The 57,671-nt window shown below is 42.1% G+C and carries 47 protein-coding genes, 1 tRNA gene and 2 pseudogenes (2 of these 50 only partly in view); 23 read left to right on the top strand and 27 right to left on the bottom strand.

The genetic code is table 11. The features are described from left to right. The 4 genes from QUD05_RS06550 to QUD05_RS06535 form a co-directional block, all read left to right on the top strand. Positions 1-968 carry the 3' portion of an FIST signal transduction protein gene (locus QUD05_RS06550; RefSeq protein ID WP_289795367.1) on the top strand. It extends 184 nt beyond the left edge of the window, so 968 of the gene's 1,152 nt are visible here — the last part of the coding sequence; its start codon lies off the left edge, out of view; the stop codon is at positions 966-968. A 6-nt stretch (positions 969-974) separates the two neighbouring features. After that, positions 975-2,018, top strand: a complete 1,044-nt coding sequence (locus QUD05_RS06545; RefSeq protein ID WP_289795366.1) for a sensor histidine kinase — start codon at positions 975-977, stop codon at positions 2,016-2,018. Between the two features lie 673 nt (positions 2,019-2,691). Then, positions 2,692-3,234, top strand: a complete 543-nt coding sequence (locus QUD05_RS06540; RefSeq protein WP_289795365.1) for a methanogen output domain 1-containing protein — start codon at positions 2,692-2,694, stop codon at positions 3,232-3,234. Positions 3,235-3,316: 82 nt separating this feature from the next. Further along, entirely contained in the window at positions 3,317-4,708 is a 1,392-nt protein-coding gene (locus QUD05_RS06535) for a PAS domain-containing sensor histidine kinase (protein WP_289795364.1), read from the top strand. A 249-nt stretch (positions 4,709-4,957) separates the two neighbouring features. Here QUD05_RS06535 and QUD05_RS06530 read toward each other — a convergent pair. The 4 genes and pseudogenes from QUD05_RS06530 to QUD05_RS06515 form a co-directional block, all read right to left on the bottom strand. Continuing rightward, positions 4,958-6,563 (bottom strand): annotated as a pseudogene (locus tag QUD05_RS06530) (NAD(P)H-quinone oxidoreductase subunit N). A 329-nt stretch (positions 6,564-6,892) separates the two neighbouring features. After that, positions 6,893-7,165: a hypothetical protein gene (locus tag QUD05_RS06525; RefSeq protein WP_289795363.1), complete on the bottom strand. Its 273-nt coding sequence runs from the start codon at positions 7,163-7,165 to the stop codon at positions 6,893-6,895. A 60-nt stretch (positions 7,166-7,225) separates the two neighbouring features. Beyond that, positions 7,226-8,287, bottom strand: coding sequence for a WD40 repeat domain-containing protein (locus QUD05_RS06520; protein WP_289795362.1), 1,062 nt, complete (start codon positions 8,285-8,287; stop codon positions 7,226-7,228). A 73-nt stretch (positions 8,288-8,360) separates the two neighbouring features. After that, positions 8,361-9,332, bottom strand: coding sequence for a CobW family GTP-binding protein (locus QUD05_RS06515; RefSeq protein WP_289795361.1), 972 nt, complete (start codon positions 9,330-9,332; stop codon positions 8,361-8,363). A 297-nt stretch (positions 9,333-9,629) separates the two neighbouring features. Between QUD05_RS06515 and QUD05_RS06510 the strand changes: the two genes are divergently transcribed. Then, on the top strand, positions 9,630-10,577 hold the full coding sequence (locus QUD05_RS06510; protein WP_289795360.1) for an all3515 family Zur-repressed PEP-CTERM protein: 948 nt from the start codon (positions 9,630-9,632) through the stop codon (positions 10,575-10,577). Positions 10,578-10,629: 52 nt separating this feature from the next. On the opposite strand, the gene QUD05_RS06505 is transcribed toward QUD05_RS06510, so the two are convergent. The 6 genes from QUD05_RS06505 to QUD05_RS06480 form a co-directional block, all read right to left on the bottom strand. After that, entirely contained in the window at positions 10,630-11,544 is a 915-nt protein-coding gene (locus tag QUD05_RS06505; protein WP_289799895.1) for an alpha/beta fold hydrolase, read from the bottom strand. Between the two features lie 87 nt (positions 11,545-11,631). Then, on the bottom strand, positions 11,632-12,072 hold the full coding sequence (locus QUD05_RS06500; protein WP_289795359.1) for a SufE family protein: 441 nt from the start codon (positions 12,070-12,072) through the stop codon (positions 11,632-11,634). A gap of 409 nt (positions 12,073-12,481) precedes the next feature. After that, complete coding sequence (locus QUD05_RS06495; protein ID WP_289795358.1) at positions 12,482-12,940, bottom strand: hypothetical protein; 459 nt, start codon at positions 12,938-12,940, stop codon at positions 12,482-12,484. A gap of 824 nt (positions 12,941-13,764) precedes the next feature. Beyond that, on the bottom strand, positions 13,765-14,277 hold the full coding sequence (locus tag QUD05_RS06490; protein ID WP_289795357.1) for an RNA recognition motif domain-containing protein: 513 nt from the start codon (positions 14,275-14,277) through the stop codon (positions 13,765-13,767). 644 nt (positions 14,278-14,921) lie between these two features. Further along, positions 14,922-17,204 (bottom strand): M48 family metalloprotease, encoded by a 2,283-nt coding sequence (locus QUD05_RS06485; RefSeq protein ID WP_289795356.1) that lies wholly within the window; start codon positions 17,202-17,204, stop codon positions 14,922-14,924. Positions 17,205-17,387: 183 nt separating this feature from the next. After that, complete coding sequence (locus tag QUD05_RS06480; RefSeq protein ID WP_289795355.1) at positions 17,388-19,016, bottom strand: peptide chain release factor 3; 1,629 nt, start codon at positions 19,014-19,016, stop codon at positions 17,388-17,390. A gap of 124 nt (positions 19,017-19,140) precedes the next feature. Here QUD05_RS06480 and QUD05_RS06475 point away from each other — a divergent pair, with 124 nt between their 5' ends. The 7 genes and pseudogenes from QUD05_RS06475 (at position 19,141) to QUD05_RS06445 (ending at position 26,549) form a co-directional block, all read left to right on the top strand. After that, on the top strand, positions 19,141-19,500 hold the full coding sequence (locus QUD05_RS06475) for a DUF4870 domain-containing protein (RefSeq protein WP_289795354.1): 360 nt from the start codon (positions 19,141-19,143) through the stop codon (positions 19,498-19,500). A 388-nt stretch (positions 19,501-19,888) separates the two neighbouring features. Beyond that, a pseudogene (gene hemB / locus QUD05_RS06470) lies at positions 19,889-20,870 on the top strand (porphobilinogen synthase). 648 nt (positions 20,871-21,518) lie between these two features. After that, a complete protein-coding gene (locus tag QUD05_RS06465; RefSeq protein WP_289795353.1) occupies positions 21,519-22,502 on the top strand; it encodes an alpha-ketoacid dehydrogenase subunit beta in 984 nt (327 codons plus the stop codon). Between the two features lie 147 nt (positions 22,503-22,649). Then, positions 22,650-24,062 carry a protein translocase subunit SecD gene (gene secD / locus QUD05_RS06460; protein ID WP_289799894.1) on the top strand — a complete coding sequence of 471 codons (1,413 nt, stop codon included), beginning with the start codon at positions 22,650-22,652 and terminating at the stop codon, positions 24,060-24,062. Then, the gene (gene secF / locus QUD05_RS06455) at positions 24,059-25,048 is read left to right on the top strand and encodes a protein translocase subunit SecF (protein ID WP_289795352.1); all 990 of its coding nucleotides are present in this window, start codon (positions 24,059-24,061) and stop codon (positions 25,046-25,048) included. Before secD ends, secF begins: the two co-directional genes overlap by 4 nt. Before the next feature lie 264 nt (positions 25,049-25,312). After that, positions 25,313-25,726 (top strand): hypothetical protein, encoded by a 414-nt coding sequence (locus QUD05_RS06450; RefSeq protein WP_289795351.1) that lies wholly within the window; start codon positions 25,313-25,315, stop codon positions 25,724-25,726. 352 nt (positions 25,727-26,078) lie between these two features. After that, positions 26,079-26,549, top strand: coding sequence for a GNAT family N-acetyltransferase (locus QUD05_RS06445; RefSeq protein ID WP_289795350.1), 471 nt, complete (start codon positions 26,079-26,081; stop codon positions 26,547-26,549). Here QUD05_RS06445 and QUD05_RS06440 read toward each other — a convergent pair. From QUD05_RS06440 to QUD05_RS06425, 4 genes are all read right to left on the bottom strand, one after another. Further along, positions 26,512-27,432, bottom strand: a complete 921-nt coding sequence (locus tag QUD05_RS06440) for a sensor histidine kinase (protein ID WP_289795349.1) — start codon at positions 27,430-27,432, stop codon at positions 26,512-26,514. The genes QUD05_RS06445 and QUD05_RS06440 overlap by 38 nt on opposite strands. Positions 27,433-27,529: 97 nt before the next feature. Next, entirely contained in the window at positions 27,530-28,138 is a 609-nt protein-coding gene (locus tag QUD05_RS06435) for an L-threonylcarbamoyladenylate synthase (protein ID WP_289795348.1), read from the bottom strand. A 63-nt stretch (positions 28,139-28,201) separates the two neighbouring features. Next, positions 28,202-29,092, bottom strand: a complete 891-nt coding sequence (prmC, locus tag QUD05_RS06430) for a peptide chain release factor N(5)-glutamine methyltransferase (protein WP_289795347.1) — start codon at positions 29,090-29,092, stop codon at positions 28,202-28,204. 25 nt (positions 29,093-29,117) lie between these two features. After that, on the bottom strand, positions 29,118-29,945 hold the full coding sequence (locus QUD05_RS06425) for a Tic22 family protein (protein WP_289795346.1): 828 nt from the start codon (positions 29,943-29,945) through the stop codon (positions 29,118-29,120). Between the two features lie 597 nt (positions 29,946-30,542). Here QUD05_RS06425 and QUD05_RS06420 point away from each other — a divergent pair. Then, on the top strand, positions 30,543-31,232 hold the full coding sequence (locus QUD05_RS06420; RefSeq protein WP_289795345.1) for an IS1 family transposase: 690 nt from the start codon (positions 30,543-30,545) through the stop codon (positions 31,230-31,232). Between the two features lie 68 nt (positions 31,233-31,300). Here the strand turns inward: QUD05_RS06420 and QUD05_RS06415 are convergent. Beyond that, positions 31,301-31,374, bottom strand: a tRNA-Pro gene (locus QUD05_RS06415). Between the two features lie 299 nt (positions 31,375-31,673). Continuing rightward, the gene (locus QUD05_RS06410) at positions 31,674-32,225 is read right to left on the bottom strand and encodes a GNAT family N-acetyltransferase (protein WP_289795344.1); all 552 of its coding nucleotides are present in this window, start codon (positions 32,223-32,225) and stop codon (positions 31,674-31,676) included. Between the two features lie 483 nt (positions 32,226-32,708). Between QUD05_RS06410 and QUD05_RS06405 the strand changes: the two genes are divergently transcribed. Together QUD05_RS06405 and QUD05_RS06400 are read left to right on the top strand one after the other, a co-directional pair. After that, positions 32,709-33,428, top strand: coding sequence for a hypothetical protein (locus tag QUD05_RS06405; RefSeq protein ID WP_012410214.1), 720 nt, complete (start codon positions 32,709-32,711; stop codon positions 33,426-33,428). Between the two features lie 129 nt (positions 33,429-33,557). Beyond that, a complete protein-coding gene (locus tag QUD05_RS06400) occupies positions 33,558-34,475 on the top strand; it encodes an alpha/beta fold hydrolase (protein ID WP_289795343.1) in 918 nt (305 codons plus the stop codon). Between the two features lie 193 nt (positions 34,476-34,668). Here the strand turns inward: QUD05_RS06400 and tsaD are convergent, their stop codons facing one another. Continuing rightward, positions 34,669-35,718, bottom strand: coding sequence for a tRNA (adenosine(37)-N6)-threonylcarbamoyltransferase complex transferase subunit TsaD (gene tsaD / locus QUD05_RS06395; protein ID WP_289795342.1), 1,050 nt, complete (start codon positions 35,716-35,718; stop codon positions 34,669-34,671). A gap of 270 nt (positions 35,719-35,988) precedes the next feature. Here tsaD and QUD05_RS06390 point away from each other — a divergent pair, with 270 nt between their 5' ends. The 3 genes from QUD05_RS06390 to QUD05_RS06380 all read left to right on the top strand — a co-directional run bounded on the left by QUD05_RS06390 (position 35,989) and on the right by QUD05_RS06380 (position 37,470). After that, positions 35,989-36,483: a Photosystem I reaction center subunit III gene (locus QUD05_RS06390; RefSeq protein WP_289795341.1), complete on the top strand. Its 495-nt coding sequence runs from the start codon at positions 35,989-35,991 to the stop codon at positions 36,481-36,483. A 39-nt stretch (positions 36,484-36,522) separates the two neighbouring features. Continuing rightward, a complete protein-coding gene (gene psaJ, locus QUD05_RS06385) occupies positions 36,523-36,672 on the top strand; it encodes a photosystem I reaction center subunit IX (protein WP_289795340.1) in 150 nt (49 codons plus the stop codon). A 276-nt stretch (positions 36,673-36,948) separates the two neighbouring features. Next, positions 36,949-37,470, top strand: coding sequence for a photosystem I reaction center protein subunit XI (locus QUD05_RS06380; protein ID WP_289795339.1), 522 nt, complete (start codon positions 36,949-36,951; stop codon positions 37,468-37,470). A 66-nt stretch (positions 37,471-37,536) separates the two neighbouring features. Here the strand turns inward: QUD05_RS06380 and gmk are convergent, their stop codons facing one another. The 6 genes from gmk to tyrS all read right to left on the bottom strand — a co-directional run bounded on the left by gmk (position 37,537) and on the right by tyrS (position 41,932). Then, positions 37,537-38,136 (bottom strand): guanylate kinase, encoded by a 600-nt coding sequence (gene gmk / locus QUD05_RS06375; protein WP_289799893.1) that lies wholly within the window; start codon positions 38,134-38,136, stop codon positions 37,537-37,539. A gap of 166 nt (positions 38,137-38,302) precedes the next feature. Beyond that, on the bottom strand, positions 38,303-38,569 hold the full coding sequence (gene remA, locus QUD05_RS06370) for an extracellular matrix/biofilm regulator RemA (protein ID WP_041233849.1): 267 nt from the start codon (positions 38,567-38,569) through the stop codon (positions 38,303-38,305). Between the two features lie 257 nt (positions 38,570-38,826). Continuing rightward, entirely contained in the window at positions 38,827-39,276 is a 450-nt protein-coding gene (locus QUD05_RS06365) for a DUF29 domain-containing protein (protein ID WP_289795338.1), read from the bottom strand. A gap of 42 nt (positions 39,277-39,318) precedes the next feature. Continuing rightward, positions 39,319-39,999 (bottom strand): hypothetical protein, encoded by a 681-nt coding sequence (locus QUD05_RS06360; RefSeq protein ID WP_289795337.1) that lies wholly within the window; start codon positions 39,997-39,999, stop codon positions 39,319-39,321. Beyond that, on the bottom strand, positions 39,996-40,727 hold the full coding sequence (pyrF, locus tag QUD05_RS06355) for an orotidine-5'-phosphate decarboxylase (protein WP_289795336.1): 732 nt from the start codon (positions 40,725-40,727) through the stop codon (positions 39,996-39,998). Before pyrF ends, QUD05_RS06360 begins: the two co-directional genes overlap by 4 nt. Before the next feature lie 14 nt (positions 40,728-40,741). Continuing rightward, the gene (tyrS, locus tag QUD05_RS06350) at positions 40,742-41,932 is read right to left on the bottom strand and encodes a tyrosine--tRNA ligase (protein ID WP_289799892.1); all 1,191 of its coding nucleotides are present in this window, start codon (positions 41,930-41,932) and stop codon (positions 40,742-40,744) included. Between the two features lie 173 nt (positions 41,933-42,105). Here tyrS and QUD05_RS06345 point away from each other — a divergent pair, with 173 nt between their 5' ends. Then, the gene (locus QUD05_RS06345) at positions 42,106-44,031 is read left to right on the top strand and encodes a transglycosylase domain-containing protein (RefSeq protein ID WP_289795335.1); all 1,926 of its coding nucleotides are present in this window, start codon (positions 42,106-42,108) and stop codon (positions 44,029-44,031) included. A gap of 68 nt (positions 44,032-44,099) precedes the next feature. Here the strand turns inward: QUD05_RS06345 and QUD05_RS06340 are convergent, their stop codons facing one another. Both QUD05_RS06340 and QUD05_RS06335 read right to left on the bottom strand, forming a co-directional pair. Next, positions 44,100-44,423: a DUF1825 family protein gene (locus QUD05_RS06340; protein ID WP_094349476.1), complete on the bottom strand. Its 324-nt coding sequence runs from the start codon at positions 44,421-44,423 to the stop codon at positions 44,100-44,102. A 126-nt stretch (positions 44,424-44,549) separates the two neighbouring features. Beyond that, positions 44,550-45,482, bottom strand: a complete 933-nt coding sequence (locus QUD05_RS06335) for a J domain-containing protein (protein WP_289795334.1) — start codon at positions 45,480-45,482, stop codon at positions 44,550-44,552. 226 nt (positions 45,483-45,708) lie between these two features. Here QUD05_RS06335 and QUD05_RS06330 point away from each other — a divergent pair, with 226 nt between their 5' ends. Together QUD05_RS06330 and QUD05_RS06325 are read left to right on the top strand one after the other, a co-directional pair. After that, the gene (locus tag QUD05_RS06330) at positions 45,709-46,083 is read left to right on the top strand and encodes an NINE protein (RefSeq protein WP_289795333.1); all 375 of its coding nucleotides are present in this window, start codon (positions 45,709-45,711) and stop codon (positions 46,081-46,083) included. Positions 46,084-46,097: 14 nt separating this feature from the next. Continuing rightward, positions 46,098-46,631 (top strand): ComEA family DNA-binding protein, encoded by a 534-nt coding sequence (locus QUD05_RS06325; protein ID WP_194042369.1) that lies wholly within the window; start codon positions 46,098-46,100, stop codon positions 46,629-46,631. 79 nt (positions 46,632-46,710) lie between these two features. Here QUD05_RS06325 and lepB read toward each other — a convergent pair whose 3' ends face one another. Continuing rightward, on the bottom strand, positions 46,711-47,283 hold the full coding sequence (gene lepB / locus QUD05_RS06320; RefSeq protein WP_289795332.1) for a signal peptidase I: 573 nt from the start codon (positions 47,281-47,283) through the stop codon (positions 46,711-46,713). A 1,588-nt stretch (positions 47,284-48,871) separates the two neighbouring features. Between lepB and QUD05_RS06315 the strand changes: the two genes are divergently transcribed. Next, complete coding sequence (locus QUD05_RS06315; protein WP_289795331.1) at positions 48,872-49,780, top strand: polysaccharide deacetylase family protein; 909 nt, start codon at positions 48,872-48,874, stop codon at positions 49,778-49,780. Between the two features lie 294 nt (positions 49,781-50,074). Here QUD05_RS06315 and QUD05_RS06310 read toward each other — a convergent pair whose 3' ends face one another. Further along, on the bottom strand, positions 50,075-54,772 hold the full coding sequence (locus QUD05_RS06310) for a glutamate synthase-related protein (RefSeq protein WP_289795330.1): 4,698 nt from the start codon (positions 54,770-54,772) through the stop codon (positions 50,075-50,077). A 995-nt stretch (positions 54,773-55,767) separates the two neighbouring features. Here QUD05_RS06310 and QUD05_RS06305 point away from each other — a divergent pair. Continuing rightward, positions 55,768-57,671: the 5' portion of a phosphodiester glycosidase family protein gene (locus QUD05_RS06305; protein WP_289795329.1), read on the top strand. Its footprint extends 154 nt past the window's final position; only the first 1,904 of its 2,058 coding nucleotides appear in the window; its start codon is at positions 55,768-55,770; its stop codon lies beyond the right edge, outside the window.

The raw sequence follows: 57,671 nt of genomic DNA, 5'->3' as shown, positions 1-57,671 counted from the left end.
AGTTGATTGGTGGAACAACAGATGGAGAAATTTCTTCAGTCTTAGAGTTTCAGCAAGACTCAATCACTTTGATGTTATTTTGCTCAGATGAAGTTGAAATTTATGCAGGAGTTGGACGAAAAGTTTCAGACGATCCAATTACTGCAACTAAACAAGCTGTGGAGCAAGCCAAAGCAAAAAGTACCGCAGATCCAAAGCTATGCTTAACTCATCCAGAGAGCCTCACAACTAGTGGTGTCTCTATATTAAATGGCTTAAAGCTAGCTCTTGGTCAATATGTGCCAATATTCGGTGGTTTGGCAGGCGATCAATCAAGATATCAAAGTACGTATCAATTTTTTAAAACAGAAGTATTAAGTGATTCTGTACCAATTCTACTTTTTTCCGGCACAATATTGTTTTCTCACGCTGTTGCAAGTGGTTGGCATCCCATTGGTCAAACAAGCAAAGTGACTAAGGTAGATAAAAACATAGTCTATGAAATAGATGGTAAACCAGCTTTAGATTTTTATCATCATTATTTAGGTTTGCTTCCTCCTTCAATGGAATATCCACTAGCAGTGTTTGATGAGAATAAAGACAATTTTTATATAAGAGCACCTATTGCTTACAATCAAGAATCTAGTAGCATAACCTTTTTTGGAGATATTCCCGATCGAGCAATTATTCAAATTTCCGAAGCAGATTATGAAGATATTTTGGCAGCTTCCAAAGCATCATTTATGAATGCCTTAAATAATTATCCTGGTACAAAACCAAGTGCTGTTTTATTTTTTTCGTGTGTAGCTCGTCGGCAAATACTTGGTACTAAGGCACAAGAAGAGTATCAAAATACAAAACTTTGTCTGACTGACTATTTACCTGCCTGTGGATTTTATTCTTATGGAGAAATTGCTCCTATAGATGGAATTAGCCAGACGCAATTCCACAATGAAACTTTTGTAACTTTAATTTTGGGAAATCAGTAAAAATTAATGGAAATATTAGATTATCAACAAGAAATTAAGGAATTAAAAAAAGCCAATCGAATTATCCAAAAAAAATTAGAGCGTTCTGAATTAGACCGGAAAAAACTTGAAGAAACAAATCGAAAAAAAGAATCTTTGCTCAGGAGAGTAATTGATGAATTAAAGGAATATCAAAATAAATTAGAAGAAAGAAGCCATGAGCTAGAAATGATGCTGCTTAATCTTCAGATAATGGAGAATAAGATGTCTACTTTGGGAAGTATGGTAGCAGATGTAGCTCATGAGATTAATAACCCAGTTGGGTTTATTGCAGGTAATCTGACTCCAGCGAAAGAGTATATTGAGAATTTATTATATCTAATTGATCTCTATCAGCAGACCTATCCTAAAGCATCTCAGCAAATTGAAGAAACAATCAAAATGATTGATCTAGAATATGTACGCGAGGATCTACCTAAACTCATTTCCTCAATGAGAGAAGGTACAGATCGTATTTCCAATATTAGTGACAGCCTGCGAACTTTCTCTAGAGCAGATACAGAAGAAAAAACTCTGTTTAATATTCATGAAGGTATTAACAGTACTCTCCTCATTCTCAAGCATCGGTTACAAGCTAATAAGATTCGTCCTGCTATTCAAGTAGTTCAATATTACGAAGAATTGCCCTTAGTAGAATGCTTTCCAGGACAATTGAATCAGGTATTTATGAATCTATTGGCAAATGCCATTGATGCTTTAGATGAATCTAATGCTGGGCTGAGTTTTAATGATATTAAACTAAATCCTAATCAAATTACAATTCATACTGCCCTCACTGAAGATAAGAATCATGTCTCGATTCGGATTCAAGATAATGGGGTGGGAATATCGGCTGATGTTCAGCAAAAAATGTTTGATCATTTATTCACAACAAAACCTGTGGGAAAAGGAACAGGATTAGGATTATCAATTGCTTATCAAATAATTGTCCAAAAACATAAAGGAACTCTAGAAGTAAATTCTGTGTTAGGAAAAGGTTCTGAATTTATTATCAATATACCTATTTGTTAAATCATCAAACATATAAATTATTAAAAGTATTTAAAAAAAGATCCAAGATAATAGCAAGTGACAGTGATGGAAATTTGCGACTTCCTACCTCATAATTAATTACATTTTTAAAGCAGAAATTTTATTTATAGAAAACAAAAAATTTTATCCTGGTTGCGAACAAGTAGATTTTTGTGCGGGTTGATAATAAAATATTTTTAGTGTTAACAATATTTTGCCCCAAAAGATTCTCCCAACCCAAGCCCACTAATCATGGGGAAAATACTTAATATTTTGCTTGCTAACTTTTAAGACTAGATCTAATTCCCCACTTTTTAAGGAGGGTTAGAAAGGATAATGGGGACTTAACCTAGAAGAAACTATGCAAAACCGTAAACTGTCACAACGATAAGGCTCAGAATTTGTTATGGAGATTATTTTTTATTAGAACCAAAAGAAACATTAAATTCTCAGAATAAAAATATTAAGTAGTTACTTTAGAGACATTTTGGGGAACTCTAAGTAAGTCGGTGAGAATAAATCAAACTAGATTAAGTAATGTAAAAAATATTGAGATTATTTCTTAGTGTTCGCGCAGCCCTCTCTGCGAGACGCTTCGCTAACACTACAAACCTTGAATTATTCACACCGCTGTACTCATAACTCTACTTCTTAGATTGTATCCTCAAAATTTATGATCAATGTACCCAAGCACTCAATAGCTACGCTTAATCTTTCTTTAGAACGCGACATATTTTTACGCACACTAATCAGAGAATTATCTGGTACTTTGCAGGATGTAGTTGGTTTAGAAGAAGCTTCGGGATTTATTAGCGTTGTTGGTGAAAGGATGGGAAGGCAGATTAACCAAGATTATAAATCTGCCTTGGAAATCTCTAACCTTTCTCGTAAGCAGGTAGCTGATGTCTTGATTGATTTAAAAAAACGCATCCAGGGCGATTTTTATGTGATTGAGCAGGATGATGAAAAAATTGTCTTTGGCAACCGTGTTTGCCCATTTGGCGACAAAGTACTTAATCGCCCTGCCATGTGCATGATGACTTCAAACGTTTTTGGAACGATCGCAGCTAATAATCTGGGATATGCGAAAGTAGAATTGCAAGAAACCATAGCACAGGGTGATCCTGGATGTAAAGTTATTGTTTACTTAAAACTTACAGAAGAAGCAGAAGATGCAGAAGGTCGAGAATACTTTAGGGGACTAGAATCTGTGTAAACCCTTCAGCATCAAAATAATTCCGGGACATAAGCTTAGTGCAGATATGTAAAGTGAATCGAACCCTGAAATTGGAAGCACCATGACTCCTGAACAGTTTCTTGAATTTGCCAGAGTTTTACCAGAACCTTTACTTCTGGTGAGTGGAGAGGGTCAGTTGTTAGCTACCAATCAACCAGTGGCAGATATGTTGGGGTTACGCCGTCAAGAACTGCAAGGAAGAATGCTTTTTGAAATTGTAATTGAGCCTGCCAACGATATTGTCAGGTATCTGCAAGCTTGTTCAAGTAGCAGGGCAATGGTTATTGGCTCCTTGACTTTACGAAAGAATGATGGGCAAACGTTAATATGTCGTAGTCAGGGAGCCGTTATTCAACCTTGGTCTCCTGAATCTTCAGCTTTAATTCTCTTACGCTTGGAAAATAGAACTTTGACCAGCAGTAATTTCGTTCTCCTGAATGAAAAAATTGATGAGTTAGCTAAAGAAATTCAGAGACGAAAACAGGCAGAGGAAGCACTCAAGAAAGCGAATCAAGAGTTAGAAATTCGGGTTGAAGAACGTACTACTGCTTTACAAGAAACACTAAACGAATTACAACTTACTCAAACTCAGCTTATCCAAGCTGAAAAAATGTCTAGTTTAGGTCAGATGGTCGCTGGTATTGCTCATGAAATTAATAACCCAGTGAGTTTTATTTATGGGAACCTTCACCACGCCCATAAATACACTCAGGATTTACTGAAATTGGTGCAAATTTATCAACAAATTTGTTCAAATACTCCTCCAGAAATCCAAGAGCAAATAGAAGAAATAGACTTAGATTTTCTGATTCAAGACATAACTAAACTCTTCAAGTCAATGCAAGTGGGAGCAGAACGCATTCAGGAAATTGTTAAATCACTACGTAATTTTTCCAGGCTGGATGAAGCAGAACTTAAGCAAGTCAATATTCATGAAGGAATTGATAGTACTTTAATGATTTTGGAGCATCGCCTGCAAGCTAGGCATGAGTATCCAGAAATCAAAGTCATCAAAAAATATAGTCAACTGCCGAATGTAACTTGCTATCCTGGTCAACTTAATCAAGTGTTTATGAATATTCTTGCTAATGCAATTGATGCACTGGAGGCGTCGGCACTCAACGGTAATTGTTTAGCAGTAAATCCACAAAGAATTGACAATCAAAAACTGATAAATAATAATCCCCAAATTCAAATTAAAACTGAGTTAGTCGATGAACAATGGATAGCGGTTAGTATTGCTGATAATGGTTTGGGGATAAATGAACAAGTTCGCTCAAAGCTATTTGACCCCTTTTTTACCACTAAATCTGTGGGCAAAGGTACTGGACTAGGACTATATATAAGCTATCAGATTATAGTTGAAAAACATAACGGACAACTTAGCTGTTTTTCTGTTCCAGGAAAAGGTGCAGAATTTATAATTAGGATACCTATTAACTCAGTATCATAAAATTTAACTTAGAGGACGTTTGAAAAGTCTCCTCGTCGGTATCAAAACGTTTTCGATCCCCCTAAATCCCCCTTAAAAAGGGGGACTTTAAGGATTCCCCCCTTTTTAAGGGGGGTTAGGAGGGATCAACCAGTGCTTAAAATCACAGCTAACCACTTTTCAAACATCCTCTTAAAAGATATGACAAAGCCTGTCTGCTAATTAGCAAACAGGCTCTACCCTTGAGGACAAAGTTTGGTTGAAACTCGGTTAAATCTTCGCAGTAGAATCAACTGAGGGTTGAGACTGACTAACCGAATCTAACTTTGGCAAAAGCAGTACATTTTGTGCTTTTACATTACTGTTGATTGTTGCTTGCAAAAATGGGGTATTGGAGATAGAATTGTTAGCCAATGTAAACAGTGGATTTGACAAAATCCCTGCTACTGTAGTGGCAATTAATGTTACTACCAACCCGACTTGCAAAGGTCTTAGCCCAGGCAAATCCCAACGCACTTGGGGATAATTCTTCACTGCGTCAGACATTTCATGGGGTTCTTTGACTACCATCATCTTAACTACGCGAATGTAGTAGTAGATGGAGACGACGCTGGTAACTAAGCCCAGCAAAACTAACCAATAAAGTCCTGCTTGCCAACCAGCCCAGAATAAGTAAATCTTGCCGAAAAACCCAGCCAATGGTGGAATACCACCCAAGGAAAGCAGGGAAATACTCAACGCCAGTGTTAGGAGTGGATCTTTTTGATATAAACCAGAGTATTCGGCAATCTGGTCGGTTCCCGTGCGTAGTGAGAATAGGATGATGCAGGTAAAGCCGCACAGGTTCATGAACAGGTAAACCAGTAGGTAAAATACCATACTCGCATAGCCCGCTTGTGTACCAGCAATCAAGCCAATCATCACAAACCCAGCTTGGGCAATGGATGAATAAGCTAGCATCCGTTTCATGCTGGTTTGAGCTAGGGCGACTACGTTACCCAAAATCATGCTGAGAACGGCTAGAGCCAGTGAAGACAAACCTCCACTCGTCAGCAACAAGAGGGAAGGCTGTGAGCAGCAAGCGGATGGCTAGGGCAAACCCAGCCGCTTTGGAACCGACAGATAAAAAGGCGATGACTGGGGTGGGAGCGCCTTCGTAAACGTCTGGTGTCCACTGGTGGAAGGGTGCGGCGGAGATTTTGAAGCCAATACCTGCGATCGCAAATACCAGGGCAATCACTAAACCCAAAGATTGGCCGACTTTAGCTGTGGCAATGCCATTAGCGATCGCACTAAGTTCAGTTTGTCCTCCAGATAGTCCATACAGCAGTGATACACCGTACAAAAATATTGCCGTGCTGGAAGCTCCAATTAACAAGTATTTCAGCGCCGCTTCATTAGAGCGGGGGTCACGCTTGGTATAACCTGTCAACAGGTAAGAGGAGATACTCAGGGTTTCTAGGGAGATGAAAATCATCACCAACTCACTAGCCCCGGATAAAAACATCCCTCCCAGAGTAGCACTCAGCAAAATAGCGATGAATTCGCCTAAAGCAGTGCCACTCTGCTCAACGTAGCGAATTGACATCAGTATAGTGGCGATCGCAGATAAGGCAATAATGCCGCGAAAGACGATACTCAGGTCATCACTGTTAAAGCTACCGGTAAAACCGATGGGATTAGGAGAGTCCCATTGAAAATAGAGGGCGACAATCGAAGCAAATAAACCTGCGATCGCTAGATATCCAATCCAGCGCGCGGATGTACGCCCCAAAATCAAATCAACTATCAAAACCCCCAAGAGGGTGAGAATAACAATCCCCTCTGGTAAAATCGTTCCAGCGTTTAGCTGGGATGCAATATTAGCAAAATCCATGAGATGTATAGGTTTTGGCGATTAGACATTAAGGCTAACTCTGTTCACTCTAGCAAGTTTTCTAATCCCCGGACTAGCTCTTTTAACAAGAGCTTAACAGGTTGGATGCAGACGGCAATTGCACCAACCTTACTACTTTACCAGCAGCTTTCTCAGTATCCAGGGATTCACTTAACAACTTGCCTACTTCGTTTTTCAGGCGTGACTTTTAGCGAATATCATCAATAATTATGCTGCAACCAGTGCGATAGTTACGTACAAAAAGCTTATAAAATTAATAAGGGCACAGCATTGCTGTGCCCCTACAATATCCATAACTTCTAACTTTATTAAAAATCGACAGATGGCAGTTTGCCTTGTAAAGACTGAAATTTAGACTGAACACAGTTTGCACAATTGCAACCAAGTTGATCAATAATCGGATTAGATGTTTGAGTCAACATTGGTGTTACCAGATCAGGAATTTGTTGTGTAGATACTACCGTAACAATTTGTGTAGGGTATAGAGATTGCAGGCTGGATGCGTTTGCTGGATTGACTACCAGCAGCATGGATACGAGAAATGCGGGACAGGCGAGTAAAATCAGTTTGACTATGTTCATAATTTACACAAAGATAGCTTTGCTGATACAGCATAGCTAATAAATTGCCTAGCTTCAACCTTAACTGCGCCCGAATCCTTGACCCCGCAAAACCTTTGACCAAACAAGTAATTCGCCCTGTTCACCGCCTGCGGCCAGTAACTTACCTTCGGGATGCCAAGCTAGGGTGGAAAATCCTGCTGAGACACCTGTGATAATTTGGGATACTTCCTTGGCTTTGTTCCACAAACATAACCAGCCATCAGCAGCAGCAGAAGCGAGAAGGAAGCTTTTGGGTGCAAAGGCGATCGCATTGATCACACCTACATGATTTGTTAAAACTCGCGCTTCCCAACCTAAAGTGTCATCCTCTAGCTTTTCCCACACCACAATACCTTCAACGCTAGAAGATGCCAGTATTGGCGCACCGACTTTGGTCATAGCTTCTGACCATGCCAATTGGCGAATTTTACCAGGGAAGCCACGCATCACCCAAGGGTCGGGGTTGTTCCATTCTAAAACGGTGACACTACGATCCATGTTGCCAGAAGCCAGGTATTTACCATCAGGCGACCAAGCCATAGCCACACTGACAGTAGTCATATCTAGGTTGTATGGTTCTTCATCCCAGTTTTGACTATGCCAAATCTTGATACCCTGATAACCGCTAATGGCTAGGTATTGCCCATCAATGCGCCAATCAATGCCCAAAACTGACGAGTTTTCAAAATTCAGCGTCACAACAATTTCACGAGTATCTGCATCCCAGACTTGGACATAACGCCCCAAACTAAAAGCTAGTTGGTTACTGGTGTAATTCCAAGCTAGCTTGTCAACCCATGCGGGGGCATTTTCCAAAGTGGCGATTAATTCAGTATTCTGCCAAATTTTCACCTGTCCATCTTGTCCACCAACGGCTAAAAATTTTCCATCTGGCGAAAAAGCTAGACAGTCTACAGATTTACCGTTACCAGTTTGTAAGCTTGTGAGTTCGCCATTATTCCACAGAACAACTTCCCCGGCGGCAGAAGTTGCTGCTAAAGTTTTACCTTGTGGCGACCAAGCGATCGCAGTTACATAATCTGAAAGTGTTCCCGAATAGTGTTGTTCAAATTCCTTAGATTTGCTGGTTGTGGTGTTCATATTTGTAAAAGGGGATGGGGAATGGGGAATGGGGAATGGGGAACTGGTAAATTCCCTACTCTCCACTGCCTATTTAAGCTAGACAAGCGAGAAAATCTTGCTTGAGTTGGGCTGCATCAAGGTTGCGACCGATGAAGACTAGTTCGTTTTTGGGGGTTTCACTTGGTTTCCAGGGGCGATCGGGTTTGCCATCAAATATCATGTGTACTCCCTGGAATACAAATCGATTATCTTCTCCAGCAATATTTAAAATGCCTTTCATCCGAAAAATATCGGGGCCTTGAGTACGCAGTAACTCTGAAAGCCAAGCGTTTAATTTTTCTCCATCAACTGCACCCGCTTCTACTAAAGCCACAGAAAATACAGTTTCATCGTGTACGTGGGCATCTTCTCCCAAGAAATCTGGATCAATTTCTAATGCACGATCTAAATCAAAAGCTTTTACACCTAATAAAGCATCCATTCCTAGTTCAGAATTTTGGGTGCGGTAGATTTTTGCGATCGCATTCATCGCCCGAATCCGTTTCTCCAATTCATTCAACTCTTCTGGCGCTACTAAATCTGTTTTATTAAGTAAAATTACATCGGCAAAAGCAATCTGTTCTTGGGCTTCGTCTGCATCCCAGTGCTGCCAAATATGCTTGGCATCTACCACTGTCACCACTGCATCTAGAGATAATTGGCTTTGCAAATCTTCATCCACAAAAAATGTCTGAATCACTGGTGCAGGGTCGGCTAATCCAGTTGTTTCAATTACTAAATGGTCAAATTTATCGCGCCGCTTCATCAAATTGCCAATGATACGAATTAAATCGCCGCGCACTGTACAACAGATACAGCCATTATTCATTTCAAATATTTCTTCATCTGCATCGATAATCAATTGATTATCAATACCCACTTCCCCAAATTCATTGACAATCACAGCAACTTTTTTGCCGTGTTCGTAGGTGAGGATGTGATTGAGTAGAGTCGTTTTACCTGCTCCCAAATAGCCTGTAAGAACAGTAACGGGAACTGAATTGTTAATTACGTCAGCCACCATACTCTAAATTCCTCTTGTCTCACCTTATGGATAATCATTATCGCCTATGATAAATCTTTTTATATTTTTGTGCGAACTTGCTATTGTTTTGGCTTTCAGCAAAATCATCACATAATTTAATCACAAAACATTTTATTTTTATGCATCTGCAATAAGTAGTAAATATTCAAGAGTTGGCGTAGCTGATAAGAATATTCCAACTCACCCTGCGGGAAGTCGCAGGTTAGTACATTGACAATTCTACAACAAGCATGATAATCATTATCACATAGAAAAATTATAGATTGATGGAGAAGCGTGGTGGTTTCAAGAAACACTACCTGCTCGAAAAAGCAAGTAACTCAAACAGGGCAAGCATCTGCGTCTCTTGCAATCAGCTTTTTGGTTGTTGCGCCACTGGTTTTATCTACCGCTTTAGCGCCAGCACAAGCAGATGATACTCATAATCATTCAGATGAAACGGGCTTTTACATTGGATTAGATAGTTTGGAGGCTCTCTCTACAGGGACATACGCAGGTTTAGAGAACCCCAACTACAATCGTTTAACCCTTCTCTTTGCACATAGGAATGAAGACACGCCGGAATCAAGCCATTTCCACGGCATTGGTACTTATAGCTACTCAGGTGCTTTAGATAACCTAACTATTAACCCAACTAATACAAATAACCGAATTCCTGAATCTTACTCAGAACAACCGCCGCTAACATTATTACCTGGTACAGGGTTTTATACTGGTCGCTTGATTAGTACTGCAACAGATAAGGAATATAGCAATCTGACAATAGAACCTATCGCGTCGCTAAAAACTTCCAAAGAATTAGACAACCAATATTTATTCAATAGCTCCAATGGTCGTTGGCAGTCGTCCCTTGAAGGTGCAAATATTGGTTTACAATTAGCGTCAATTAGCAGCGGATTGAATATTGGCGATTCAGCAGGCGTTGATATTGTCAAGTCAGTCGGTGATATCTACACAATCGGCAGTGGTGATGATTTTTCGTTCACCCCTACCTTTTGGACTGATGCTGCTGCACCACTGGGAACTTATTCTGCATCATTCAAGCTAGTGGATTTAGGCAGTGATAATCACCGTATTCCCTTTAAAGAGTCTGGCACTTTCAATTTTGATTTTGAAGTCAAGACTGTGCCTGAGTCGTCAAATGTCCTTGGTCTTGGTATAGTCGGTCTACTAGCGCTTTCTCTTTCTCGCTTGCAAAAACTTAATCGCAATAGTTTGAACTAATTTTCATTTCGCACCAAGGTGCAAAATGATCTTTGCGTCTTGGTGCGAAGATTTAATTTCCTGACGAGAACAAAAAATCTTGAACTGCTTCTAAAACAACTGCTGGGTATTCTTCATGCAATCCCAGAGAACCAGGGATAACAAAACTTTTCACTCCTGGTAATGCTACCAAAGCGTTCATTTCTTCTCGTGATTTTGGGGGGCTGGATTCTCCAATTACTACCATGAGCGGTACAGTTAAAGACTTTACAAGTTCTAAAAAATCAGATTGTGCGTGTACAGCATCAAGATTACCAGTGACAAAGGCAGCAGATGCAAATCGCGCTCCTGGTTGTTGAGTTGTGTGCCACTTCTTCTCAATGAAACTCGGTGTAATTTTAGCCGCGTCAGTAAAGACATGACGGCGATACATAAAACTTAATAAAGATGGGGCAGTATTGAGTTTGTAGAGAGCTTGACCAAGTATAGGCGATCGCACCAATCCTCTCACAATGCCAGCTATTTGCTGACTTGCGCCCATTGTTGGCAAAGGCCCACGCCAAGTAGGAGCTAACAATATAATCTTTGAGAAAGCAGCAGGTTGTTTCACAGCTAATTGTAAAACGTAACTAGCAGCATGACCAGCCGCCACCACGGTAATGGAAGTATTAAAAACAGCTTTGACAAAATCTTCCAGAAAGTGCTGATATATTTCCGGTCGATAATTCAAACTAGGGCGAGAAGATTCACCAAAACCAGGCCAGTCTATGGCTACAACTTGAAAATTGGGAGCTAGTAACTTGGCAAGTTCACCGACTTCCAAACGCGTCGAAACACTGCTGAAAGATGGTAGTAGCAATAGCGGTGAACCTTTACCGAGGGTTTCATAAACAACCCGCAATTGCTGATTTTCAAAATTCCAGAGATATTCTTGAACTACTCCACCAAAGCCAATAGCAGCAGCAGTAGATAATAGATTGCTTGGCATAAGACTAAATTTTGGTAGTTGTACGCTATTTGTCATTTGTCAGTTGTCCTTTGTCCTTTGCAAATCACCAATGACCAATGACCAAGTTTAGTTAGGCAAATCTAACTTACATTCCAATGCTTTTTTTTGCATAGTTTTAAAAATATTGTAAAATCCATTCGCACGGGAAGGTGTCAGGCTAACGTTTAAACCTGTTTCTTGAATAAAATCTGGGGTAAGTTGGACAATCTCAGTTGGCGTTAGTCCATGCAATCCTTCAACGAGAAGACCTACTAAACCTTTGGTTAACTGGGAATCAGACTCGCCCTGAAACACAACTTTACCGTCATCCAAAGCTGCGGTGATAAAAACTTGAGACACGCAACCAGGAACTTTATTTTCGGGTAATTTCTCCGCTTCTGGAAACTCATTGAGCTTCTGAGCATACCAGATTAGCTGTTCGTAGCGTCGCTTCGGTTCGGAAGCGCGTTGAAAGCGCTGGACAATTTTAGCGAGCGCAGGTGGCAAAGAATCTAGAGTTGAGGACATAACAGAAGCTGAAAACTATCGGTATCTCCTTGAGTGTAGATTATCTTTAGAGCAATCGCGCCTCCGCTTCTGTTGGCATTACTGACTCTAATTTATCAAATCCAGATAATTACTGCGTAGGCGCAGCCCGCCGTAGGCATCGCATTGATAAAGATCAGGTTTTTTTATGTGTGTAATCAGGGGGTAATGAGCAATCGAACAGAAAGTTCCGCTAAGGCTGTAACCCTTACTGGATAAACATTATATCATTATATAAATCAATATTTTTGGCAATTCTCAATGTACCAATTAAGCTATTATAAGCACTGCTGCAATTTTTTGTTTTCACGCTGTCTGCCATAATTTTTTTATAGAACAAATCATGGCAGACTAGTATTTTCAAAGATATTTGCAACTAAGAAGCATTGCATTAGATGAGACTTAGTATCCCATTGGAACCTAAGACAAAAGCATAATTTCCAGGAGCGTTGACGGTAGTTTTATTTAGTTGAATACCATCTGTGTACAAATCTCCATCAAACCTCACATCAGCTATTGTTGCTTGGTCTGAAAAGACTATTGAATTACCGGGTTTTAGTTGAAGATCTTGCGAAATTGTATTACCAAAGCTTAAATCAAAATAGAGCGGAGAAGAAGTCCCATTGTATATGTCAAGTGTATTTTTCGATCCGGTTGGATTGAGATTGGGATTGGGTATGAGTGATACGCCTCCTAGGTCGAGTCCATCTAGGAAGCCTCCACCGCTAATAACTTGAGAGGTCTCGTTATCTAACTTTTTGATTAAACCTAGAGCTTCTAAATCTGTTTTATTGTCTGAACTAAATTGCGAGTGTTGAGAATTTATACGTAATACTCCAATTAAATGCAATATCCAATGCTAGGGATATATTTATTCATCCCATACTGTTTAGTTCGATGCATTTTCTGATTTATGCACTCAATAAAAACATATCCCCACACCCCTCCCATTTGTCACAAATTAAAAATAAGTGAATTTTGTCAATACATCTTTGAGCATAAATTTGTAGGGATTGCGGTAGGGGTAGTGAGTGCGATCGCCCTCTAATATCGTGTCCGCAGAATTAGTTATGCTAACCACAGTCATTGCACCCCACACGCCAGATGCTCCACTTGGGGAGACCCCATCGCCCTTGGCGTCTCCCCTTGGGAGAAGACCGCACTGGCTCCCCTTAATCCCCTCCCCGCTCTTCGGGAGAGGGGAGACAAAGCGTAGCTTTGGCGAGGGTGGGGTTCTTCGGGTTTAATAAGCAATCAAACGGACATGATTTAACACGGTATCACTACTCATTTGACCCCAATCACAAAAACTTAATTTTATTTTTTTTATAAGCAAGCTTTAACAATAAGTCTACATAAACTATAGTTGCATCAATATATACTTTTTTGTTACGCAAGTATGATAAATTTGTGAAACTTATGTGTCGTTTGATTTGATTAAAATCCAGATAAATTTTATGGAGCTTGGGCGGTTTGCACGCTCTTTGCTGCTAACTCTTAGGTACGAATTGATGTGACTAGTAGCGATGCGATACCTACAGCGGACTGCGCCTACGCGCTTACAAAATTAGCTGCAAGTTCATTAAACTAAGCAGCTAGATAATTATCAACAATTAAAAATTAAAAATCAAAAAATATTCTGATTTTTAATTTTTAATTTCTCTCCCTTGAGGATTAATTTGTAGTTTGTGCAGCTAGCATCTGCTTCAGCTTTTCTAATTCCGAAGCCCAACGAGGATCTGGACGAATGGCGTCCGAATCGGTGGTTGTAGTGCTGGTTTCGCGAGAACCTCCGCCACCGCCGCCACGACGAGGCTTTTTAGAGCTTTTCTCACGACGGCTACCTTCTCTGTTCGGGCTAGGAGTCGGGGTACTATTACTAGTACTAGCAAGAGTAACTGGTTTAGGAGCTTGCTCGTCGCCCTCTTCACCCTTTGTCCGAGGTAATGCCTTCTCTAGCTTAATGGGAGTGTCTTTGAACATCTGACCATTATACTTTTCAATAATTTCGTCAGCTTGTTCGTCATTGTTGACTGTAAGAAAACCGAAACCACGGCATTTGCCAGTTTTGCGGTCTTTAATTAATTTAGTAGTTACAGCATCACCTTCTGCTGCAAAAACGGCTTGCAGATCTTGACGATCTATTTCATCTTTAGGCAAATTACCTATATATAGGCGAACGGACATGAACTATACCTCCAGAGTTGAATGAACATGGCAAGGCAAGAAAACAATCACTTAGCTTTGGCTTTTAAATAGATGCTATTGACCAAGACTGCCATAAACCAATTTTTTTGCTCGAAACTGTCAACTTATACAACAATACAGTTTTTCGTCGGGATCAAGCTTGTTTAATCCAAAGGCTCACACTATGGTGAGCTAATAACACCTTAATTCTAAGAATTGTAAATTTAATAGCCTATTGCCTGCTAAAGTACACGCTTTCTTCTATGCCCTTTTTCGCAGAATCAAATACCATTCCTTACATTACCACGGTATTTTCTACGTAGCTAGTTTAGCGCATATCTTTTCGGCATTAGTATTACTGCATGGTAACATAAAACACATTTTTTTATGCAAGTGAGCATATTTTGAAACAAAAACCAGCCACTGGCTGGNNNATTTGCTGCTGTGTTGGGAGGATAAAAAGGTATAGACGGGGAAAAAGCACCTAAATCCACAACTAAGCGGTGATACTGAGTTATGTCGGTTGCTGTTGTTTGTGTAAATAAATGTAACACTTGNNNAGAAAACCTGCAACTTTTGTTTACATTCCAATTTGTCCTTTGTCCTTTGTCCTTTGTCAATAACCAATGACCAATGACCAATGACTAACCAGTGAGAAAGACGTATGCGCCCCAAGCCTGTGCTGCAACAGCTAAAAAAGTAGACCAAATGGGATGAGGGCTATGAATGGTTTTACCACTTTGAGTTTCTAGAGTTTGGATATCGATCCAAGGTGTTGCTCCTCGGCGAAACCAACCTGTAACGATAATTTGCCGGCCAATTAGATCCTGGTGATTGACTGACTGTCCTAGCCAAGAAATGTGGTGTAATTTCACCAAACCCGCGCTAGATTGCAAGATTAAATCTTGCGCTAGGGTGTTACTAGTGCCTTGACGACCTAATAATTTACCCACAAGACGCACGCTGACGCTATCAATAGGTAAGGCAGAAGGGTCAGCTAACAGGTTGGGTAAGCTGTCTTCAGTTTGTACGGTGGCAGGTTTAATATCGGGGAAGAAAGAATTAATCCGCATCACAGTACCGATGCTAAAGCCAATCAGAAGACAGCCTGTAATGAAAGACCAATCTTCATATATCCACTTTAGATTTAAAAACTTGAGTGTGAATGCTAGTTGCCAGGTTAGCCAAACTAAAGCTGCAAACAGAACCCCTAGAGGAATTCCCAACCAGGGAGCGACTTGTAATAGAAAAGACTGACGCTTAACCTTTGATGGAACGCTATCAAAATGTAGTTCGGTGTCTAGATGCCAGTGACGAGCTATTTGGCAGAGACGTTCGATGCGATCGCCCATTAAAGGATGGCTATTATTAATCGTAAACCATCGGCGATAGGGATTGGCGGTATCCCACTTCAAAAAGGATTCAAAAGATAGATTACTGGCAATAGTGCCCAAAGATAAACTTTGTTGGTAGCTGACTGGTGTTAAGAGATTTAAGCTTTCCAGTTGCCAACTGGTGTGTTCTTGTTTTTGGATATCAGCGGCAATGCCAATGGCAATTTTGAGTAAAGCGCGAATCAGGGCATTGGGATTACCAGTAATTTCAGCGGCGACGCGATCGCTATAATAAAGCCGCAACCGCGACAACCACAATGCAGTTCCAGTCAGCAAACACCAAATTCCATAAATCAGACTCGCCAGAATTGTCACTGGCCAGCGCCAAATTTTCGCGGATATTTTGTCTCCCAACTCCGACACTTGCTGATATAGCTTATGAGTTGGTAGTGTCACCAGCAGCAACAAAGACATTACAGCAAAATCCCAGTGAGCGATATGCCCTAGTTGCGTAGCGTAAATAATGGCGATTTCATCATCTGCCAGCTGCTCTAATAGCCCTTGACTCACAACAATTCTGGCATTACGTGGTAAACTACCATAAGTCAGAATAATTGGTGCAGCCGTTGGTAAAATCCGCAGTTTGGGTAACGGCCAGTGCCGCTGTTGGGAACAACGTTGTAGCACCCGAACGGCTTCGCGGCTATGGGTATTCAATACATCTTTCGGAAATTCTCGTTGACCATACAAATTCGCCAGTAGCAGATCCAGCAACCAAGGTGATACTCCGATTAAAATCACCAATGCGATTAGCAACAGTTGAGTAGGATCGTGGTATAAAAGCTGTATTGGCTCCAGATAAGGTAGTTTGACTAAAGTCTGGTTGATTAATCCCAGTGCGAACTTGAGGATTTCTCGTATTACCCAAAACAGGGCGATGAATGTCCCTGCGGAGAGTAGTCGTAAGGGAATTAATTTTGGTTTACGTAGTGGTTGCCATGCTCTGGCGCGTTGTGCTTGTCGCCAGTAAATAACACCGAATAATTTGGCTTGGGTGCGAGTAACAGAACCCATGAAGCCGCTTAGGGATGCAGCCAGTGGTGGTGGCGGTGTCGCTAATGTAGCTTTGAGTCTAGCTAGTGGCACCATCGACGGGATGTCGTCGCTTTTGGTTTCTATTACTCGATCATCGTTCGGCTTTTCCTCTGATGTAGGAGTTTCCGGGGAGTAATGGGGGTTGAATCTGGTGTTGAANTCTGGTGTTGAATTCTCAAAAGCAACAAATCCAGTTTCAACTTTTTTTGATTCTCGCTCGGATTTTTTACGTTTTGTCAGGTGTTCGAGAGCGCGTGTTGCCCACTCTTGAACTTGCGGATTGTTACTCTCAATGAGATTCTGGGAAATAGCGATCGCTTTGGAAACTTCGCCAGTGCGAGCATAAGCCATCACTAAACCAACCTGAGCTTGTAAGCTAGCAGTCCCATTATTTTGGCTGCTAGCAATAGGTTCTAGTTGGGTGATCGCTGTTTGGTAATTTCCCTGTTTGAGGGCAACTAAACCAGCCTCCAAAGACGGTTTGGCATGTGAAGGCATACAAATTCTGGCACTCCAATCTCTTCTAAATGATCCACGTTTGTGCAAAAGCGCGAACCTCGGATGCCGTGGAAATCAACCGCGCTCAAGTTTTGCTTGTCAAGTGAACGATAAAGATTGAATAAAGGTGTCAGTTATCAGAACTCAGTTGAGTATTCTGTAAGACTAATTCTGTATTCTTCTTCACTCTTCCACTGGTTGTTGACTAGAAAATACTGGAGCGATCGCGCTTAATTTTAACTCTGGATGGTCGCCCAATAACTGTTGACAATTCCATTCATTACGGAATAGCAACACTGGTCGTCCCATACTGTCTTTAACTGTAGTGGTATTGAATATTCGTCCCACCTTTTCTAATGCTTCCCAACCACCCTCAACCCAACGGGCGACACTGTAGGGCAATAAATCTAATATGGTTTCTACACCATACTCATTTTGTAAGCGAAACTGTACCACCTCGAATTGCAACTGACCCACCGCCGCCAAAATTGGATCGCGCTTGGCTTCATCAGTTGAATACATAATTTGCACAGCACCTTCTTCTCGCAATTCCGCAACACCTTTTTGGAATTGTTTAGACTTCGAGGGGTTGGGATTCCTCAGAGACGCAAACAGTTCCGGCGAGAAATACGGAATCCCCTCATATTCGAGCTTTTGTCCCGTGTAAATTGTATCCCCGATCGCAAAAACACCGGGATTATTCAAACCGATCACATCGCCAGGATAAGCCACATCAATCGATTCTCGCTCTTGAGCAAAGAGTTTTTGCGGGCGAGACAGACGGATGAGTTTACCAATGCGAGCGTGATTCACCATCATATCTTTTTCAAACTTACCAGTGCAAACCCGGATAAATGCGACGCGATCGCGGTGCTTCGGGTCCATATTCGCTTGCAGTTTGAAGACAAACCCCGAAAACTCCGGGTATGTAGGGGGAACTTCGCCAACACTGCTGATATGAGAACCGGGTTTGAGGGCATAGTCGAGGAAATACTTGAGGAATAACTCGACCCCAAAATTAGTCATGGCGCTACCAAAGAACACAGGCGTCATTTTGCCTTCATGTATCAACTGTAAATCTAGCTCTGGCCCAACTCCTTCTAACAGTTCTAAATCGTTTTTCAGTTGGTAGTACAGGCTTTGTTCTAGCTGTTCTTCTATTCTCGGATCGCCTAATTCCGCTATTGTATCGCGGGCTTCTCGGCTGCCGTGGGCGCTGCGTTCAAACAAGTGTATTTGTTGCTTGTGTCGGTCAAAAACACCTTTAAAGCGATCGCCCATACCAATCGGCCAGTTGACTGCATAGGTTTGCAATCCCAATTCTTGCTCAATTTCATCCAACAATTCCAGAGGTTCCCTTCCTGGGCGATCGAGCTTGTTGATAAATGTAAAAATCGGGATACCGCGCAACTTACACACTTCAAACAATTTGCGCGTTTGAGGTTCCAAACCCTTTGCCGCATCAATCAACATCACGGCATTATCGGCGGCGGCGAGAGTACGATAAGTATCTTCACTGAAATCTTGGTGTCCGGGAGTGTCTAATAAATTTATTTGACAATTCCGGTATTCAAATTGCAACACTGTGGAGGTAATGGAAATACCCCGTTGTTGCTCCATCGCCATCCAGTCAGAAGTAGCTTTGCGCTGTGCCCGTCGCGCCTTAACCGCCCCAGCTTCGTGAATTGCACCCCCGTACAGGAGTAGCTTTTCAGTTAGTGTAGTTTTACCAGCATCTGGGTGAGATATAATCGCAAAGTTGCGGCGAAGTTCAACTGCTTGAATAAGTTCAGACTGAAGTTCAGTAGACATAAATGTATTTGTTTGAAAGCTTGCTTAATTTTTTTTGACTCTGGTAAGTCTTTTAATCTTAAGACAACGATGCTCATGATAGGGTCGTAGTATAACCAACAATCTGACTAAATAGGAGAAAGCAATGTACGACACAGACAAGCGAAAGCTTCTATCAGCTTTGTCTCATGGAGCTATTTTTTTCAGCACAACATTGGTATCTGTAGGCATACCTATCGCCATACTGCTCGTATCTGACGATCCTGTTGTTAAAGAAAACGCCAAAGAATCGGTCAATTTCCATTTTAATGTTTGGTTTTATGGTGCAATTCTGGGAGCGTTGTTTTTTCTATTCGGTTGGTTAGTATTACCTCTATTATTGCTGGGGCCACTAGCTGGTCTGGGATATCTATTACACTGGGGATTAACAATTTGGGCGCTCATTGGAGTTTTCAGTAATCCTGATATACCCTTCCGTTATCCCTATATTTTCCGAGTTTTTTAACACAAATTTATTGGATTAGGCATAGAGCATTGGTAATTGTCAGTTATTTACTACCAAGCACAACATTTCATTAAACTTAGTAGCAAATTCTCTGCGTGCCTCTGCGTTTACCTTCTCTACGAGACGCTGCGCGAACGCTAATGCGAATGCGCCACTTTGCGTTGAAATTTTTGAATTTTGAATTGCTTCATAATGTTGTTTTTTTTCCAGTCCGTCGGATAGGTGCAACCAAGCTGTAGAATACAAAATTGCCCCACAACTTGATTAAGAGTAGGGCAAAGGACAGTTAAGCACTGTTTGTAGTCTGTCTGACGGCAGGAAAATTTTAGCCTGCTTTTGTGACGCTTTGTTTTGTGTCTATTTGCGTTGTTTTTCTTGATAAAATTTTATGTTTCCTACACATCGCCCCCGTCGTCTGCGTACTCATCCCCAACTGCGCCGGATGGTTCGTGAAACTGTTTTAACAACAAACGATTTAATCTACCCATTATTTGCTGTACCGGGTGAGGGAATCGCTAATGAGGTGAAATCGATGCCCGGAGTCTACCAACTTTCGGTAGATAAAATTGTTGAAGAAGCAAAAGAAGTTTACGACTTAGGAATTCCTTCTATTATTCTATTTGGTATTCCAGCTGATAAAGATGTGGATGCCACTGGCGCTTGGCATGATTGCGGTATCGTCCAAAAAGCGGCGACGGCAGTAAAAGCAGCAGTGCCAGATTTGATTGTAATTGCTGATACTTGTTTATGTGAGTATACTAGCCACGGTCATTGTGGTTATCTGCAAGTTGGTGATTTAACAGGACGAGTTTTAAACGATCCAACTCTGGAATTGTTGAAGAAAACAGCGGTTTCTCAAGCGAAAGCTTAGTGCCGATATCATCGCACCTTCTGGGATGATGGATGGTTTTGTCCAGGCAATTCGTCAGGGATTGGATGAAGCCGGATTTCAAGATACGCCGATTTTATCTTATGCTGCTAAGTATGCTTCGGGTTATTATGGCCCATTTAGGGATGCAGCAGACTCGACACCACAATTTGGGGACAGAAGAACTTACCAAATGGACCCAGGTAACGCCCGCGAAGCGATTAAAGAGATTGAATTGGATATCGCTGAAGGCGCTGATATGCTCATGGTTAAGCCAGCCTTGGCATACATGGATATTATTTGGCGGGTGAAGGAAGCAAGTAACCTACCGGTTGCGGCTTACAATGTTTCTGGTGAGTATGCGATGGTGAAAGCTGCGGCTCTCAATGGTTGGATTGATGAAGAGCGGGTGGTTATGGAAACTTTAACTGGGTTTAAACGCGCTGGTGCAGATTTGATTTTGACTTATCATGCCAAAGATGCGGCGCGATGGTTAAAGTAGGCTAGGCATATTGAATACTAATTTAGTGGGAAATCTCACGCAGAGGCGCGAAGACGCAGAGTTGTGTTTTGGTGTTTGGGCGTGAGATTCTTTGTATTTTGGCTAGTGCGATGCCTGCGGTTTTTGCTAGCCTACGCAACTTTGGACAGTATATTGTCAAAAACCTTTCGAGTGGGTGTTATGGGGATAGCGATCGCAAGCGTTAGGGTGGGGTTCTTATTGATCTGTTTCAGTTACTACTTCTACTGTCGTTTCATCCTCAGAAATGTCAATGGTTAGTAGAACCTGTTTAACTATAGATCACCGCACTCCTTTTGCTTATCAGTGCCAAGTTATAAAATCTTGATTGGTGGGTGATTTAACTGCTAACTTTGGCAGTGCTAAATTAAGTGTAAGTGCTTATTTGCAGTTAAACTGCATATTTGGGTCGCGATAGTACTGAAGTATAAGGTTGCCTCATTTACCAGAGGCAGAGGCGATCGCTCCTAAAACCTCTAAAATCTATTTGATATAGTTATGGCAATCACTCGCTCTATGCTAGGGGCCGTTTATTTAAAAAACCTAAACTCTAACTAGTGCGATCGCTCACTGTATTTGTGACAGCAGCAGGATAAAATTCTAAAACCATAATCGTACTAAAAGGTCTAAATGGCAGAAACACTATTCTTCAACGCCTTACGGGAAGCCATTGATGAAGAAATGGCGCGTGACTCCAGCGTATTCGTTCTCGGTGAAGATGTTGGACATTACGGCGGTTCCTATAAAGTTACCAAAGACCTGTACCAAAAATATGGCGAACTCCGCATTCTAGATACCCCCATTGCTGAAAATAGCTTTACTGGGATGGCTGTGGGAGCCGCAATGACTGGCTTACGTCCGATCATTGAAGGCATGAACATGGGCTTTTTATTGCTCGCCTTCAACCAAATATCCAACAACGCTGGGATGCTCCGCTATACTTCTGGCGGTAACTTTAAAATTCCGATGGTAATTCGCGGCCCTGGCGGTGTAGGACGGCAGCTGGGTGCAGAACATTCCCAACGACTAGAAACCTACTTCCAAGCTGTGCCAGGGTTAAAGATTGTTGCTTGCTCCACACCAAGAAACGCCAAAGGACTCCTGAAATCCGCAATCCGCGATGATAATCCAGTGTTGTTCTTTGAACACGTTTTACTTTACAACTTGAAAGAAGATTTACCAGAAGAAGAATACCTGCTCCCTTTAGATAAAGCAGAAATTGTGCGTGAGGGAAAAGATGTCACAATTATCACTTATTCCAGAATGCGGCATCATGTGCTACAAGCAGTAAAAACTCTTGAAAAACAAGGATACGATCCAGAAGTTATCGATTTAATATCCCTCAAACCATTAGATTTTGATACCATTGGTGCATCAATACGTAAAACCCATAAAGTCATTGTTGTGGAAGAATCGATGCGAACTGCGGGTATTGGAGCAGAAGTCATCGCCTCAATCAACGATCGCTTTTTTGATGAATTGGATGCGCCAGTACTGCGGCTTTCTTCCCAAGATATTCCCACACCTTACAACGGCAATCTGGAACGACTAACAATCATCCAACCAGAGCAAATCGTAGAAGCTGTGGAAAAAATGGTAGCATTGCGGGTTTAAAAGTTAGGAGTTAGGAGTGAGGAGTTAAGAATTCAAGATTGAATTTACAACTCCTAACTCTCAACTACTAACTCCTAACTCTCAACTCCCAACTCATAACTCCTCAAAAGAACGCTATTATAGCGTTTGTCAGTTGCGAGTTATGGTATGCAAAGACAGCGATCGCTATTAATTTTGATTTTAGTCCTGATAATCGCCGCTATTACGGTGATTGCCACAATTCCGATACCCCTAGGGCTGGACTTGCGCGGAGGTTCATGGCTCACAATTCAGGTAAAACCATCAGCGGATATTCCCAAAATCACCGACCGAGAATTAGAAGGTGTGAAGAAAGTTGTCGAAGGCCGGATTAATGGTCTGGGTGTTTCTGAGCCAGTAATCCAAACAGTCGGCACAGATAAAATATTGGTGCAACTACCAGGAGTTAACGATCCAGAACAAGCTGAACGGGTGCTAGGGGGTACAGCACAGTTAGAATTTCGTACCCAAAAGGCGAATACAGAAACTCAACTGCTGGCTTTCCAAGCATCTAGAGCCGAATTGAAATTCAAGCAAGAAGAATTAAGAAAGAGTACCGACAAAGCGGCAATTGCAAAGAATCAAGAAGACTTACAAAAAAACAATCAAGCGATCGCAGAATTGTTTGAAAGCACCGATCCACCGCTAATTGGCAAATACCTCAAGGATGCCTACGGTGAACCCACTCAAGGTAACAACTGGAATGTTGCCATTCGCTTCGACCAAAAGGGTGGCGAACTGTTTGCCAATTTGACGAAAAATCTCGCTGGTACTGGGCGTAGCATTGGTGTTTTTCTGGACAATGAACTGATTAGCGCTCCCACCGTGGGTATAGAATTTGCCGCTACTGGCATTACTGGTGGTTCTGCCGTAATTACAGGACGTTTTACCGCCCAGCAAGCCAATGACTTAGGCGTGCAGTTACGCGGTGGCGCATTACCCGTACCAGTCGAAATCGCAGAAAGGCGGACAGTCGGAGCAACCTTGGGTAAAGATAGCATTCAAAGTAGTATTTATGCTGGAGTCGGTGGTTTGACTTTAGTATTAATATTCATGGTGGTTTACTATCGACTACCAGGATTGATTGCGGATATATCACTAGTGATTTACTCTCTCTTAACTTGGTCAACCTTTGCTTTGTTGGGTGTTACCCTAACTTTGCCAGGAATTGCTGGTTTTATTCTCAGCATTGGGATGGCAGTTGATGCCAACGTGCTAATTTTTGAAAGGACGCGGGAAGAATTGCGGGCTGGTAAATCTCTGTATCGTTCCGTGGAATCTGGTTTTTATCGAGCATTTTCTAGTATTTTAGATAGCAACGTCACTACATGGATTGCTTGCGCTGCCCTGTTTTGGCTGGGGTCTGGTTTAGTCAAAGGCTTTGCTCTAACCTTAGCTTTGGGAGTAGCTGTGAGTATGTTTACCGCAATTACCTGTAGTCGGACATTGCTATTTTTGGCAATTTCAATTAATTCTTTGCGGAAGACAGAACTTTTCTATCCAAACCTGCCAGCGTCGAATAAGGCAGAGGTGACTCAATGAAACTAAGCATTAATAAATCGCGATCGCTTTGGTGGAGTATTTCTGCGGCTATCATCATCGCTGGTATCATCTCAATGGTGATTTCTTGGCAACAACCCAGTATTCGTTCCCCCTTACGCCCCGGTTTAGATTTTATCGGTGGTACGCGGTTGCAGTTTGTCCGAGATTGCACCAAACCCGGTAACTGCGACAAACCAATTGATATCAACGCTGTCCGGGAAGTAGCAAAAGCACAGGGACTAGGTGATAGCAGTATCCAACTTGTCTCAGAAAATGGTGTAGAAAATGGTGTACTAATTCGGTCAAAAGATTTGGGTGTCGATCAACGTACCAAATTACAAAACGCTTTGAGCGAAGAAATCGGCGTTTTTGACCCACAAAAGAACCAGATTGACTCTGTTGGCCCTACCTTGGGAAAAGAACTGTTTACATCTGGGATGTTAGCTCTGATAGTTTCCTTCATCGGTATTACTATCTACATGACTTTCCGCTTCCAATTAGATTATGCTGTGTTTGCGATCGTTGCCCTACTCCACGATATCTTGATCACAGTAGGGTCTTTTTCATTTTTGGGTTTGGTAGCAGGCATCGAAGTAGATAGCCTTTTTATCGTCGCCTTACTTACGATCACAGGTTTTTCTGTCAACGATACAGTGGTAATTTACGATCGCATTCGGGAAACCCTTAAAGTCCATCCCGAACAGCCGATTGCCGAAATTGTAGATGATGCGGTTAACCAAACATTGACAAGATCGATCAACACTACCTTAACTGTATTACTGACATTATCTGCAATCTTTCTATTTGGTGGGGAAACACTGAAATACTTTTCCCTCGCTTTGATTATTGGCTTCACAATGGGAGCTTATTCGAGTATTTTCATCGCCAGTACTCTTCTAACTTGGTGGCGAGAGCGTAAAGGGGAATCCCAGGTGTTAGACAATGCTGATTCAATTGATACATCTCCCAGTTCCCAGGATAGTTAAACTTGTGTATATTTCACAATTGGGTGAAAGCATTTTGAATTGCTCACCCACGCCTTGCAATTTTTTAAGAAGAATTCAGAACTCAGGAGCCAGAATTCAGTATGAATTTTGTCTGACTGGGTAATGAATATTGGTTTAAAACCAAGCCGAATTGTGGGCGAAAGCAAATTCAAACATTATTGCCTTAAAACTCTATCCCTTCATGGGTCAAGTGTTCTGAATTCTGAATCCTGACTCCTGAATCCTGACTCCATTTATTCCCCTATGGATCAACCGGAAGAACGATTAAATACTGTCCCAGATTTTGAGAAATCTGACCCATCGTTTGCTCAACAAGTACAAAGGCTACATCAGCTAACAGTATATGGCAGGTGGCTATTTGTGGGCTGTTTATGGCTGACGATTGCGCCTGTCTCCTTGTGGGGTCTACGTACAGAAATTGCTCTGTGGCAACAATATTTTACCTGGGTGGCAGTGAGATTTGGATTATTCTACCATCCACTGTCTACCTTCGGTCTCGCCTTTTGTCTGGGGATGACTGCTGCTGTTTTAGTTTGGCAAAGTCGGAATATTCTACTTGGACTACCACCGCAGGAAAAACAACGTTTAGAAAAACAAGTTTATCGGATACGTCAACAGGGAAAAACTCATCCTCTATGGAAGTGGGTTTGTCATTAAATTTTCTTTCTCTACACGTACAGCAATTTATAGAAAAATATGACTTAACTCAAAGTTTAAATTAATGGGTAAGCAATTTCGTAGTAAGGACTTGAGTCCTTAATTTTCTCAGCACTAAAGTGCTTAGGGATCTGCGGGTTAATAGTGTCGAAACTCGGTTTATTGGTACTTTATTTTCACGCAAGTCCCTTACTACCAACTTTTCATTACTAGCTTAGACATTGTACGAGACATCTGCTGAAAAAGAATGTAGAGATGTAGTAGTGCTAAGTCTCTACAATATTTCTGAATAATGCATATTTAATTTCACCAAATGTCTGCTCAAAGATACTGCTAAAAGTGGATGCCATACATGAACGATCTTCAGATTAAATTTAGCGATCGCAAGTCTGAAATTGACCTTTACCAACTCCAAGAACTGTTAAACGTTTCCGCTTTCTGGGCAAAGGGACGCAGTATTGAAGACTTAGGTATAGCTATTGCCAATAGTGAACCAGTGATTTCCGTCTGGAATAGCGATCGACTCATTGGCTTTGCTAGAGCAACATCTGATGGCATCTATCGCGCCACAATTTGGGATGTTGTGATTCATCCAGAGTATCAACATAGTGGGTTGGGAAGCAATTTAGTAGAAACTGTTTTGAGACATCCCCGGATGAAGTCGGTTGAGCGTGTTTACCTAATGACTACTCACCAGCAGGGTTTCTACGAAAAGATTGGTTTCCAAACCAACAGCACCACTACGATGGTGTTACACAATCAAGCTAACCGTGCTTTTGTTTCTGCTACAGAAGTTCAGTTTCAGGAATCACTAGGGGGATAGAGATTTGTAGTCTGGTAAGCTGTTGATGTGGTTCCTTCACAGTAGTCGAGGGCAAGATTTCTAACTTTCCTCCCATAACTTCCACCAAAGTTTGATTGATTAATAGTCTCATTCCTGGGGAAAGAGCAGCCTTTTTTTGTTCAATCTGAGCCAACCGATCTTCAAATTTGAGCAAATCAATCGGTTCGCTTGATGCTACAGCATGGGTTGGTAAATCTAGCCAAATGTTTACAAAATTATTTGTAGGTAGAGTGCTAGTGGAAATACAAATGCTGCCTTCCTCCATCTGAGTAATGGCAGTGTCTATTAAACTTATCAATACTTGGCGGAGCCAGAGGTAATCTGTCAAAACATAAATTTCTGTGTCGGTGGGTAATAATTTTAAGGGAAAATTGCGATTTGCCGCCAGCATATAAGTTAAGTCATGAACCTCCTCTAAAATTTGGGCTAAGGGTCTGGGCTGAATATCTAATTTATTGGTGCCGTGTTCAGCTCTAGCAACGTTAAGAATTTCATCCATTAGCTTTAGCAACTTCAGCGTTCGCTCGTGAGCTTGGGCAATAAATTCTCGCTCTTCAGCTGGATTTTCACACAAATCTGACAAAATTAATTGATGTAAGCCAATCAAACCATTAAAAGGCGATCGCAATTCATGGGTAGTCCGCGCCAAAAAACCAGCTTTAAACTGGCTCATTTCCCTTGCCATCAGATATGCCAGCTGTGTTTGCTGTAGCTGTTGTGATATTAGTGACATATCCTGTTCAGCTGATGGCGCTACTGGGAATGAGCTAGATGAAACATTAGGCGTTCGCCCAAATAACTGACGGAAAACCATACCTAGTGCTATTCCTACTCCTAGATATATCCAGTTGCTCCAATTCATATCTGGCAATTATTAATTTGCTAATGAAGTACAACAGCGCAAACTAAAGTTTCAGATTTCTCTGTTGTTAACACCATGAAAACAACATTATAGCTACCTATACTTGGTTATCACTCGAAATCTCTAACTCGATCGCACCTTGTCGCAAAATTTGCCAATTTCTCCCTGTCCATTTTGCAACGGTGGAAGGTACACCTATCCCCTGTATTTCACCCTGGTATTCTGTCGTTGCTAAAGTCAAAACCTGGGGAAACTGAGTCTCAATTTCTGTCATTGTTTGCAAAGGTGGCTGACCAGAAAAATTGGCGCTAGTGGTCGCAAGAGGGCCTGTTTGCGCCAAAATAGTTTGAGCGATCGCACTGTTTGGTACTCGAATCCCAATTGTTGTTGGATCGATGGGATTCATAACTTTTGGTAAGCGTTCACTCGCTGGCAAAACTAATGTCAGCCCTCCTGGCCAATATTTATCTGCTACCTCTTGCCAAACTTTATATTCATTCTCACTACCTTTGACATACGGCCGCAAATCTTCAGCACTAGCCGCCATCAAAATCAAAGGTTTGTCTTGACTACGTTGCTTCGCCGCAAAAATTAATGCTGCTTTTTCTGGTATCGCTGCAAGTGCCGGAACAGTATCCGTAGGAAAGCTCACCAAAAGACCAGCGCGTGCGCCACTAATTAGATTTATTAGAGAAACTTGGGTCATATTTACAAAATTAGGAGTTAGAAGTTAGGAGTAAAGAATTTCATAACTCATAACTCATCACTCCTAACTTTTGTAGGCTAGGGCAAAACGTTCAATTCCAGCTAAATCAGCGTGAATTTGAATTTTACAATAGCTACCTTGATTTTGTAAAAGTTCTCGCACTGCATCTGCTTGCCCTGTCATCATCTCAATTAGCCAGACGCCACCCGATTGCAAATAACTGGGGGAGACTTCGATCAAATGACGAATGCAATCTAAGCCATCAGCCCCACCATCCAAAGCTAGATGTGGTTCATGCTTCACTACTTCTGGTTGCAAAGTAGGTAAGGTGCTGGTGGGAATGTAAGGAGGGTTGGACACCATACCACTGAACTGACCTTTTAAGAATGCCAGTGGCTCCCACCAGGAACCTTGATAAAATTGAATCCGGTCAGCAAAACCCAAATTATCAGCGTTGGTTCGAGCGATCGCCAGAGCCTCTAAACTGTAATCAACTGCATGAATTGTGGCTTTTGGCAAGACATCTGCTAATCCGATGGCGATCGCACCACTCCCAGTACCCAAATCTGCCCAGTGTCCTGAAGCATTGCTAGCAGATGCTTCAGCTAAATCGATTAAACACTCTGTCTCTGGCCTGGGAATCAAAACCGCACTCGACACCGCAATTTTAAACTGACGCCAAGTTGTAGCTCCCGCAATATATTGCACTGGTAAGCGGTCATTTAATCGCCTCTGCCACAACTGTTCTAACTCTTCTAGCGGCAATTGCAGTTGAATTTGCGGCCAGTTTTTAAAAGACTCCAAACGTAGTGCCAAACGGTCTAAGCCAGCAACTTCCAGGAGCAGCCAATCTACTTCCATTGGTGGGACATCAGTGGCGATCGCTGCTTTGAGAGCTGCATTCCGCCACTGCCAAAGTTGTAAACCAGAGACTATCAGATGTTTCTCCCCCATATCTCAACCTTGGAACGCATATCCGTTATTTTTTCGGAGCGGCGGCAGGAGCTGGCTTGGCAGCGGGTGATTGATTTGGCGCCAGGGAGCGAATAAAGTTGATCGACTCCCGTGATGGATACAGAACAATTTTATTGATACTAGGATCGCTGCTGCTATTGAGAGCTTCCATAACACCGTACAAATCCACCACCTGAATTTCAGTATTGGCTCCTTCCTTTGGCACGGCTTTTTTGAATTCTTCTAACAGAGCCACTGCTTGTTCTTTCTCAAAAAAGAAAGGGATGTATCGTTCATTACCTTTAGCAAGGGGAATAGTCAAATAGCTATTATCTTTCTTAAATTTAGGTACAAATAAGGGAATACCATTGAATTGCTCTCCCTTTTTACCATTTTGATTGAGCATACTTGTTGCCGAGGCTACTTGCTGTTGCGTCGGCACTAAAGTATAAATCACAGAATCTGATTTCTTTTTGCTTTCTTGGACTATTTTATAGTAGTCTGCCAAGGACAAAGGTCTAACCTGTAGAGTGCTTGCTAACTGGGGATTTTCTTTTTTGAGGCGATTGTCAAGGAATTTTTGAGCATCTTGCTTGCTAATAAAAAATCCCACTTGTGATACAGGCTTGGATGCGTTGTTTGCGTTGTTTCTCGAAAGAACTACGAATTCGCCTTTAGGATTGGTGAGCGTGAATACAGGCACTTCTTGGAGCTTTTTCACTACCTGATCTTGTGGCAGAGCGATCGCCTCTAGATTGCCCATTCCTGGTAGATTGCCTATTCCTGAAAGCCCCGTTAAAAATACACTGCCAGCTATACCCAATGTTGCGCCTAAGCGAATAAATGATTTCATGACTGCTCCTCGCATCAATAGTCCAATTAAATTAACAAATGGTTGGATTTGCACAGCACCAACTAGCTTTAGTTATATAGCAATCTATTTCAGTTGTGAAAAATTCATTATGCGCGTTGAGGTTGAGTGTTAAGCTCAACGGTCAAAATCCAATGTTCCCTAACTATTTATAGTTACTGTAGTATCGTTTTCACAAATTGGCTGTGCTAACGTTGTGTTTTTCGAGGTTTTGCTTCGCTATATGACCGCGAAATGCCGTAGATGCTTATTATATGTCTTCTCAAACAGCAAAAACTCTCTCCATCTCTCCAACCTTGGAGATGATAAATGCCATTTTATCGGCTTTTTCTAAAATTAGTTGACGCTATTAGTTAATCAATCGTTCCATCTGCGATTGCTTTAATATCTTCTCAAATCTATACAAAGCTCAGTGTTAAAAATCACCTTACTACTTAACTGCAAAATTTACCTGTTAAGCCTCAACAGGAAAACAGCTTAATTGGTCTTCTCCATAAAAATATCCAATTAAATTGCAGATGTTAGCAAATAAAACCTACCGGCGTTGCATAATGGCGGTATGAATTGAGGTAAAACTGGATGGAATGTCCGCGTTGTGGGTCGTCTCATATCCGTAAGAACGGAAATAAAAGAGGTAAACAGAATCACATTTGCTGTAATTGCGATCGCCAATTTATTGATCGGTACGAACCACCTCAAGGATACAGTGATGAAGTGAAACGGGAATGCCTGAAAATGTACGTTAATGGTATGGGATTTCGTGGCATTGAACGGGTCAAAGGTGTGCATCACACGACATTGATTACTTGGGTAAAACTTGTAGGAGAACTGCTACCTGATGTTTATGATCCAGAGACAATTCCAGAAGTTGGCGAACTCGATGAACTAGAAACGTTCGTCGGCTCAAAAAACAAAGTTTGGCTTTGGACAGCAGTGAACCACTTCACACAAGGTATTTTAGCGTGGGTTTTGGGCGACCATAGCGCCGAAACTTTTCGACCGTTATGGGATATTGTAGGTACTTGGCAGTGCTATTTCTATGTCACGGATGGATGGTTGGTCTATCCAGGCTTTATTCCAGAGGGCGACCAGATTGTGAGCAAGACTTACATGACACGAGTTGAGGGGGAAAACACCCGGTTGCGCCACTATCTCGCTCGATTGCATCGAAAAACGCTATGTTATTCCAAATCAGCACAAATGCTGAAATACTCGATTCGATTGCTACTTCACTATCTCAAGTTTTGGGATGTTCCAGTTTCAGTATGATTCATACCGCCATTATGCAACGCCACCTACCTAACTGCTCTAACTATTAACTATATTAATTAATTAAATCGGGATGACAGGATTTGAACCTGCGGCATCCTGCTCCCAAAGCAGGCGCGCTACCAAGCTGCGCTACATCCCGTTATACTCATCCGCTTTTTTGGGTTTAGTTTTAGCTTTCCATCAAAGCGATCGCGCTTTCACAAAAGCGTTAAGGCAATCATATCACATAACATCGCTCATGCCTAATATATTATATCTTCTGCAAATAGTAGCTAGATTAGATGTTNNNACTGATAAAGGCTTGTCTGCCGACTTAGTTTTACAAGAGAATTACTTGTGCGTTCGTCGGCTAAACCTCGTCAAACCAAATTTAAATAATAGATTTGTACTACTATACCTGATTTTATTGTGCGAATCGGGTTTTATTTGGATTGAGCATTAGTGAGGATACCAGAACATACCTTTGATACCTTCTGGATCAGCCATAAACCCCATAGTTCGGTAGAAATCTACAACATGGGGATCAGCGAAGAGAGTGACATTACTAATTTCTTCACTCCTAAGTTTTTTGAGAACGTATTTCATCAGCGCTTTTCCCAGTCCTTGACTTTGAAAGTCTGGGTGAACCACTACATCCCAAATAGTGGCATTAAAGGCGTGATCTGAGGTAGCACGGGCAAAACCAATGAGCCGCTTTTGGTTTCCTCTCACTTGCCACATTGAGGCAACGAGAAAACTATGCTCAATAGCTTTTTTTACTTTTCTTAGAGGACGACGCGACCAACCAACTGCATCACAGAGTTCTTCTAGCTCATATAGGTCAATATCTCGTTCCGTACTGAAGACGATCCGAGCCTCCTTTGAAGCAGCTTCGCTAATACTACTGGGGCTGGAGTTGCCCGCAGTTTCCGCGGTATGCTCTTCAAAGAGGTTTGTCCTACTTGTCCCTACAGATTCAGGAGTACTAAACCAAGTTTTCCAAAAACCCATGCCAACGCGGTTCGGGTAGTATAACTGAATTGGTTTCCACTCTCAGGAGTGTTGATTCACTTTTAACATCGCTACTCCCATTTATTACCCTTTACACTCAAAGTTTTTCGGTGTTTTCGGGATTTGCAATGGTAGCAGCCAGTTAGAGCGTGTTTCACACCAATCATTTTCAACTTTAGCATTTTGTTGTAAGGCTAGGAGAAATTCACTAAAAGGGTAAGGATATAAACAATTCAAAATTTAAAATTCATAATGGAAAAACCTAATCCTGGCAATTGCTCGTATAGAGCTTAAATGCACGTTAGCTTAGGAATGAATTGTATACACGGGATTGGGCATTGATAAAGAGGCAGAGGGGCGGGGTGTAGGGTAAAACTCTTCTACCTTGATCCCTCCTCTCAGTCCCCAATCCCCAGTCCTTAACACCCAGCCCCCAACACCCAGCCCCCAGATGACGAAAGCAAGCGAGTCTTACCTTTAACAATGGCTTCTGGTTTAAAATCTTCGACACTGGAACTCCTAAAGCGCTTTAACCGAGCGTTTCCCCAGTTTTATGAGCAATTCGTCAGTAGTGAAATTCAACTGCAAAATTTGCGGTTAGCCTACCGTCTCTATAAAACTAGACGCGCTGTTATTGAGCTGAAACCGGAAGGTAGCAAAAGTGCCCTGCATTTTGCTTACCGCAACCAGTCTTTTCTCCTCAGCGATATTTTTGGTGTACTAGCAGCTTATGGGTTGACTATCCACGGTTTAAGTCTATACGGTCAAATCCGTCCGCCAATGTTAGTTTTTATCAAACTGTTGGTATCTCGTGGTAGTAAAGCCTTGACCGAGAAAACCGCAGAAAATGTTTGTCGCGCCATTCGCGAGGCTTTAGGAGGTCGGTTTGAGGTAGAAGAGATGCTGGCAGTAGAATTTAATCTTGACACTGGCTTAGAGCAGGTACAAACTGAATTCTATGTAGATCCGGTATTTCATCTCCCTGCCTTAGTGATTGAAGCTGATAATCAACCAGGATTATTCTACAAAGTAATGTACGCTATCTGGCAGGAAGACCTTCTGGTAGTCAATGCGAATTTACTGGTTTGGCGCGGACGTACACGGCTAATTCTCTACTTGTTAGGGCCGAATGAAAGTCTCATTCCTGAATATCTGGGTCACAAAATTGCTGAAGGAGTGCGACAGAGGTTGCTGGGTAAATAAAAAAAGTGAAAAGTTATGAGTTATGAGTTATGAGTTATGAGTTATGAGTTAAAAATTCCTCACTCCTAACTTCTAACTCTTTCTACTTTAGTATTTAGTCGCACCCGTCCTTAAGGGTACGATACAAGTATGGCAACTATCGAAATCTTGGGCGTTCCACACGCATACGAGCTAACGGCTCCCACTTCCTGCCCCCATGCTTTAGTATTTATCCACGGTTGGCTCAATAGCCGTGGATATTGGCAACCTGTGATTTCCCGCCTATCAGATGATTTGCAGTGCCTGTCCTATGATTTGCGGGGTTTTGGTGAATCCCAATCCCAGGTAAAAACTGATTTTAGTCGAGCACAAACGTCTTTGAGTCTGACGCCCATCTCCAGTAGTACGGCTGACTCATCTTTCGATTCTCTTTATACTCCTGCTGCGTATACTCAAGATTTAGCAGCTCTCCTGAAACAGCTAAATATTACGAGTGCTTGGCTAATTGGTCATTCATTAGGGGGGACGATCGCTCTTTGGGGAGCAGATCAAATGCCTGAGTGTGTTAAGGGAGTTATCTGTATCAACGCTGGCGGTGGTATTTATCTCAAAGAAGCCTTTGAGCAGTTTCGCTCGGCGGGTCAGAAATTTTTGCAAGTCCGTCCGCGCTGGCTGTCCCAAGTGCCTTTGATTGATTTGCTGTTTACCAGAGCTAGTGTGGCTCGTCCTTTGGAGCGCTATTGGGCACGTCAGCGAGTAATAGATTTCGTTGTGGCTGATCCAGAAGCGGCTCTGGGAACTCTGTTAGACTCCACAACTGAAGAAGAAATCAATCGTTTACCTGAGTTAGTATCTCAACTTAAGCAGCCAGTTTATTTTTTGGCTGGCGCGGAAGACAAGGTTATGGAACCCAAGTATGTGCGCCATTTAGCGAGCTTTCACAGGCTTTTTCAATATTGTGGTGACAATGTTCTGGAAATTCCTAATTGTGGACACCTGGCTATGTTGGAACAGCCGGATGCAGTGGCCGATCACATCCGGGCGATAGTCAATAGTTATAGAGTATAGGGAATTGGGGATTGGGGATTGGGCAAAACAGTGCTGAGTGCTGAGTTAGGAGTTAGGAGTTAGGAGTTAGGAGTTAAGAGTTATTCTCCCCTCTGCCCCACTCAAGACTCGAAACTCGGAACTCAGCACTCTTGAGGGGCATTGGGCATTGGTAGTTATAAATGACAAATGACAAATGACAAATGACAAACGACTACTCAACAGGTTGATACAACTTCATCACCTGAGTAAGCCCTAGCCTAGACTCAACGCCCAGTGTAAGGGGCGATGTATGATCACGGGATAGATGGTCAGCGGCGGCACAGCCAATCATGGCGGCGTTATCGGTACAGAATTTTAGAGGTGGGAATAAGACGCGTAGGTTATGTTTAACGGCGGCGGCTTGGAGGTTTTTTCTCAACCCGCTATTAGCTGCTACACCGCCACCAATGGCAATTGTGTCTAGACCATAGTCTAGGGCACAGGCGATCGCTCTTTTAGTTAGCGATCGCGCTACCGCATCCTGAAAGCTAGCTGCTACATCTGCCACTGGTACTTGTCCACGATCTTTCTCTAACTGCTGCACTAAACGTAATACAGCCGTTTTTAACCCACTAAAACTCGCATCATAACGATGAAACCCCCCACCGGGTAGAGAAACTCTTCCTTCCGGTAAAGCAAAGGCTTGAGGATTACCCTGCTGTGCCAACTTGTCAATCACTGGCCCACCGGGATAACCCAGCTTTAACAATCGCGCCACTTTATCAAAGGCTTCACCCGCAGCATCATCACGGGTTTGTCCCAGAGTTTCGTAAATACCACAATCTTTGACATAAATCAAGCTTGTATGTCCGCCTGAAACCAGTAAGCTAAGAAAAGGGGGATTTAAAGTTGATTCGCTCAAGTAAGTTGCGTAAATGTGACCTTCAAGGTGATGAACTCCCAAAAATGGTTTGTTATGTACCATCGCTAGGGTTTTGGCAGCAGTTAACCCCACCAATAGCGCTCCTACGAGTCCAGGGGCACAAGTGGCAGCAATTGCGTCAATTTGTCCCCAATCTAGTTGGGCTTGCTCTAAGGCTTGTGCGATCGCTTCATTGATAGTTTCCAGGTGCTGGCGAGAGGCTACTTCTGGCACTACCCCGCCATACTGCTGGTGTACTGGAATTTGCGAGGATACAATACTACTGCAAACTTTACGATTGTTAACAATTGCGACGGCTGTTTCATCACAACTGGTTTCTATTGCTAAAACGGTTGTCATTGAGAGTGCTGAGTGCTGAGTCCTGAGTCCTGAATAGTAGAGAAAAAATCTTGCTTCTTTACTACCCTACAACAACTCTTATACTTAGCACTCGGAACTCAGCACTCAGCACTAATTTTGGTTGAGAAGCTTTAACTTTTATTTACTTAAACTTTACTCGGTTCCCACCCAAGAGTATGATGACTTCCTAGTTATGCAAATAAACAACTGTACAAGCCGCTTCGTTTTGTACAAAGAACTTCTTGTTTTGTAATAAAAGGAAACAACTCTATGCGACGATTGTTTGCTTTGATGTTAGCGATTAGTCTTTGGTTCAATTTNTGCCCCCCAGCACAAGCTTTAGGGGCTAATTTGACACCGTGTAAAGACAATCCCGCTTTTCAAGAGCTAGCAGCTAATGCCCGTAACACCACCGCCGATCCCCAATCAGGGAAAAAGCGGTTTGAGCGTTATTCTCAGGCGCTATGCGGCCCTGAAGGATACCCACACTTGATTGTTGATGGTCGTCTAGATCGTGCTGGTGACTTTTTGATCCCTAGCATTTTGTTTCTATATATTGCTGGTTGGATTGGTTGGGTAGGGCGTGCCTATCTGCAAGCAATCAAAAAGGAATCTGACACTGAACTAAAAGAAATCCAAATCGATCTTGGTTTGGCACTACCCATCATGGCTTCAGGCTTTGCTTGGCCAGCAGCAGCAGTCCAAGAATTGCTCTCTGGAAAATTAGCAGCTAAGGATTCAGAAATCCCTATTTCTCCACGCTAAATCAGCTTAATTAATTCATTCGTTTTGGAGACTAAATTCATGGCAGACAAAGGCGATCAATCAGCTTATTTGATTAAATTCATTTCCACAGCGCCCGTGGCCGCTACCATCTGGATGACGATCACAGCAGGTATCTTGATTGAATTCAACCGCTTTTTCCCCGACCTACTTTTCCACCCACTGCCATAAGTGTTAAATGGAATTTAGGACTGTTGAATCAATGTCTTGTTTTTTGCTTAATATTGTGTAGTTGATGTATTCAGCTTAGTTAGGCAGAATTATCACCAAAATATGCAGCAAAAATAGTTTTTTGAAACTCGTGATACTGTTTACAGATCGCGAGTTTCACGGTTTTAAAATCAGCTAAATTAATTTTTCTAAACTTATTAAACAAAATGCTTCTTTAGCCACAATTATTATTAATATAAAAATGCCACCATTTTAATTTAGAGGCGAACATAAAATATGGCACAAGCAGTAGATGCATCAAAGAATCTTGCCAGCGATCCCAGAAATCGGGAAGTTGTTTTTCCCGCATTTGGCGATCCACAGATAGGCAACCTAGAAACGCCGGTTAATTCTTCTCCCTTGATCAAGGGGTTTATTAATAATTTACCTGCTTATCGCCCAGGTCTGGCTCCTGCTAGACGCGGTTTAGAAGTTGGTATGGCTCATGGTTACTGGCTATTTGGTCCCTTTGCCAAATTAGGCCCACTGCGGGACACAGATAATGCTAACTTAGCTGGGTTACTGGGAGGTATCGGCCTGGTTGTTGTTCTTACTGGCGCCCTATCGCTGTATGCCAATAGCAATCCACCCAAAGCACTTCCTAGTGTTACAGTACCTAAGCCACCAGCAGATGCCTTTAACTCTAAAGAAAGCTGGAACAACTTCGCCAGTTCTTTCTTGATTGGTGGTATTGGTGGTGCAGTAGTTGCTTACTTTTTAACTAGTAATTTAGCACTAATTCAAGGTCTATTTGGTTAATTACTAGAAGTTAGGAGTTAGGAGTTAGGAGTTTAAATTCATGACTTCTAACTCTTAACTCCTAACTTATTTAAACAAAACAGCTTCAATATCATTTAAAGCAGTTTCAAAATCGTCATTAACGATTTGAATATCAAATTCATCTGCGGCTTGAATTTCTTCTTGGGCGCGGAGCAGACGGCGGGCGATCGCTTCTTCAGAGTCTTGGGCGCGAGAGCGTATTCGTTTCTCTAATTCATCAAAGGAAGGCGGTAAAATAAAAATGCTGAGGGCACTGGGGAAGGAAGCACGAATTTGTCTTGCCCCTTCTAGTTCAATTTCCAGCACCACCAACTTACCGGCATGAATTTGGTTAAGTACAGCTTCACGGGGTGTGCCGTAATAGTTACCAGCAAATTCTGCCGATTCTAAAAATTCACCTTCAGCAACTAATTGTTCAAACTTACTGCGGCTGATGAAGTAATAACTTTTGCCATCGATTTCCCCTGGACGGGGAGAACGAGTTGTCACCGATACGGAATAATAGAGTTCTGGATGACGCTCTAGAAGCGATCGCATTAAAGTGCCTTTACCGACCCCACTGGGGCCAGTTAAAACAATTAACCTGCCTAAATGTAAGCATTCTTCGGTAGTCGCACTACTCTGGATGGGTAAAACTGGCATCATCCCTTCAACCTGTGAATCAATCAATACATATTATTCATTAGTCTTGTGTTCCTGGTCTAGTCCACTGGTGACTAAAGAATTTGTAGCAAGAGTGACAGAAAATTTGTCTAATTCACATGGTACTACCGATACGGTGCAAAGAGGAGTGGGAAAAACCCACTGCTAGTCAATTATCTACAGTTTGATGCTCGCGAGAAATCACAAAGCGATTCGCTACCGTTTCCGGCTGAATCGCTGACAAAATTACGTGGCTGGAATCGGTAATAATTACAGCTCTAGTCCGACGACCGTAAGTTGCATCAATCAGTTGACCTCTGTCTCGTGCATCGGTAATAATCCGCTTAATCGGGGCAGACTCTGGACTGACAATGGCAACTACTCGGTTGGCAGACACGATGTTACCAAAGCCGATGTTGATTAACTGAATGTCCATAAAAAAAACTGACGCTAAACGCGGTTTGATAAAGCTTGAAATAAACTTCTTTCCATGTTATCGCCAAAAAACGGGAGTTACAACGCTTAAATTCAAGCCAGTCTAGGTTTTTAAATAATGTCTCCTTCTTTTAGCTATTTATCAGCTATTTTTCCTAAAAATATTCCTAAAGATACAGGTGTAATTCCGCTGATCCAAGCTAGTTAGATGATGTATTTTTATCTTTATGTAAAGAGACTAGTACCGCAAAACGGAATTCAAAATTCAAATGGTGGTAAATAATCCACATCTAAAATTTGCTCAATGCTATAAGGACAAGTTTGCGGAAAACAATTCAATCCACTTTTCTTTTTTGCTTGTCGTAGCGCATCAATGTAGACTTCTTCAAGCACTGTGAGCAGATAGTTGTAGAGGTTTTTAGATTTAGTTAATTTCCTGAGTTCCACCCGAAAATTATCAATTTCCACTTCCCAATGATTTTTACATTCAGGGAGGCTCCAATGTTGATACAAAAGCAAATGTTTGAGAAGTTGCAGTAAATAACTTTCGAGCTTGTGCTTCTGTTCATTAACCAATCTTTCAATCTCCTCAATCAAATGATCCCAATCAAGATACTCTAAATCTCTTTCTTGCAATTGTTTCAATGTAGTTTCTAACCACAAGTGATAATCCTGTTTATAGAGAATTTGAGTAAGTATTTTAGACATTATTTAATATTCTCCTAATTTACGAAGATTTGGAATTAGGTTTTATTGACGTAAACTTCCAGCTTCACAATCGCGCAACCAAGCTTTAACCCCTTGGGCAACAGTACCGTTACTACTATCGCGTGGGGGAGATAGTGGCTGCTGTTCTGAATGGGAACCAGCTTGAGAAAACATCATTACTAGTTGCCAACCACTTTGAGTCTTAGTCAATAACAACCAATGAAATTGTTGCAATTCTACAACTTTCTTTCCTATGTACTGCCGCTCCAAGGTAGTAAAGAAAACTTGCTCAACTCCTGATTCAGCGCTTTTAGACGTATCTGCACTATATTCTTCAAGGTTAAGGGGCAGAGGAGTAAACTCAGGTCTTCCTGCCACTAACATATAACTGTAAACCTGACTGCTTCTACTCAGGCGGCGGGCGCGTTGACTAGCGCGATTGGTATAACTAGGTAATTTTTGCAGTAACTGTATAGTTAATGTTTCTAAATTTTGCTCAGAACACAAAGACCTCGCGCCACTGTTGACATTTTCCCTTTCTGCGATCGCCGAGGGTTTGGGGGTGGGGTTTATCGAGAAGGCTGGGTAGGCAAAGCTATTTGAGACTACAACCCAGAAGCCACAAGCAAACAGGAAACTATAATTTTTCTGACTAAGTGAAGAGGCAGGATTGCTCTCCCCTGCGCCCTGCACTCTCAGTGTCTCACTAACTCTTAGCTTCATGCCACCGTGGTTAACTCCTCAGAAATCCTCTTCCAGGCTAGCTCAGGCTCAGTAGCAGTGGTGATGGGACGCCCAATCACGAGATAATCTGCACCAGCAATAATTGCTTGGGCTGGAGTGAGCGATCGCTTTTGATCGCCAATATCAGCCCAAGTTGGTCTAACTCCCGGACAAACTAGCAAAAAGTCATTTCCACAAGTTTGTCGTAGCTGTGCCACCTCTTGAGGCGAACAAACTACCCCATCCAAACCAGATTCCTGAGCCAGCAGGGCCATTTCTAGAGCATATTCTGGCAATTCTAGGGGAATTTTTAAATCAAATGCCAACTGCCGAGCAGAAATGCTCGTTAGCAGGGTAATCGCAATTAACTTTGGTGGTTGTACACATGCTTTTGCAGCCCCTTCCTGTGCCGCCTCAGTTGCGGCTTTCAGGGCATCTCTACCAGCAGTAGCATGAATTGTCAGTAAATCCACTCCATATCTAGCTGCACTCCGGCAAGCACCAGCAACGGTATTGGGGATATCATCAAACTTTAAATCCAAGAAAATGCGCTTTTGCCGAGACTTTAACTCTTCCAGAATTCTCGGGCCAGTGCTGGTAAACAACTCTAAACCGACTTTCCACCAAACTACTTGCGGTAGCCGATCTATAAGAGCGATCGCACTTTGTTCATCTGGCACATCCAAAGCCACAATAACTCGTTGTTCTACCTGTTCCCTATTCTCCATTCCCCACTCCCCATTTAAGGTACTAAGCGCACAAACTTATTTTTCCCAACTTGTAAAACTTTACCTTTTAACTGACTAGGAGCATCGAAAGTGGTATCAGCATCAGTGATGCGATCGCCATCTAGGCGCACTCCACCCTCTTGAATTTTCCGCTTTCCTTCACCTGTACTTTTGCACAAGCCAGTAACATTGAGAATATACGCTAACTTCGTAGGAAATTGCTGCACACTAGCTAGAGAAAATTCTGGAACAGCACCTTCTTTACCGCCGCTTTGGGCTGCTTCTTTCGCTTCTTGGGCTGCGGTTTCGCCATGATACTGTTTAACAACTTCCCATGCTAAGAGTGTTTGGCGATCGCGGGGATTTTCTGGCAGTTGATCCAAAGGTAAATCCGTCAACAGTTCAAAATACTGTTCTAGGAGATTATCGGGAACTCCTTGCAACTTTTGATACTTTTGTCCTGGGTGTTCTGACAATCCGATATAATTACCTAAAGACTTAGACATTTTTTGTACGCCATCCGTGCCAATCAAAATTGGCAGCAGCATACCAAATTGGGGTTTTTGACCAAAATGGCGCTGCAAATCTCTGCCTACAGCAATATTAAATTTCTGATCGGTGCCGCCTAATTCCACATCTGCCTCAACTGCAACCGAATCAAAACCTTGCATTAACGGGTACAGGAACTCATGGATAAAAATTGGATTCTCTTTTTTATAGCGATCGGCAAATCCTTCCTTCGCTAACATCTGCCCCACCGTCATCGTGGAGAGTAACTCCAAAATTTTCTCTAAGTTGAGCTTAGAGAGCCATTCGGAGTTATAGCGCACCTCTAACCTTCCTGGTGTGTCAAAATCCAAGATAGGACGTACTTGATCGAGATAAGTCTGAGCATTTTTAGCTACATCTGCTTCTGTAAGCTGACGACGCACTTCAGATTTACCAGTTGGATCGCCAATACGCGCTGTGAAATCACCAATAATTAAAACTGCTGTATGACCTGCATCTTGAAATCCTCGCAGTTTTCGTACTGGTATGCTATGACCTAGATGAATATCAGTACCAGTAGGGTCAATCCCTAATTTTACCCTTAAAGGTTGGTTTGTAGTTAGTAAGAGCCTTTCTAAACTTTCGCTGTTAACATCAACTGATTGTGGGAATACTTCTACTACACCACGACGCAACCAAGCAAAATCTGGCGTCATGCTAAGAGATTCATTATTACCTATGTTTTGCACACTAGAAGTTAAGTTGGTTATAAACACTTGCAATTTATCCACTTTCTCATCTGCCAAACTACTATAATTGCAAAAAACTAACCGCCTTGCTTCACCCAATCAATTACAGTTAAATTTACAAGTGAGGAAGTGAAATAGCCGTGTCGTCGTCTAGGACTTTTGAAGATAAACAGCCACAGCGTCGGGCTTCATCAGGTTTTGAGTTTTTGAAAGGAGTCGGTCAGGTAACTGGCGGTACTCTCCTCTCAATCACCATGCTGGCAAGTTCCATTGTAGCCGGAGGACTGGTTGGTTTAGCCATCAGTTTCCGTAATTTGCCAGATGTGAGACAGCTACGTAACTTCTTTCCCTCAGAAACGACTTACATTTATGACGTTAAGGGCAAACTCTTAACCAGTATTCACGGGGAAGCCAACCGGGAAGTCGTACCCCTAGATAGAATTTCCCCGAATTTAAAACGGGCAGTGTTGGCAAGTGAAGATAGCCACTTCTACGATCACCACGGTATCAACCCTACTGGTGTCGGGCGGGCTGTAGTAGTTAACGCTGTAGCAGGTGGAGTCAAAGAGGGTGGCTCTACTGTTACTATGCAATTGGTAAAAAACCTATTTTTGTCTCGTAAGCGCGCCTTTACCCGAAAGTTAGCAGAAGGGGTGCTAGCCATCCGGTTAGAGCAAATTCTTACTAAAGACCAGATATTAGAAATGTACCTCAATCAAGTTTATTGGGGTCATAACAATTATGGTGTACAAACGGCAGCCCGCAGTTACTTTAATAAATCATCAGAATATTTAAGCTTGGGTGAGTCGGCAATGATGGCGGGTTTGATCCAAGCACCAGAGGAATTCAGTCCATTTGTGAGCATGAAGCTGGCAAAACAGAAACAAAAAGAAGTGCTAGGACGGATGCTGGAATTGAACTGGATCAACCAGTCAGACTATGACAGTGCCCTCAAACAAGAAATCAAACTTGGCAGAATCAAATCCTTTCAAGGTAGTGCCCTACCTTATATAACCAATACAGTAGCGCAGGAGTTGGCTAAAAAGTTTGGGCGTGAGACATTACTCAAAGGCGGGATGCGTGTACAAACTACAGTTGATGCCAACTTCCAAATAATGGCAGAGGAAACTGTCGTTAAGTGGCATAAATCATTGCTTGGACAGGGATTATCGAAGAATCAAATCGCCTTAGTGGCAATTGATCCGCGCACCCATTTTATTAAAGCACTGGTGGGCGGTGTAGATCCTAAGACCAGTGAATTCAATCGGGCAACTCAATCTCAACGTCAGCCCGGCTCTTCCTTTAAACCGTTTGTCTACTATGCTGCTTTTGCTACTGGTAAATATGGGCCAGACTCAACGGTGGTAGATTCTCCAGTCAGCTATCAAGATGGTAATGGTCGGTACTTCCCCAGAAATTATGATGGGGGTTTTAGCGGTCCTATGCCAATTCGTACGGCTTTAGCCCAGTCGCGCAACATTCCCGTGATTAAGATTGGTAAGGCTGTTGGCATGAATCGAGTGATCGAAACTTGCCGTACTTTGGGGATCATGAGTCCGATGGAACCTGTTACCTCTCTGCCTCTTGGTGCAATTGGTGTCACTCCCCTAGAAATGGCTAGTGCTTATGCTACCTTTGCGAATTATGGCTGGCAATCTCCACCCACTGTAATAGCCCGTGTCACCGATAGTAGTGGTAACGTCTTACTAGATAACACCCCGAAACCCCAGCTAGTTCTAGACCCTTGGGCATCGGCAGCCATTATCGATGTAATGCGAACGGTAGTTACTAATGGTACAGGTAAAGGTGCTGCCATAGCTCGTCCAAGCGCTGGGAAGACGGGTACAACTTCCTCAGAAAAGGATATCTGGTATGTTGGCACTGTGCCACAGCTAACCACTGCGGTTTGGGTAGGGAGGGACGACAACAGACAACTAGCTAGCCGTGCTACAGGTGGCGGTATGGTTGCTCCCATTTGGAAAGATTTTATGGAGAAGGCACTTAAGAACATACCAGTAGAAAACTTCAAGTCACCTTCCCAGTTTTCTCGTCCCAAGTCAAATTAAAGTTAGGAGTGATAAGTTATGAGTTATGAGTTTATTGAGAACTCTTAACTCCCAACTCCTAACTTTTGCTAGGGCTGTTTTTCTAGCTCGGCTTTCATCCGTTCTAAGGTGAGGTGCATTTGGTCAAACATTTGTTGCGGGGTGACACCGAACTGACCTAATTGCGTTTTCAGTTGTTCTACTGTCATTTGTGCCATGAAATCTTCTGATAGCTCGAAACGCTTCATAAAGATGCGATATCGATCCATCATGGTTTCCATTTGCTCAATAAACAGCTTTTTGCCATCGCGGTCAAATTTGCCGTAGCTGTTGCCAAGCTTGATCAGCGCTTGATAATCCTCAAACAGCTGTTTTGCTTCTTGCTGAACTATTTCAGAATCGAAGAATCCCATGTTGCTTATATTAAACTGAGCGCCCAGACTCAGTAGCTTAATAGTTTTACTTCTATTTATTATTTTAGTCTAGGGGAGTAATCTAGTCACGAAGCTTCGGTTTTGGTACGGTTTGTTACCGAAATTTCAACACTTGACTTGAGAACGTTTCCCCTTGTTAAATCGACTTAATAAAGCGGCGATACTCAGAGCTTTAGCTATTGATTTAGGATTAGTATTTTCGCCCGGTTCAATTTTCAGTCTGGTAGCGTATTTCTGAGCTAGTGAATCTTGCGGGTTAAGTTTTAATGCTTGACGGATGTAAACCCTAGCCATGCCGATAAATTTCTGTTTTAGATGTACTAAACCTAATAAGGCATAATATTCGCTGTTATTTGGCTCTAACTTGATGGCATCGCGCAGTTCTTGCACGGCTAGGGGCCAGTTGGCTAGCTTGACGTACTCAATAGCTCGCTGGTAGTGACGTTGAGCGTAGTTTGTCAAAACTGGTTCGACATTAGTTTTTTCATTTAATGTCAATTCCACTGGCTTGACTTCTATTTCAGGGGTGATGCGAACAGCTTTTTGCGCTAGAAACAAGTCAGGTTTATGCAACTGTAAGTAAACTAAATTCAGTATGCTAATTTGTTGTGTAATTTGATAGAACTGATGGAGTGATTTGTATTGAGCTTCTGCATAGGAAGCGATCGCTTCTTCGTACAACAATTCTGCTTGGGGTGCAGACATTTCTCTAAGTTCTTGAGCTATGGCACTTTTCCCACACAAAGCTTCCTGCTGTAATACTCTTGCATCTGATCGCAGCATGGCTATGGCAATCAAGCGCTTGTGTCGATTTTTGAGTTGTTCGTAAGCTGGATTGATTAAATAGCTAAGTATTGCCGTTGCTAATTCTTGGTCTGGATTGCAGCTTTTAGCATAGCGATCGGGATGTAGCAGTTTCGCTAAAGTATGATAGCGTTTAAAAATCTGGCGATCATCAGCACTCACAGAAATTCCTAGCACAGCGTAAGGATCACAAAGCTGTTTAAACCATTCTGGCGGTAGGAAGGTCTGTGACATTGCAGTAATCTGATCCGTTAAAAACTTAAAATTAACATCAAAGCTCAATGCACAGTCATGTGAAACTTACTCAAATTTCTTCAAATATTAAATTGTGGGGCTTACCACCCAAAAGTCGGAAGGACAAAAAAGGGTGGTTGACTAAAATGAGTGAGTTTTGAATTGTCTGTGTGCCTTTTGGCTGTCTTATTGTAGGAACTATGGTATTCGTATACTTATTAAAAATATGTTGACTAAGCGCAAAAGTCGAAGTGTTGCCGCTGTTTTAGCTTTTTCTGGCACGCTGACAATTTCAGGATTACATAAATTCTACCTGGGACAACCTCTGTGGGGTGTTTTGTATGTGTTGCTTTCCTGGACACCGATCCCCAAGGTAGCTAGTGCGATTGAGGGAGTTTGGTATTTAGCCCAAGATGAAGAAGCTTTTGATCGTAATTTTAATCTAGGCAAGTCAGCAGCGAGGACTTCACAAAAGGCGATTAATCAGGTAGGAGCGATCGCTGACGCAATGCGGGAATTAGATGCTTTGCGCCAGGATGGACTGATTTCAGAGTATGAATTTGAGCAAAAGCGCCGCCAATTGCTAGACCAGATTTCTTGAGGTAAGCGACAATCATGAATAATTGGCTACCTTTAAATTCCAGACTGCAAAAACTTCGCGCCAAGCTCCTCAACGATCCCTACTATCGCCTACAATCTGGGGAAGAAATTCAGATTGCAGCTCAATTAGGTATCCGTATTGATGCTAATCAAGCCACTGTAGATGATTGGTTACGCTTACCAGGTTTGTCAATTCACCAAGCGCGATCGCTTGTGGAACTTTCACATTCGGGTGTGAAATTTTACTGTATTGAAGATATCGCTGCGGCTTTGGGTATACCAGCGCCGCGCTTAGAGCCATTAAAGCCTCTGCTGAATTTTATTTACTATGACCACGAATCTTTAGAAAATCCTACCCATTTACTCAACCCGAACACAGCAACCGTTGAAAAATTAGCACAAATTCCATTTATAGATTTGTCTTTGGCGGAAGCAGTGGTGCAAAATCGGCAATCAGCCGGGCCTTACCGTAACCTGGCTGATTTCCAGCGACGGCTGGAGTTAACTGGTGATGCGATCGCCCAGATAATGTATTATTTGAGATTTTAAGTTAAAAGTTAGAAGTCTTAAAATAACTCCTAACTCTGGCAATTTTGGATTGAAAGAAAAATCCAAAATCTAAAACTGATTAAATGAACCCAATGCGATCGAGAGGCTCAAAGCGAAATGTTGCCCTACCAATGACATTTTTTCTGGGTAAAAAGCCCCAATAGCGAGAGTCATTACTATCGTTGCGATTATCTCCCATAACGAAAAATTCGTCTTCTGGGACTTTTACTGGTTGATATGGCTGATTTGGAGGTTCCGCGATGTAGTCTTCTGCTAAGGGTTGACCGTTGAGGTAAACTTTACCAGAAGCAACACTTATTACCTCACCAGGCTGGCCAATAACTCGCTTGATAAACGCTTGGTCTTTGGGATATCCTCGACGTTGTAGTTCTGCGGGTGGCTGAAAAACAATAATATCGCCAGTTATGGGAGGGTGAAAATGGTAGGAGATTTTTTCAACTACCAAGCGATCGCCTGTATGTAAGGTGGGTAACATCGAGTCAGAAGGTATATAGCGCGGTTCGGCGATAAAAGTCCTGATTAAGAATGCCAAACACAGTGCGATCGCAATTAAAATCAGATTTTCTCGCCAACTACGCCATACTTTTAACGACGCACGCTCTTCTTTTGCATCACTTTCGTGAGGAATCATAAAAGTTTCTAGCCAGTTTCAGAAGTGAGACAAATACCTTGATTATTTTGACTCAAAAGGTATGTCAATAGGAAAGCAGGGTTGAGGGTCAATCTATACAGACATTAAATAATACACTTATTTATTTACCAAAGATAAGCAAAAGTGCTGTACATAAACTATGACTTGTCTAAGGTAAGATAAGCAAATAATTAAGATTGCTAAATAGATTATTAAAAATAAAAATTCTAATTGCTGTAATTATAAGGCAAGTTATGAGACAATCATTACTTTTGTTTCTTCCTGCCAAACAAGCTAGTTACAGACTGCTAGAGCGATACAACCAGTAGGTTTTTTCTTTAAACGGCAAAATACTCTACCCCATGTTTGACAGTATCTACCTCACTTTACTGAAAAAAGGCAGAGGGCAGTTTTGCTGGAGGTTGAGTTGGAAGAAAATATATTTTGATCTGTATTTTTAAGTGATATTACATAAATTTAGTGAAATTTTAAATGTATTATTTAATGCAGAAATATAATTAAATTAAGCGTTTTTAGTAAAAAATACGACTTTTAAAGATGAAATATAGACCTTATTGCTTCAAGGGATAGATGTCATACTATTGTGATTTTAATCACTTGCCTATATACCCGAAATTAATTTCCGTAATTACACGGTGACAGTGCATATTAAACTGTACTATTAATTAAGATATAAACATACTTAATTATCTGAGAAAAACATTCACAGACAGAAAGCTCTAGCAATTTCGGCTAAAGTATCAGCATCCGAAAGAGAAGTAAGCTGCTGATAGAATTATTTTTCTTGAATGAGTCAAAGGTGACTAGATTTAAAGAATAAATGCCCCTTGGCAATGAGAAACTATATTGAATCAATTTTCGTCTGGTCTATTTCAGAGAAAATACTAGGTAACATTCTGTCAGTTGAAAATTTAACTTTTTCTTAAAAAGGAAACAATGGCAACAGGCAGTAAAATATATCCTATCAAGAATAGAACTAATAGTTTCCCAGACTCTTTTTTTTAAAGAACCCCACCCTTGTAAGTAGTTTTGTATGTTATCAAACAATTGACTTAAGTTGTAAATTATACAGATTTGCTGTCACAAAGTCTGGCTAAAAGAACTTCAGTCTGCTAAAAGTGTAAATTGTAAGTATGAAACTGAGTTCATATTATTTGAAGAGCTATAAAACTTGAAAGGATAATGCTGCCTTAGCGGTGAGCTGAAAAATAGCAACTAATTCAGAACTGCTATTTAAGAGGATTTTGGGGTGTGGTTAATTATCTGATTCTGTTCCTCTCCTTCTTAGAGCTAGCAGTAAGAATGTGGAAGCGTAGAGCTTACCTTTTCTGACTGGGTTGAAATTAAACAGTACCAAGTATTGTATATTCAACGCTGTCCAAATCTAGAGCATATAGATTTTAGTTAAAGCAATATAGTCTGTCTTATCAATTCTGAATTCCCGTTAGTAACAATTCCAATTTTCATGATTACCAGAAAGTAACTGGTATCTAAATATCTAATAAACATGTGCTACAACGTACCGTCATAAGCGTGGTGATGGTTCGATCTTTGAAGGAGCTTTGAGGTGGAAAATAATAAGTCGTTTCTGTGGCCAGAAGGAATATTAATTGCGCTACTTGCTTTAGGTGGTGTTTTTAGTCTTGCTTTTATGATGCTTCTAAGACCAAATGCTTCGGATGCTCAAAGTAGACCAAGTATAAATATCAAGGATGTATCTGCAAACGTAGGAACTCAGCAGCGCATTGAGAAATTAAAGGCAGCGATGCTTACAAGCTGGCAGCAAGAAGCACAAACAAAGGGTCTAGCCTACCCTATACCATCACGTTTTCAAGGGCAAATTATTAAAGCTGCAAAACTTACTCAGGGTGAGAAAGTGATTGCTCTCACCTTTGATGATGGCTCTTGGCCTGAGACTACAGAGCAAGTGCTAAGTATTCTGAAATCAAATAATATTAAAGGGACGTTTTTTGTAGTCGGGCAGAACCTCAAAAATTATCCAGAGTTAGGAAAGCAGATTGTCGCTCAAGGTCACGTCATTGCCAACCATACTTGGCATCACTGGTATCACTTTTTTAATCAACAAGCAGCTGCTTTTGAAATTGAGCGCACAACAGACTTAATTTATCAAGTTACAGGTGTTAAAACAAATCTGTTCCGACCGCCTGGTGGCAACCTACACAATGGATTATCTGCTTATGCTAAAGGACAAAAGTATGCTGTGGTGATGTGGTCGGCTGACTCTATAGACTACAAGTTACCAACTGTACCAAAGTTGATCGATAACGTGATTAAAGATTCTAAACCTGGTGGGATTGTGCTAATGCATGATGGTGGTGGTAATCGTTCTAGAACTGTGCAAGCTTTACCAGAAATTATTAACAACTTTAAAAAGCAAGGCTATCGCTTTGTGACTATTCCAGAACTTTTAGAAATCGAAGATACAGATCGAAAGTTGCTTGCTAACAAAAAGTAATAATTATTAATTATAAATAATTAGTCATTAGTCAATAGTAATTGGCTAATGACTAAAATTATCTTTTTTGGTTAAGATGGTTATTTTTGCGTTCGGTTAGAGACTGATAATTAAGTGCATTCTAGCTGTGAGCCAAAATTTTTTATTCAAAGAGCGATCGCCCAAATATTGATCCTGTATTGATATTATTACATGACTATTACGAAAGTTTTTTGGCGCTGAAAACCTTGTTTTATTAAAAGGCAGGCCCTTCTGGCCTGCCTCACAAGATTGAATTTATTTGTTGGAAGTCTCTTAATGACTGCTGACTAAACTAAACTCAGTTGTTTTTTCAGGATTAGCTTCTGGACTATCAGCTTCAGAAGGCGGAACTAACTGCCAGAATTTCGGCAAAAATGCTTGCCAGTTTTGCAGAATTTTCTTCGCCTTTGGTGAACCAGTGCGTTCTGCATGATTTTGAATTAATTCTTGCAGTTGCTTTGCACCTACTTCGGTAATTACCCGCTGAATTTTGACAATTTCTGGGTTGACTAACTCACGAAATGAGTCGTCTTCATCCAAGAAGTATGCCAGTCCACCAGTCATTCCAGCAGCTACGTTACGTCCTACTTTGCCAAGGACGACAATCACACCACCAGTCATGTATTCACAGCAGTGATCCCCAGCGCCTTCAATCACTGCTATGCCTTTGGAGTTTCTCACAGCAAAGCGTTCTCCTGCTAGACCGTTGGCAAATAATATGCCACCAGTAGCACCATAGAGGCAGGTATTGCCAACTATCACGTTTTGTGATGCGTTATAAGTAGCATCGGTTGGAGGTTTGATGATGATTTCACCACCATGCATCCCTTTACCTACATAGTCGTTTGCTTCTCCTTGTAGGCTCAGAATTATGCCGGGGAGGTTGAAAGCACCAAAGCTTTGCCCAACACTACCTGTAAAGTTGAGATTAATTTGTCCTTCAAAGCCACTGTCACCGTACTGGGAAGCGATCGCACCCGCTAATCTTGTGCCCACTGTTCTGTCAGTATTGATAATTGGGTAAGTCTTGGTGACAGTAGACTGATCCCTAATAGCAGCCTGAATGTCAGGATCGGCAAGGAACTTGTCATCTAAAACCACGCCGTTGCTGTGAACTTCTTCATGCACCAACCAGCTACGATTGTCTCTGCTATTTGGTAGCTGAAGTAAACAATCGAGATTCAGCGATCGCGTTTTGGCGAGATTTACCTCTGGGCGCAGTTTCAACAAATCTGCACGTCCAATGATTTCTGACAAAGAACGGTAGCCAAGTCGGGCTAACAAACTCCGCACTTCTTCGGCAATAAAGTAGAAGAAGTTGACAACTTGTTCCGGTATTCCCGTAAACCGCTTGCGGAGTTCTTCTTTCTGAGAGGCGACACCGACGGGGCAATTATTTGTGTGGCAGATCCGCGCCATGATACAGCCTTCAGCAATCATGGCGATGGAGCCGAAACCAAATTCTTCGCCGCCCATCAATGCACCTATTACCACATCCCAACCACTCTTGAGTCCGCCATCTACGCGTAAAATCACGCGATCGCGCAAGCCATTTTCCATCAAGACGCGATGCACTTCGCTTAAACCCAGTTCCCACGGTGAACCAGCATGTTTAATCGAACTTAGTGGCGATGCACCTGTACCACCATCATGTCCAGAAATCTGGATAATATCAGCGTTTGCCTTGGCTACACCAGCGGCGATCGTGCCAATGCCAACTTCTGAAACTAGCTTCACCGACACCTTTGCTTTCGGATTAATTTGGTGCAGATCAAAAATCAGTTGTGCTAGGTCTTCAATGGAATAAATATCGTGATGCGGTGGTGGCGATATCAGCGTGACGCCTGGTTTGGAGCGTCTTAACATCGCAATGTATTGGCTTACTTTGGGGCCTGGCAGTTGTCCACCTTCCCCAGGCTTTGCACCTTGGGCAATTTTGATTTCAATTTGTTGGGCGTTGACTAAGTACTCTGGGGTAACACCAAAGCGTCCCGATGCAACTTGCTTAATGGCACTATAAGCTCGATCGCCATTCCGCAATCCTTTTAAATGAGGTAGGGTTGGCGAGTGACCAAACTCGTCTACATCATCTAAAACTGTGTAGCGGACTGGATCTTCGCCGCCTTCTCCAGAATTGGATTTACCGCCAATCCGGTTCATGGCGATCGCTAAAGTTTCGTGGGCTTCTCTTGACAAAGCGCCTAAAGACATGCCGCCTGTACAGAAGCGCTTGACTATTTCATATACCGATTCCACTTCTTCTAGAGGAACCGACGGGCGATCGCCTTGGAAGTCTAGTAAATCTCGCAAGGCTGTTACCGGTCTGCCTTGGAGGTGCTTTTTGTAAACTTCGTAGTGGTCGTAGTTTTTGCCATCTAGAGCCTTATGCAGCGCCTTAACCATTTCGGGGCTATTCATGTGGTACTCGCCGCCAGGACGGTACTGCACAAAACCCAAGTTTTCTAACTTCTTGGTCGTTAGTTCTGGGAAAGCTTTGACGTGGAAGGAAAGCACTTCATCAGCAAGTTCGGTAATGCTTAAACCACCGATGCGGGAAGTCGTCCCACGGAATCCCAGGTCGATTAAATCTCCACCGATGCCAATAGCTTCAAAGATTTGGGCTGCTTGATAGCTGGAAAGCAGAGAAATTCCCATTTTGGAGAGAATTTTCAGCAAACCTGACTCTACTGCTTTGCGATAGTTTCCTAAAGCTTGTTCTAGGGTGAGGGTGGGAATTTTTTGCACGCCCATTAACTTTTGAGTTTTGGGATCGGACCACCAATCACGCACCGTATCTAAAGCCATGTACGGGCAAACTGCACCAGCACCATAGCCAATCAGACAAGCAAAGTGATGGGTACTCCAGCATTGAGCAGTATTCACAATCAGGGATGTTTTCATTCGCAACCCCTCACGAATTAGATGGTGATGCACCGCACCCACTGCTAATAGGGGAGGAATGTAGGTATATTCTGTGTTGATACTGTCATTAACCCGATCGCGATCGCTTAATATTAAAATCTTTGCACCTGCCCGGACTGACTCAGCTGCTTGTGCTTGTAAAGATTGCACTGCGGCTTTCAATCCTTCTGGGCCGCTAGCGATCGCAAATAGGGTTGATAACTCAGCCGTGGCAAATCCTGACAGCTTAATGGTTTCTAATTCACTATCAGTTAACACTGGCGATTCGAGTTTCAATCTCCGAGCATATTCTGGCTTGGGTTCTAATAAGTTACCCCGTTCGCCCAGTTCGACTTTCAGAGACATTACTAGCTTTTCCCGCAGGGGATCGATCGCTGGGTTCGTCACCTGAGCAAAGCGCTGTTTGAAATAGTCATAAAGCAGGTGGGGCTTTTGTGACAGAACAGCTAAGGGAATATCATCACCCATGCAGAAAGTCGGTTCTGAACCTGCGATCGCCATTGGATGAATCACCATTTCTACATCTTCTGTGGTGTAGCCAAAGGCAGTTTGACGCTGAAGTAAAGTTTGCTTGTCAATAGTCAATTGTCCTTGGTCATTTGTCATTTGTCCTTTGCCATTGCCATTGCCATTTGCTAATGACGGATGACCAATGACCAATGACTTTAATTCTTGACGATGCTGTTGCAGCCATTCTCCATAAGGGTGCTGCTTGGCGATGCGCCCCTTTATATCCCAATTCTTCAGCACTTCATGATTTTCTAAATCCACGGCAATCATTTGCCCTGAGCCGAGTCTACCTTTCTCGACAATATCGGCTTCTGGGAAATCCACCACACCAGCTTCCGAAGCTACAACAATGTAATCATCTTTGGTGATTGCGTAACGAGCTGGTCTTAAACCATTACGATCTAGTGTTGCGCCAACTTTTTTGCCATCGCTGAATACTAAAAGTGCTGGCCCATCCCACGCTTCTTGCAGTCCACTGTAATATTCGTAGAAATCAACAATTTCTGGAGATTCACGTAAAGAAGGCTGATTTTGGTAAGCCTCTGGAACCATAATCATTAAGGCTTCCAAAGGGGTGCGTCCAGAACAAACCAGCAATTCCACTACGTTATCTAGGGTGGCTGAGTCGCTGTTATCAATATGAACTAATGGCTTGAGTTCCTGGATGCGATCGCCCCATACAGGATGATTCAGGCTAGCTTCTCGTGCCATCATCCAGTTTATGTTACCCAATAAGGTATTGATTTCGCCGTTGTGACCCAAAAGCCGCATCGGTTGGGCTAGGGGCCACTTGGGCATAGTATTGGTACTAAAGCGGCGGTGATAAACAGCAAAGGCGCTTTTGTAAGCTGGATTTTTTAAATCGTCATAAAAGCTTCCCAAAACAGCAGAACGCACCATGCCTTTGTAGACAATTGTGCGACTTGACAACGAACAGATATAAAATTCTTCTGAGATGTTAGTTGCAGCTTTACTAATTCGGCGGCGGGTAATGTACAACTGCCGTTCTAATTCATCACCGCTTTTGTCAACAGAAGCTAACAAAACTTGCTCAATCTGGGGTTGATTTTCTCTTGCTTGTACCCCCAGCAAATCAGATTGCACTGGCACTACTCGCCAACCCAATACAATTAATTTCTCTTCAGCAGCTACTTGCTCGACAGTCACCCTAGCTTGTTGTGCAGCTTGCTGGTCTTGTGGTAAAAATATCATCCCCACAGCTATGCGATCGCTAGATGGAAATTCCTTCCCCCTTTGGGCAAAGTCTTGTTGGAACAACTCCCAAGGGATTGCTGTCAATACTCCAGCACCATCACCTGAGTCGCGATCGGCGCTACAACCTCCTCGGTGTTCTAAGCAGGTTAAAGCAGCTAAGGCTTTTTCGACAATTTCGTGACTGGTATGATTTTGGCGATGAGCAATAAAACCTACACCACAGGCATCTCGTTCTTCTACTAACCACTTTTGCCCTTGATAGGTATCTCTTGAGTTGATATTCGCTGTGATTTTCTGGTCTTGATTCATCGGTTTATTATTCATACCCTGTTCCTGAAGTATTGAGTTACCAATTTTGTCACTACATTGTGGGAGAAAATTTCTAAATTCAGCGATGGAAAAATATATAAGCACCGAAATTTAGGGAAAAAAAATTTTAACTTCGGTTTTACTTTATCAGTTCCCCCGTGTTAAAATTATTGCGTGTTTTTATGTGTTTATGCGGTGTTAGACAATTTACCTCCGCCAAGACATTATTTTTGCCCTGACAGTTTCTTTTTTATATTTTGAAGTTAAGTATTTTCTCAATCCCTTTTTTCCAGATGCACANNNGCTACTCATAGAGCCTATNTTCGGCTCACCTGAAACAAAACTAAAACTGAACGCTGCACTATTTTTTAAAATCACAGCCCAGATAATTCGTAATTGCTCGTGACAATCAAGAACTCACTATAAGCAGTCGCGTTGCGTTTCTGAGAGAAGCTATGCTAAAAGCTTTACGCTACGCTACCTTAATTCGTGGTTGCAATCAGTGAGGGGTTCTACCCTCCATTGTCTTGTTAACCATTGAATTAAAAATTGAGTCTGATCTGGTGTACCTTTTTAATTACGAATTAGTAATTATTTGGTTATCCCGATCCAGCAATAAAATCAGCGTATTACAATATATACCCATTTGACAATTCCCAAATATTGTTGTTGTCTAGAATTTTACCGCTTACCACTTGCCGCATGTATTACTATTAACTAGACATTACTGAAGTAATAACAGTAGCAACCTTCAGCTAGGATTAAATATCTTAATCCAATTTTGATAACCAAAACTACCGTATATAGTGTGGTTAGAATTAGTGGGAGTTAAAAAACTTGATTGCAGTGGCTTTAGCGTCTAAATAAATTAATGTGTTTCTAAAAGAGATAACTAGCCAATATATAGATTAACATATTTATTCAAAAATAAAGTCATGTTTCCTTTATATTTCCAAATAATTGGTTAGTTTAAACCTTGGGTAATAGTTTTCCAAAGCATCTAGTAAATTATGGTAAAAATGCCGAATTGTTGCCAATCAGAGATTAGCGATGGCTCTGCAAACGCCAAGGGCGATCGCAAGTTTTTTCAGGCTACTGTGTCATCAATACTTTTGACAACACTGTGCTTAACTACCACCTATGCTACCAACGCCCAGGAGTCCCCAAAAACCACCAAATCAACACCCAGGTTAATATCACAGTCACCCACACCTCCTTTACCAGGTGTGGCATCCTCTGGTAATCAAATTTCCCTCAATGGTCGTACTTTACCAGGAACTTGGTTACAGCGACCTGGAAAATCGGGACAGGTGACAACCAATATTAGTGATGGGGCATTTAGGCAATTAATTGGAGTAAATTTCTTAAACAGTAGTAATTCAGCGAAGCAACCAATACAGTGGTTTTCGTCGTTGACAAAGCCACTGGTATTAGCCACCAGCCTACTAGGAGCATATCGCTATCTGGATATCACTAATTTTGCTCAAACATCTGGCTGGCAAATTCAAGCTAATGGCAACACTTTGGTGATTGCTACCCCAAAAACACAAATCACAAATATTGTTCAGAGTCAGGAACCTCCAGAAGCGAGTACCCCTTTGCAGCAGTCTCGGATTCTTGTCGATTTAGATCGTCCCACTCCCTGGCAAGTTGTACAAGGGTCAGCGATCGCAAAACCCCAAACTCCATCTTCCGATCCAGATACGCCAACTCCCAAATCTACTGTACCGCCAAATAGACAATGGACAATTACCCTGGATGGAATAGCCGATCCCGTTTTGATAGAACGCTATACTCCCCAGCCACCAGCAGCACCAACATTGCTGCCAAACTTGCTAAAACAATTATTACCAACTACACCAACAGAACTAATACCACCAGCCCCTGAGCCACTGATTCAAAAAGTGGAGGTAGTGAAAAACCAAACGATTATTAGTCTGAGCGTTCCCTTTGGTCTATCGCCTCAAGTTATTACTGTAGATAACCCCAATCGCCTGATTATCAATATTCGACCCGATCCTCTAGAAGAACGGGATATTACTTGGACTTCAGGATTGCGCTGGCGACAGCATTATGTCAACTTAGGCACACAACGCTTTCCTGTGGTTTGGTTAGAAGTTAATCCTCGCAAATTTGGGCTAACGTTGAAACCTATGTGGGCTAGTCCTGATGGGCTTGCGGGTACTGCTCCCTTAATTCAAACAGCACAACGTTACTTAGCAGTAGCTGGAATTAATGGTGGTTACTTTAACCGTAATAACAAATTGCCATTGGGTGCGATTCGTCGAGATAGTCAATGGTTATCAGGCCCGATTCTTAACCGAGGTGCGATCGCTTGGAATGATTCAGGCCAATTTTACTTTGGTCGTCTCACCTTAGAAGAAACTTTAATCGCAGCAAATGACCAACGCCTACCAATTCTGTTTCTCAACAGTGGTTACGTCCAGAGTGGCATTGCTCGTTACACCACAGCTTGGGGATCAACTTACACACCCCTGACAGATAACGAAATTATCTTAGTGGTACAGAAAGACCAAATTACTAATCAGTTCCCAGGCGGCAAAGTTGGTGTAGCTGCGGTTCCCATTCCCCAGGATGGCTACCTGCTAACTTTACGCGCTAACGCTACTACTGCTGTCTCCCAGCTACCTATTGGAAGCACAGTAAGCATTTCCAGCGCCACTACTCCGACTGATTTTAGTCGTTATCCCCACATTATCGGGGCTGGGCCGCTATTAGTCCAAAATCGTCAAATTGTCCTTGATGCCAAAGGCGAAAAATTCAGCAATGCCTTTATTGCCGAAAAAGCTATTCGTAGCGGTATTTGCACAACGGCAACAGGCACACTAATGATTACTGCTACCCATAATCGTGTCGGCGGTTATGAGCCTAATTTGGCAGAACACGCCCAATT

Origin of the sequence: Nostoc sp. GT001 (assembly GCF_030382115.1) — a bacterium.
GTDB lineage: Bacteria > Cyanobacteriota > Cyanobacteriia > Cyanobacteriales > Nostocaceae > Nostoc.
The sequence above is the reverse complement of the archived record's forward strand: the minus strand, read 5'-3'. Positions and strand labels throughout refer to the sequence as shown.

Bases quoted from the DNA above. Each gene is read 5' to 3' on its own strand.
- QUD05_RS06540 (WP_289795365.1), top strand. From the start codon at position 2,692: ATGATCAATGTACCCAAGCACTCAATAGCTACGCTTAATCTTTCTTTA.
- QUD05_RS06465 (WP_289795353.1), top strand. From the start codon at position 21,519: ATGGCAGAAACACTATTCTTCAACGCCTTACGGGAAGCCATTGATGAA.
- QUD05_RS06475 (WP_289795354.1), top strand. From the start codon at position 19,141: ATGTACGACACAGACAAGCGAAAGCTTCTATCAGCTTTGTCTCATGGA.
- QUD05_RS06480 (WP_289795355.1), bottom strand. From the start codon at position 19,016: ATGTCTACTGAACTTCAGTCTGAACTTATTCAAGCAGTTGAACTTCGC.
- QUD05_RS06335 (WP_289795334.1), bottom strand. From the start codon at position 45,482: ATGTCACAGACCTTCCTACCGCCAGAATGGTTTAAACAGCTTTGTGAT.
- QUD05_RS06380 (WP_289795339.1), top strand. From the start codon at position 36,949: ATGGCACAAGCAGTAGATGCATCAAAGAATCTTGCCAGCGATCCCAGA.
- QUD05_RS06435 (WP_289795348.1), bottom strand. From the start codon at position 28,138: ATGACCCAAGTTTCTCTAATAAATCTAATTAGTGGCGCACGCGCTGGT.
- QUD05_RS06490 (WP_289795357.1), bottom strand. From the start codon at position 14,277: ATGTCCGTTCGCCTATATATAGGTAATTTGCCTAAAGATGAAATAGAT.
- lepB (WP_289795332.1), bottom strand. From the start codon at position 47,283: ATGATTCCTCACGAAAGTGATGCAAAAGAAGAGCGTGCGTCGTTAAAA.
- QUD05_RS06420 (WP_289795345.1), top strand. From the start codon at position 30,543: ATGGAATGTCCGCGTTGTGGGTCGTCTCATATCCGTAAGAACGGAAAT.
- QUD05_RS06505 (WP_289799895.1), bottom strand. From the start codon at position 11,544: ATGCCAAGCAATCTATTATCTACTGCTGCTGCTATTGGCTTTGGTGGA.
- gmk (WP_289799893.1), bottom strand. From the start codon at position 38,136: ATGATGCCAGTTTTACCCATCCAGAGTAGTGCGACTACCGAAGAATGC.
- QUD05_RS06445 (WP_289795350.1), top strand. From the start codon at position 26,079: ATGAACGATCTTCAGATTAAATTTAGCGATCGCAAGTCTGAAATTGAC.
- QUD05_RS06450 (WP_289795351.1), top strand. From the start codon at position 25,313: ATGGATCAACCGGAAGAACGATTAAATACTGTCCCAGATTTTGAGAAA.
- QUD05_RS06325 (WP_194042369.1), top strand. From the start codon at position 46,098: ATGAATAATTGGCTACCTTTAAATTCCAGACTGCAAAAACTTCGCGCC.
- QUD05_RS06410 (WP_289795344.1), bottom strand. From the start codon at position 32,225: ATGGGTTTTTGGAAAACTTGGTTTAGTACTCCTGAATCTGTAGGGACA.
- QUD05_RS06425 (WP_289795346.1), bottom strand. From the start codon at position 29,945: ATGAAATCATTTATTCGCTTAGGCGCAACATTGGGTATAGCTGGCAGT.
- QUD05_RS06330 (WP_289795333.1), top strand. From the start codon at position 45,709: ATGTTGACTAAGCGCAAAAGTCGAAGTGTTGCCGCTGTTTTAGCTTTT.
- QUD05_RS06405 (WP_012410214.1), top strand. From the start codon at position 32,709: ATGGCTTCTGGTTTAAAATCTTCGACACTGGAACTCCTAAAGCGCTTT.
- tsaD (WP_289795342.1), bottom strand. From the start codon at position 35,718: ATGACAACCGTTTTAGCAATAGAAACCAGTTGTGATGAAACAGCCGTC.
- QUD05_RS06440 (WP_289795349.1), bottom strand. From the start codon at position 27,432: ATGAATTGGAGCAACTGGATATATCTAGGAGTAGGAATAGCACTAGGT.
- QUD05_RS06545 (WP_289795366.1), top strand. From the start codon at position 975: ATGGAAATATTAGATTATCAACAAGAAATTAAGGAATTAAAAAAAGCC.
- secF (WP_289795352.1), top strand. From the start codon at position 24,059: ATGAAACTAAGCATTAATAAATCGCGATCGCTTTGGTGGAGTATTTCT.
- QUD05_RS06535 (WP_289795364.1), top strand. From the start codon at position 3,317: ATGACTCCTGAACAGTTTCTTGAATTTGCCAGAGTTTTACCAGAACCT.
- QUD05_RS06400 (WP_289795343.1), top strand. From the start codon at position 33,558: ATGGCAACTATCGAAATCTTGGGCGTTCCACACGCATACGAGCTAACG.
- pyrF (WP_289795336.1), bottom strand. From the start codon at position 40,727: ATGGAGAATAGGGAACAGGTAGAACAACGAGTTATTGTGGCTTTGGAT.
- QUD05_RS06310 (WP_289795330.1), bottom strand. From the start codon at position 54,772: ATGAATAATAAACCGATGAATCAAGACCAGAAAATCACAGCGAATATC.
- QUD05_RS06515 (WP_289795361.1), bottom strand. From the start codon at position 9,332: ATGGTGGCTGACGTAATTAACAATTCAGTTCCCGTTACTGTTCTTACA.
- tyrS (WP_289799892.1), bottom strand. From the start codon at position 41,932: ATGACGCCAGATTTTGCTTGGTTGCGTCGTGGTGTAGTAGAAGTATTC.
- QUD05_RS06520 (WP_289795362.1), bottom strand. From the start codon at position 8,287: ATGAACACCACAACCAGCAAATCTAAGGAATTTGAACAACACTATTCG.
- prmC (WP_289795347.1), bottom strand. From the start codon at position 29,092: ATGGGGGAGAAACATCTGATAGTCTCTGGTTTACAACTTTGGCAGTGG.
- QUD05_RS06365 (WP_289795338.1), bottom strand. From the start codon at position 39,276: ATGTCTAAAATACTTACTCAAATTCTCTATAAACAGGATTATCACTTG.
- QUD05_RS06360 (WP_289795337.1), bottom strand. From the start codon at position 39,999: ATGAAGCTAAGAGTTAGTGAGACACTGAGAGTGCAGGGCGCAGGGGAG.
- QUD05_RS06340 (WP_094349476.1), bottom strand. From the start codon at position 44,423: ATGGGATTCTTCGATTCTGAAATAGTTCAGCAAGAAGCAAAACAGCTG.
- QUD05_RS06525 (WP_289795363.1), bottom strand. From the start codon at position 7,165: ATGAACATAGTCAAACTGATTTTACTCGCCTGTCCCGCATTTCTCGTA.
- secD (WP_289799894.1), top strand. From the start codon at position 22,650: ATGCAAAGACAGCGATCGCTATTAATTTTGATTTTAGTCCTGATAATC.
- remA (WP_041233849.1), bottom strand. From the start codon at position 38,569: ATGGACATTCAGTTAATCAACATCGGCTTTGGTAACATCGTGTCTGCC.
- QUD05_RS06500 (WP_289795359.1), bottom strand. From the start codon at position 12,072: ATGTCCTCAACTCTAGATTCTTTGCCACCTGCGCTCGCTAAAATTGTC.
- psaJ (WP_289795340.1), top strand. From the start codon at position 36,523: ATGGCAGACAAAGGCGATCAATCAGCTTATTTGATTAAATTCATTTCC.